This window comes from Novosphingobium sp. ERW19 (assembly GCF_012641315.1).
GTDB lineage: Bacteria > Pseudomonadota > Alphaproteobacteria > Sphingomonadales > Sphingomonadaceae > Novosphingobium.
The window spans coordinates 57,672-112,416 of the sequence record NZ_JABAIC010000008.1 but is presented as its reverse complement, the minus strand read 5'-3'; the positions used below and the strand labels follow the sequence as shown (position 1 = coordinate 112,416).

General features: G+C 62.6%; 57 protein-coding genes (2 of these 57 only partly in view). 27 read left to right on the top strand and 30 right to left on the bottom strand.

The annotated features are described in order from the left end of the window. Positions 1-286 carry the 3' end of a hypothetical protein gene (locus HGI46_RS15705; RefSeq protein WP_240946816.1) on the top strand. 455 nt of this gene lie to the left of the window's left edge, so 286 of the gene's 741 nt are visible here — the last part of the coding sequence; its start codon lies off the left edge, out of view; its stop codon occupies positions 284-286. After that, positions 229-645 carry a hypothetical protein gene (locus HGI46_RS15700; RefSeq protein ID WP_240345043.1) on the top strand — a complete coding sequence of 139 codons (417 nt, stop codon included), beginning with the start codon at positions 229-231 and terminating at the stop codon, positions 643-645. The genes HGI46_RS15705 and HGI46_RS15700 overlap by 58 nt, the downstream gene beginning before the upstream one ends. 27 nt (positions 646-672) lie before the next feature. Here HGI46_RS15700 and HGI46_RS15695 read toward each other — a convergent pair whose 3' ends face one another. Further along, positions 673-1,884, bottom strand: a complete 1,212-nt coding sequence (locus tag HGI46_RS15695) for a DUF1173 domain-containing protein (protein WP_168905026.1) — start codon at positions 1,882-1,884, stop codon at positions 673-675. Between the two features lie 210 nt (positions 1,885-2,094). On the opposite strand from HGI46_RS15695, the gene HGI46_RS15690 reads away from it, so the two are divergent. The 3 genes from HGI46_RS15690 to HGI46_RS15685 all read left to right on the top strand — a co-directional run bounded on the left by HGI46_RS15690 (position 2,095) and on the right by HGI46_RS15685 (position 3,639). Continuing rightward, a complete protein-coding gene (locus tag HGI46_RS15690; RefSeq protein ID WP_206065769.1) occupies positions 2,095-2,667 on the top strand; it encodes a DUF3800 domain-containing protein in 573 nt (190 codons plus the stop codon). Further along, entirely contained in the window at positions 2,664-2,816 is a 153-nt protein-coding gene (locus HGI46_RS21905; protein ID WP_206065768.1) for a hypothetical protein, read from the top strand. Before HGI46_RS15690 ends, HGI46_RS21905 begins: the two co-directional genes overlap by 4 nt. A gap of 133 nt (positions 2,817-2,949) precedes the next feature. Further along, a complete protein-coding gene (locus HGI46_RS15685) occupies positions 2,950-3,639 on the top strand; it encodes a pentapeptide repeat-containing protein (protein ID WP_168905025.1) in 690 nt (229 codons plus the stop codon). Between the two features lie 18 nt (positions 3,640-3,657). Here the strand turns inward: HGI46_RS15685 and HGI46_RS15680 are convergent, their stop codons facing one another. Further along, positions 3,658-3,846 (bottom strand): hypothetical protein, encoded by a 189-nt coding sequence (locus tag HGI46_RS15680; RefSeq protein WP_162896170.1) that lies wholly within the window; start codon positions 3,844-3,846, stop codon positions 3,658-3,660. 312 nt (positions 3,847-4,158) lie between these two features. Here HGI46_RS15680 and HGI46_RS15675 point away from each other — a divergent pair, with 312 nt between their 5' ends. The 4 genes from HGI46_RS15675 (at position 4,159) to HGI46_RS15660 (ending at position 6,871) form a co-directional block, all read left to right on the top strand. Next, entirely contained in the window at positions 4,159-4,503 is a 345-nt protein-coding gene (locus HGI46_RS15675; RefSeq protein ID WP_118075670.1) for a thermonuclease family protein, read from the top strand. 476 nt (positions 4,504-4,979) lie between these two features. After that, positions 4,980-5,315 carry a single-stranded DNA-binding protein gene (locus tag HGI46_RS15670; RefSeq protein WP_118075672.1) on the top strand — a complete coding sequence of 112 codons (336 nt, stop codon included), beginning with the start codon at positions 4,980-4,982 and terminating at the stop codon, positions 5,313-5,315. A 498-nt stretch (positions 5,316-5,813) separates the two neighbouring features. Beyond that, positions 5,814-6,371 carry a hypothetical protein gene (locus tag HGI46_RS15665; protein WP_118075674.1) on the top strand — a complete coding sequence of 186 codons (558 nt, stop codon included), beginning with the start codon at positions 5,814-5,816 and terminating at the stop codon, positions 6,369-6,371. Between the two features lie 116 nt (positions 6,372-6,487). After that, complete coding sequence (locus HGI46_RS15660) at positions 6,488-6,871, top strand: MucR family transcriptional regulator (protein WP_346766750.1); 384 nt, start codon at positions 6,488-6,490, stop codon at positions 6,869-6,871. Between the two features lie 197 nt (positions 6,872-7,068). On the opposite strand, the gene HGI46_RS15655 is transcribed toward HGI46_RS15660, so the two are convergent. After that, positions 7,069-7,554, bottom strand: coding sequence for an N-acetyltransferase (locus HGI46_RS15655; protein WP_240946815.1), 486 nt, complete (start codon positions 7,552-7,554; stop codon positions 7,069-7,071). A 27-nt stretch (positions 7,555-7,581) separates the two neighbouring features. Continuing rightward, positions 7,582-7,881, bottom strand: coding sequence for a DUF1778 domain-containing protein (locus HGI46_RS15650; RefSeq protein WP_118075681.1), 300 nt, complete (start codon positions 7,879-7,881; stop codon positions 7,582-7,584). 74 nt (positions 7,882-7,955) lie between these two features. On the opposite strand from HGI46_RS15650, the gene HGI46_RS15645 reads away from it, so the two are divergent. The 6 genes from HGI46_RS15645 to HGI46_RS15620 all read left to right on the top strand — a co-directional run bounded on the left by HGI46_RS15645 (position 7,956) and on the right by HGI46_RS15620 (position 12,654). Continuing rightward, positions 7,956-8,318: an XRE family transcriptional regulator gene (locus HGI46_RS15645; RefSeq protein ID WP_168905022.1), complete on the top strand. Its 363-nt coding sequence runs from the start codon at positions 7,956-7,958 to the stop codon at positions 8,316-8,318. Between the two features lie 213 nt (positions 8,319-8,531). Continuing rightward, positions 8,532-8,777, top strand: coding sequence for an AbrB/MazE/SpoVT family DNA-binding domain-containing protein (locus HGI46_RS15640; RefSeq protein WP_168905021.1), 246 nt, complete (start codon positions 8,532-8,534; stop codon positions 8,775-8,777). Further along, the gene (locus HGI46_RS15635) at positions 8,774-9,163 is read left to right on the top strand and encodes a type II toxin-antitoxin system VapC family toxin (protein WP_022676687.1); all 390 of its coding nucleotides are present in this window, start codon (positions 8,774-8,776) and stop codon (positions 9,161-9,163) included. Before HGI46_RS15640 ends, HGI46_RS15635 begins: the two co-directional genes overlap by 4 nt. A 5-nt stretch (positions 9,164-9,168) precedes the next feature. Further along, a complete protein-coding gene (locus HGI46_RS15630) occupies positions 9,169-10,518 on the top strand; it encodes an anti-phage deoxyguanosine triphosphatase (RefSeq protein ID WP_118075688.1) in 1,350 nt (449 codons plus the stop codon). Between the two features lie 334 nt (positions 10,519-10,852). After that, positions 10,853-11,908 (top strand): DUF2493 domain-containing protein, encoded by a 1,056-nt coding sequence (locus tag HGI46_RS15625; RefSeq protein ID WP_205525331.1) that lies wholly within the window; start codon positions 10,853-10,855, stop codon positions 11,906-11,908. A 434-nt stretch (positions 11,909-12,342) separates the two neighbouring features. After that, a complete protein-coding gene (locus HGI46_RS15620; RefSeq protein WP_118075694.1) occupies positions 12,343-12,654 on the top strand; it encodes a hypothetical protein in 312 nt (103 codons plus the stop codon). Between the two features lie 160 nt (positions 12,655-12,814). Here HGI46_RS15620 and HGI46_RS15615 read toward each other — a convergent pair whose 3' ends face one another. Next, a complete protein-coding gene (locus tag HGI46_RS15615; protein ID WP_168905020.1) occupies positions 12,815-13,042 on the bottom strand; it encodes a hypothetical protein in 228 nt (75 codons plus the stop codon). 472 nt (positions 13,043-13,514) lie between these two features. Between HGI46_RS15615 and HGI46_RS15610 the strand changes: the two genes are divergently transcribed. From HGI46_RS15610 to HGI46_RS22445, 4 genes are all read left to right on the top strand, one after another. Then, positions 13,515-13,805 (top strand): ribbon-helix-helix protein, CopG family, encoded by a 291-nt coding sequence (locus HGI46_RS15610; RefSeq protein WP_118076041.1) that lies wholly within the window; start codon positions 13,515-13,517, stop codon positions 13,803-13,805. Then, the gene (locus tag HGI46_RS15605) at positions 13,792-16,122 is read left to right on the top strand and encodes a type IV secretion system DNA-binding domain-containing protein (RefSeq protein WP_168905019.1); all 2,331 of its coding nucleotides are present in this window, start codon (positions 13,792-13,794) and stop codon (positions 16,120-16,122) included. The genes HGI46_RS15610 and HGI46_RS15605 overlap by 14 nt, the downstream gene beginning before the upstream one ends. A gap of 3 nt (positions 16,123-16,125) precedes the next feature. Further along, entirely contained in the window at positions 16,126-19,170 is a 3,045-nt protein-coding gene (gene mobF, locus HGI46_RS15600; protein ID WP_168905018.1) for a MobF family relaxase, read from the top strand. Positions 19,171-19,236: 66 nt separating this feature from the next. After that, a complete protein-coding gene (locus HGI46_RS22445) occupies positions 19,237-19,806 on the top strand; it encodes a DUF5818 domain-containing protein (RefSeq protein WP_346766749.1) in 570 nt (189 codons plus the stop codon). Here HGI46_RS22445 and HGI46_RS15595 read toward each other — a convergent pair. Beyond that, a complete protein-coding gene (locus HGI46_RS15595) occupies positions 19,713-20,168 on the bottom strand; it encodes a type II toxin-antitoxin system YhaV family toxin (RefSeq protein ID WP_168905083.1) in 456 nt (151 codons plus the stop codon). The two genes, HGI46_RS22445 and HGI46_RS15595, sit on opposite strands and share 94 nt — an antisense overlap. A 23-nt stretch (positions 20,169-20,191) precedes the next feature. Then, a complete protein-coding gene (locus tag HGI46_RS15590) occupies positions 20,192-20,515 on the bottom strand; it encodes a type II toxin-antitoxin system PrlF family antitoxin (protein ID WP_168905017.1) in 324 nt (107 codons plus the stop codon). Between the two features lie 284 nt (positions 20,516-20,799). On the opposite strand from HGI46_RS15590, the gene HGI46_RS15585 reads away from it, so the two are divergent. Next, on the top strand, positions 20,800-21,006 hold the full coding sequence (locus HGI46_RS15585) for a hypothetical protein (protein WP_168905016.1): 207 nt from the start codon (positions 20,800-20,802) through the stop codon (positions 21,004-21,006). Positions 21,007-21,008: 2 nt separating this feature from the next. Here HGI46_RS15585 and HGI46_RS15580 read toward each other — a convergent pair whose 3' ends face one another. The 11 genes from HGI46_RS15580 to traC form a co-directional block, all read right to left on the bottom strand. Further along, positions 21,009-24,047, bottom strand: coding sequence for a conjugal transfer protein TraG N-terminal domain-containing protein (locus tag HGI46_RS15580; protein WP_168905015.1), 3,039 nt, complete (start codon positions 24,045-24,047; stop codon positions 21,009-21,011). 35 nt (positions 24,048-24,082) lie between these two features. After that, the gene (locus tag HGI46_RS15575) at positions 24,083-25,444 is read right to left on the bottom strand and encodes a conjugal transfer protein TraH (RefSeq protein ID WP_240946814.1); all 1,362 of its coding nucleotides are present in this window, start codon (positions 25,442-25,444) and stop codon (positions 24,083-24,085) included. An 86-nt stretch (positions 25,445-25,530) separates the two neighbouring features. Next, positions 25,531-26,304: a conjugal transfer protein TraF gene (gene traF, locus HGI46_RS15570; RefSeq protein ID WP_168905013.1), complete on the bottom strand. Its 774-nt coding sequence runs from the start codon at positions 26,302-26,304 to the stop codon at positions 25,531-25,533. Between the two features lie 84 nt (positions 26,305-26,388). Continuing rightward, complete coding sequence (locus tag HGI46_RS15565; protein WP_168905012.1) at positions 26,389-28,500, bottom strand: conjugal transfer protein TraN; 2,112 nt, start codon at positions 28,498-28,500, stop codon at positions 26,389-26,391. Further along, positions 28,497-29,210, bottom strand: coding sequence for a type-F conjugative transfer system pilin assembly protein TrbC (gene trbC, locus HGI46_RS15560; RefSeq protein WP_168905011.1), 714 nt, complete (start codon positions 29,208-29,210; stop codon positions 28,497-28,499). The genes HGI46_RS15565 and trbC overlap by 4 nt, the downstream gene beginning before the upstream one ends. Before the next feature lie 77 nt (positions 29,211-29,287). Beyond that, positions 29,288-30,301, bottom strand: a complete 1,014-nt coding sequence (gene traU, locus HGI46_RS15555) for a conjugal transfer pilus assembly protein TraU (RefSeq protein ID WP_168905010.1) — start codon at positions 30,299-30,301, stop codon at positions 29,288-29,290. After that, positions 30,298-30,978, bottom strand: coding sequence for a type-F conjugative transfer system protein TraW (gene traW / locus HGI46_RS15550; RefSeq protein ID WP_168905009.1), 681 nt, complete (start codon positions 30,976-30,978; stop codon positions 30,298-30,300). The genes traU and traW overlap by 4 nt, the downstream gene beginning before the upstream one ends. A gap of 32 nt (positions 30,979-31,010) precedes the next feature. Continuing rightward, positions 31,011-31,529 carry a S26 family signal peptidase gene (locus tag HGI46_RS15545; RefSeq protein ID WP_168905008.1) on the bottom strand — a complete coding sequence of 173 codons (519 nt, stop codon included), beginning with the start codon at positions 31,527-31,529 and terminating at the stop codon, positions 31,011-31,013. Next, positions 31,513-32,091 (bottom strand): TrbI F-type domain-containing protein, encoded by a 579-nt coding sequence (locus HGI46_RS15540; RefSeq protein ID WP_168905007.1) that lies wholly within the window; start codon positions 32,089-32,091, stop codon positions 31,513-31,515. Before HGI46_RS15540 ends, HGI46_RS15545 begins: the two co-directional genes overlap by 17 nt. Next, a complete protein-coding gene (locus HGI46_RS15535) occupies positions 32,084-32,446 on the bottom strand; it encodes a hypothetical protein (RefSeq protein WP_168905006.1) in 363 nt (120 codons plus the stop codon). Before HGI46_RS15535 ends, HGI46_RS15540 begins: the two co-directional genes overlap by 8 nt. Continuing rightward, a complete protein-coding gene (traC, locus tag HGI46_RS15530; protein ID WP_206065767.1) occupies positions 32,443-35,019 on the bottom strand; it encodes a type IV secretion system protein TraC in 2,577 nt (858 codons plus the stop codon). The genes HGI46_RS15535 and traC overlap by 4 nt, the downstream gene beginning before the upstream one ends. Before the next feature lie 383 nt (positions 35,020-35,402). On the opposite strand from traC, the gene HGI46_RS22150 reads away from it, so the two are divergent. Continuing rightward, a complete protein-coding gene (locus HGI46_RS22150) occupies positions 35,403-35,579 on the top strand; it encodes a hypothetical protein (RefSeq protein ID WP_240946813.1) in 177 nt (58 codons plus the stop codon). 308 nt (positions 35,580-35,887) lie between these two features. Here the strand turns inward: HGI46_RS22150 and HGI46_RS15520 are convergent, their stop codons facing one another. From HGI46_RS15520 to HGI46_RS15495, 6 genes are all read right to left on the bottom strand, one after another. Further along, complete coding sequence (locus tag HGI46_RS15520; protein ID WP_168905004.1) at positions 35,888-36,793, bottom strand: DsbC family protein; 906 nt, start codon at positions 36,791-36,793, stop codon at positions 35,888-35,890. A 14-nt stretch (positions 36,794-36,807) separates the two neighbouring features. Then, a complete protein-coding gene (locus tag HGI46_RS15515; RefSeq protein ID WP_168905003.1) occupies positions 36,808-38,163 on the bottom strand; it encodes a TrbI/VirB10 family protein in 1,356 nt (451 codons plus the stop codon). Then, positions 38,163-38,918: a type-F conjugative transfer system secretin TraK gene (locus tag HGI46_RS15510; protein ID WP_346766748.1), complete on the bottom strand. Its 756-nt coding sequence runs from the start codon at positions 38,916-38,918 to the stop codon at positions 38,163-38,165. Before HGI46_RS15510 ends, HGI46_RS15515 begins: the two co-directional genes overlap by 1 nt. A 38-nt stretch (positions 38,919-38,956) precedes the next feature. After that, on the bottom strand, positions 38,957-39,529 hold the full coding sequence (locus HGI46_RS15505; RefSeq protein WP_168905002.1) for a type IV conjugative transfer system protein TraE: 573 nt from the start codon (positions 39,527-39,529) through the stop codon (positions 38,957-38,959). 10 nt (positions 39,530-39,539) lie between these two features. Then, positions 39,540-39,830, bottom strand: coding sequence for a type IV conjugative transfer system protein TraL (traL, locus tag HGI46_RS15500; protein ID WP_168905001.1), 291 nt, complete (start codon positions 39,828-39,830; stop codon positions 39,540-39,542). Positions 39,831-39,894: 64 nt separating this feature from the next. Further along, a complete protein-coding gene (locus HGI46_RS15495) occupies positions 39,895-40,209 on the bottom strand; it encodes a hypothetical protein (protein ID WP_118076055.1) in 315 nt (104 codons plus the stop codon). 369 nt (positions 40,210-40,578) lie between these two features. Here HGI46_RS15495 and HGI46_RS15490 point away from each other — a divergent pair, with 369 nt between their 5' ends. Beyond that, positions 40,579-41,094, top strand: coding sequence for a hypothetical protein (locus HGI46_RS15490; protein WP_168905000.1), 516 nt, complete (start codon positions 40,579-40,581; stop codon positions 41,092-41,094). A gap of 236 nt (positions 41,095-41,330) precedes the next feature. On the opposite strand, the gene HGI46_RS15485 is transcribed toward HGI46_RS15490, so the two are convergent. The 3 genes from HGI46_RS15485 to HGI46_RS15475 form a co-directional block, all read right to left on the bottom strand. Next, positions 41,331-42,614: an MFS transporter gene (locus HGI46_RS15485; protein WP_168904999.1), complete on the bottom strand. Its 1,284-nt coding sequence runs from the start codon at positions 42,612-42,614 to the stop codon at positions 41,331-41,333. 83 nt (positions 42,615-42,697) lie between these two features. Continuing rightward, complete coding sequence (locus tag HGI46_RS15480; protein ID WP_168904998.1) at positions 42,698-45,529, bottom strand: TonB-dependent receptor; 2,832 nt, start codon at positions 45,527-45,529, stop codon at positions 42,698-42,700. Further along, positions 45,495-46,658 carry an ABC transporter substrate-binding protein gene (locus HGI46_RS15475; protein ID WP_206065766.1) on the bottom strand — a complete coding sequence of 388 codons (1,164 nt, stop codon included), beginning with the start codon at positions 46,656-46,658 and terminating at the stop codon, positions 45,495-45,497. The genes HGI46_RS15480 and HGI46_RS15475 overlap by 35 nt, the downstream gene beginning before the upstream one ends. A gap of 71 nt (positions 46,659-46,729) precedes the next feature. Here HGI46_RS15475 and HGI46_RS15470 point away from each other — a divergent pair, with 71 nt between their 5' ends. From HGI46_RS15470 to HGI46_RS22140, 5 genes are all read left to right on the top strand, one after another. Continuing rightward, positions 46,730-47,398, top strand: coding sequence for a response regulator transcription factor (locus tag HGI46_RS15470; RefSeq protein ID WP_168904996.1), 669 nt, complete (start codon positions 46,730-46,732; stop codon positions 47,396-47,398). Between the two features lie 24 nt (positions 47,399-47,422). Further along, positions 47,423-48,802, top strand: a complete 1,380-nt coding sequence (locus tag HGI46_RS15465) for a sensor histidine kinase (RefSeq protein WP_168904995.1) — start codon at positions 47,423-47,425, stop codon at positions 48,800-48,802. A 65-nt stretch (positions 48,803-48,867) separates the two neighbouring features. Continuing rightward, positions 48,868-50,349, top strand: a complete 1,482-nt coding sequence (locus tag HGI46_RS15460; protein ID WP_168904994.1) for a CapA family protein — start codon at positions 48,868-48,870, stop codon at positions 50,347-50,349. Positions 50,350-50,631: 282 nt separating this feature from the next. Next, the gene (locus HGI46_RS22145) at positions 50,632-50,877 is read left to right on the top strand and encodes a hypothetical protein (protein WP_240946812.1); all 246 of its coding nucleotides are present in this window, start codon (positions 50,632-50,634) and stop codon (positions 50,875-50,877) included. Further along, complete coding sequence (locus HGI46_RS22140; protein WP_346766756.1) at positions 50,859-51,161, top strand: hypothetical protein; 303 nt, start codon at positions 50,859-50,861, stop codon at positions 51,159-51,161. Before HGI46_RS22145 ends, HGI46_RS22140 begins: the two co-directional genes overlap by 19 nt. Positions 51,162-51,427: 266 nt before the next feature. On the opposite strand, the gene HGI46_RS15450 is transcribed toward HGI46_RS22140, so the two are convergent. From HGI46_RS15450 to HGI46_RS15440, 3 genes are all read right to left on the bottom strand, one after another. After that, positions 51,428-52,060, bottom strand: coding sequence for a tyrosine-type recombinase/integrase (locus HGI46_RS15450; RefSeq protein ID WP_168904993.1), 633 nt, complete (start codon positions 52,058-52,060; stop codon positions 51,428-51,430). A 203-nt stretch (positions 52,061-52,263) separates the two neighbouring features. Further along, positions 52,264-54,627, bottom strand: a complete 2,364-nt coding sequence (locus HGI46_RS15445; RefSeq protein ID WP_168904992.1) for a TonB-dependent receptor — start codon at positions 54,625-54,627, stop codon at positions 52,264-52,266. 96 nt (positions 54,628-54,723) lie between these two features. Beyond that, positions 54,724-54,745: the end of a putative sulfate exporter family transporter gene (locus HGI46_RS15440; RefSeq protein WP_168904991.1), read on the bottom strand. The gene runs 974 nt beyond the window's last position; the window shows 22 of its 996 coding nt (coding positions 975-996); its start codon lies beyond the right edge, outside the window; the stop codon is at positions 54,724-54,726.

Genomic DNA, 54,745 nt, shown 5'->3' with positions numbered 1-54,745 from the left:
CTTCAATCTCCAGCGCGAGCGCGAACGCGCCCACGTTGAGCGCCACCTCGCTGACCCGTTCAAATCCCGGTCTTCCGGCCGTTCTATCCCTTGCCCTGGCATCGGGACGCGTCGGCGCGCGGCAACACGAAAGTCCCAGCCATGTCCTCGATCACGCTCACGCTCGAACTTGCCTGCGCCCGCGAAGAAGCCGCGCGCTTCGCCGCGGTCGAACTGTTCCTCGCCGAGGTGGCCGAGGACGCAGAAGCCGAACCCCCGGCTGAACTCGACGCGATCTTTGAGCTGAATCCGCGCGAGACGATCCTCGGTCTCGCCGGGCACCCGCAGCCGTTCGGGATCACCTGCCGGTACGATCGGGACAAGGCCGTGAAGACGCTCGCTGCGACCGGCGGCCAACCCAATCTCGCCGCGCTGCCGGTGCTGCTGCTCTGGCTCTATCCCGACACGCTGCCCATCGCTTACTCGGTCCACGTGACCGAGCGGCCCGAACTTGCGGTCTGGACGATCGTGGGTCTGAACCGGATCGAGATCACCCAGCACGAGGGCGAGGTCGCGGCGCGGCTTGAAGCCTTGCGCGCCGGGAGCGACGCGCCCCGGCGCCTCGACCTCCTGCCGACAAAACCGCTGCCCCGATCGGACGACTGAGCCTGTTCAGGCGGCCTGCTGTCCATCTCAGCTTCGCCGTGGTGGCCGACTGACGCGGGCCGGGAACGGCTCGCCTTCCTTCCACAGCAGGTGAGCGACGCCTTGCCTGGCGAGCAGCGCTTCCAGCGGCTCCGCCACCTCGTTGTCGCGGTCATAGATGTAAATGGCGCTGGCTTCCTCGCCGGTGTCCTTGAGCACCAGGCTGGCGATCGGCGTGTCGGTGTCGAGATTGACGCGCAGGCCCTTCACGAACCGCCTCTTCTCCGCGACCGCCTTGCCGACGAGATAGCGCTCGTCGCTGGTCTCGTAGGGCAGCCACTCGGGCGTGACCGGCATCAACGCGACCTCGATGAGGTCGAACGTGCCCTCTCGCCGCCGCGCGAACGAGCCGGCGAGAACCAGGTAACCGCTCTTGCCGTTCGGTCCATCCTGCGCTTGCCACAGCGCGAGTTCGCCCGCGAACCGCTTGTGGAAGCGCCGCGCCATGTCCTGGTCCATCACGAACGGCATGTCGCCGACATGGCGCAGCACGATTTTTTCCGCGCCGTGCGCGGGAACGATCTCCTTGATTTCACCAACCACGACCATCATCTCGTCCCGCGAGGCATAGACCCGGGCGAGCGCCGCGCGGCGGCGGGCCCGGATTTCTTCCTTCTCTTCGACCTTGAAGCTCTCGGGCACGAAAAGCACGTGGGGCAGGGCTTCCTGCTTGGCCCGGCAGCTTGCTGCGGCCTCGAGCAGCGCGCGGCGGACCACGAACCACGTCCGTTTGCCCACCATTTTCGGATGCCAGTGCGTCAGCTCGGCCCGGTCCCAGAGGACATGCAGCAGCCCGCGCATCGAGAGCTTCTGACCCGAGGACTTCACCGTCGGCTTGTCGTTAGTGAGCGCCGCGGGCGCGAGCCGGGCCGCCCCGCGCGAGAGTGGGAAGCCGAGCTTGAGGCTGGTTTCGCCGCTCGCCTCATCGTCGAGCACGGCGCTCCCGCGCACCTGGCCCATGCCGGTGAGGTAGTCGGGCGCTTCGTAATGATCGCAGGCGGTCGCATGGCGCGCGCCCGAACCCGGCCAGCGCGCGAGTACGTAGCCATTCTGGCGGTGCGAGATGTAGAGGGGAAGGTTGGCTCCCTTGCAACATTCGCAATGGACCGGGACTTTGCGCTCGTAGGCTTCGCGCAGCACGTGCTGAAGTTCATCGCCTTCGGCCAAGCTGTGGCCGAGCACACGGTATCGCTGGATCATTGGGGTCTGCTCCAATTCTCGCGATCGACGCTGCCCGTTCGACCTCTCGCGCATCTCCTTCGTCTGACGCGGCCCGGATGGGCACGCTGCGCCAGTCTATGCTGGCGGTGCGGGTGCTGCAAGGTTTGCTGTGTCGGGGGGTGGTGTGTGGAAAACCCCGCTTCGGCTTGGCTTGCAGGTTCCGCGCTGGCATCACGGTGCGATGACGGCATGCAGACCGTCGATCCAAATTACCCGCTGTTCGTCCTCGCATTCTGCGTCTTCTACAAGAAGCACTACAGCGAGAAGGTCGTCCCGGCGCTCGAGAAGTTCAAGTTCAACCACTTTGGTCACGACATCGTGATCCTGCACGAGCGAGAAATTCGGAAGGAAACCGGCCCCTTCAAGTTCGCTAACGAAGCCGAGAAGCTGGGTTTCATCGATGGCCTCAGCGGTATCATCGACAAGTCGAACTTCATCCTGATCAGCTGCGTGATCGACAAGCACCGGCTCGGCGCGCGCGATGTCGAACGCGACAACCCCTATCATCTCGCCCTCGGGTTCTGCCTTGAGACGCTCTACGAGTTCCTCATCGGGAAGAACCAGGACGCCAAGAAGACCCACGTGGTCTTCGAGTGCCGCGGCAAGAAGGAGGACAAGGACCTCGAACTGGAGTTCCGCAGGATCTGCGACGGCGAGAACAAGCTGGGCGCGCCCCTGCCATTCGAGATTGTCTTTGCCGACAAGATGGCGAACACGTCCGGGCTCCAGCTCGCAGACCTGGTGGCGAGGCCCATCGCATGAGTGTGTTGCGGCCGAGCCAGGACAACCGCGCGTTCGAGGTCCTGACCCGCAAGTTCTATTGCGACGGCGGGCGCGAGAATGTCGGCAGCGGCTATGAAAACTGGGGGCTCAAGGTTTTCCCGCCCCAAATAGGCGAAAAGCCCCGGTGAAACTCACCGAGGCTATGACGCCGACCGGGAACCCCCAGTCCACTTTTGCTCCCCATATGCGCACTCCCGGCCAATTGACTACGGGAACATTGTGCCAACCCGCCCAAGCTGGCGCCTGGCGGCCGGGCGCGTGATGGACGACCTTTTCGCTTCGCAGCCGATCGCGGGCGCCACGCTGGTGCGAAGCGACATCGAGCGCCTGATCGGCAGGACGCCGCGCACACTCATCGACTGCGACGTCGAGGAGGCGGACCTCTCCGGGCTCGACCTCACCCGCTGGCGCTTCGAACGCTGCAACCTGCGGCGCAGCGATCTTGCGGGGGCAAAGCTTAAAGGCGCGGTCTGGCAGGGTTGCCGGGGGCCGTTCGTCAATTTCTCGGGCGCGAACGTCAGCGAGGCCGAGTTCCTCGGCGGCGACTGGAACAATTGTTCGATGCGCCGCGCGAGACTGACCTCAACCCGGTTCACCGGTTCCAAGCTGACCGAGGTCGACTTCACCGAGGTGCGCGCGATGCACATCCATTTCGAGGAAGTACTGCTGGTCTCGGCAAAGCTGCCCGGCTTCTCGTTTCGCAAGGAAACTCTGCGCCGGGTCGATCTGTCGGGTGCGGATGTGCGCAAGGGCGATTTTCGCATGACGGTGTTCGAGGACTGCTCGCTGCGCGAGGCGCTGGTCGCCGGATCGCGCTTTGAGGGCTCAGACCTGCGCGGTGCCGACCTCGGCGGGCTACGCCTCGTCGATGCCGGGCCGTTTCGCGTGGCGACGATCTCGCGCGAGCAGGCCGGACAATTGCTAGGCGAATTGGGGCTCAATGTCCGGTAGGTCGCAGGGCCGGGCGGCTCACCGGTCCTGAAGTGCTTCCTGTTCCAGGCTTTCGGTCACGCCTTCGGCAAGACCGAGGCAAAGCGCGGCTTCCTCGCGGGAGAGCGTGACCTCTTCAGCTGCTAAGACACTCAGCTTCGCGCGCAGCACCTCAGTCATCGCGCGCGCCACCTGCAGGGCGCTTGGCATCATCTGGGGATCAGCCATGGGCCGGGATCCTTTCCCTTCGATGGCTCTGCCTACGGCAGCGGAGCCAAAGCGGCCGGGTTCAAGTGCGTTCATACCGGTTTTGCGGGAGTCTGGCGAGGCGGGGAGGGAAGGGGGCACCCCGGGGCCCGCGTCCCACGCGGGCGCCGCGGCGACCCGCTCTATTCGCTAGGGCGGAGCGTCGGCGCTTTCGCACCGCCGCCCACCCAAGCTCGCCGAAATGGATGCCGGCCCTTCGGGTCACGATCGGGGCCAGTGGAGGAAGCGGCGAGGCTGGTTGGCGCGGGCGGGCGAGGGCGCTAGGCTCTACCCATGCCGATCGCTTTTGCTGCCTCCGCCCTTTGCATGTCGCCTACGGTTCACGACGGCGACACGATCCGCTGCGGCCGCGAGCGTGTCCGCATCGCCAATATCCATGCACCCGAACTGCCCGATAGTCCCAAGTGCCAGGACCGGAGACGGTCCTATGCCTGGTGTGACTTTGCCGCAGGCGAAGCCTCGTGGGTTGCCCTGACGCGGCTGCTGTCGCGCGGACGGGTGACGATCACGCGACTTGGCACCGACCCCTATGGACGGACGCTCGCCTCGGTTTCGGTGAACGGCGTGGATGCCGGCGACAATCTGGTCGCGCAAGGCCTCGCGAGGCCCTGGCGCTGAGCGTCCCCATCGAGGGCAGGCGACCCATGCTCGCCTGCGGCCGCCTTCTTGCGCATCTGACGAATAGCTTTGCCGTAGCGCATGGCACTGGACGGGAGGGGCTGGGCCCGGCCCCGTGTGACCGTGCGTCACTGACCAGTATGGAGCGGGGGTCGAGAAAGGCAATGCCCGCTGCGCGGACGCTGGCGGGTGGGAGCAGGTCCTGCCGAAATGGCCGAGGCTGACGGATCTGATCTTTGCGGGGATCCGCTGAGCCTGACCTGACGAAACCGCCCTTCGTTTGCCGATGAACCCTGCAGGGACAGTCCCTGGCCGCAACCCAAAAGCAACGGACCGTGAAGCCCTTCGGGCTTGCCGCACCACTCCTCGCTTTTGGGTTTCCCTCACATGCGTTCGGTGCGGGCCCGGGCCTTTGGCCCTGCCTGTGATGTTCATCGGCGGGCGGTTCCGCCGAGTTCAAGCCACGGAGATACCCCATGAAGAACCTCGTCATCCTGATCGGCCGCATCGCCGCCGCTCCCGAAACCCGCCACGCCGGCGAGACGGCGATCACGTCGTTCACCCTCGTCACCGACCGCCCCAGGCTGGTCGACGGCAAGACGGTCAAGAACGAGGCTGGCTACACCGAGACCCTCGCCGAGTTTCACCGCGTCACCGCCTTCAACGGCCTCGGCACCTCGGTCGCCAAGCACAAGAAGAAGGGCGACCTGGTCGAGGTGCAGGGCCGGCTGCACTACTCGAAGTGGACCGACCGCGAGGGCGTCGAACGCTACGCTGTCGAAATCGTTGCCGAGGAAGTGCTCTTCCTCTGAACCCGAGCCCGGGAGGCGGCACGGCCGCCTTCCATCGGGCTTAGGCCCCCCAAGCACGCATGCTGTCGCTGCGACGGGCGAAACACCAGTTGCGAAAAAGGCAACTCGCGGCGTCTGTTTCGCACTTGCAGCATGGTGGGTGCCGGCTCATATCGGGGGTGCCTTTTAGGCATCCTCTCCCAAAACTTTCCAAGGGGTCGGCGCAAGCCGGCCCTTTTTTTGCCAACCGCGTCGGCAGCTGGCGCCCTTTCGGGCATGGCATCTGTGACACTTTGCCCTAGGGCAGAGTGTCACGTTGCGCTGCGCTCGTGACATGCGCAGACGGGCGCGATCATCGATCACGCTTGTACGATCACGAACGTGGTTGCGGGGCAAGGGCAGCACGCTCGGCCGCGCATCTCACGAGCGGGCTCCGGGCGAAGTGTCACGGGCGACAAACGACAGGGCAGGGCACAAAGGGGATTCACAGGATTCACCTTTTGTGCTCAATACTGATCGATGGAACGAGTCCAAGAAATCACTGGCGTCGGTGGGATCTACGCGGTCCTGGTCCAAGCCTCGAACCGTCCGCGCTATGCGTTCCTCGTCCTTCAACTGGTAGCCGAAATTGCCGATGGGCGAGGGCAGGCCGGGCCCTTCGTCGCGCAGGGCGGAGTGCCGGTGCTCCTGCGCGAATGGCTCTGCTCTCAGCTTTTGCCGATGAGCGAACAGCCCGCTCGCCGTGCGGCGCTGCGTGCGCGCGTTGCCGCTGCGCTGAAGGACGAACTTACCGGTGACGCTGTTCGCGATGCGGCGCGCATCGACGCAGCGGTGGAAGAGCAGGTCCAGGCCGTGGGCCGCGCCAATGTCAGCCGCGCGATTTCCGATCTGGTCCGCGCCGGCCTGATGACCCGCCACTATGCGGGCTACGCCACCAATCACAAGAACCGCGGCGGCGGACGTCATGCGGTATATGTGGTCAAGCCCGGCGTGCTTGCGCTGCTGCGCAAACCCGCGCCGCCGCAGCGACAACGTCCAGATCCTGCCAATCCCCAGGGCGAACTCTTTGCGGCTTGAACTCTTCGAACCTTGAGCACCAGGTCAGGCCTTCGCACTTCAGTGATGCTCCTATGGCGTGGTGGCGAACTATCGCCTGGAACCCTCGATCCGTGAATTGGAAAGGTCTCGCCCGCGTGGAAAGCGAAGCACTGCTGGATCATGTCGCCGACATCGTCTCTGCCCATGTCCGCAGCAATTCGGTGGCGGCCGCCGACGTGCCGGGCCTGATCCAGGCGGTCTATGCTTCGCTTGCCACGCTTGGACAGGCGCCGGAGCCGGCCGCAGAAGAGCTGAAGCCTGCCGTCTCGGTGCGCGCCTCGGTCAAGCCCGATGCCGCAACCTGCCTTGAATGCGGCGAGAAGATGAAGATGCTCAAGCGCCATCTTGGCACCGAGCATGGCATGACCCCGGCCGAGTACCGGACGCGCTGGAGCCGGCCCACCGATTACCCGACGGTCGCGCCCGACTATGCTGCCAAGCGCAAGGAGCTCGCGGTCCGGATCGGCCTTGGCCGCTAGCTTGGCCAAAGCCCGAAGGCTGAGGCCAATGCAGCGCCCGAAGCTGCACCTAAGGCGGCGCCCAAGGCGCAGCCCAAGGTCCAGGCGGCCCGGCAAAGTGCAAGAAGCTCGGAGTCGCGTTCGGCTAGAGTCGCGCTGCGGGCCATCGGCCGAATTTCACGTATATGGTTTCGGTCGTGCCCTGATCCGGCACAGGCTCAACGGTCTGCCGCTGCGAGGGAAGCAGCGATGGCGCCGATCGACAGGAACAGCACGAGCGGATCGTCGTGCGAAGGCAGGAAACCCTTGCCTAGCCAGAAGGCCGCCGCCTCGTCGTCGATGGCATTGACGATCACTGCACGACCGCCAACGAGGCGGGCAGCCTCCAGACACCGTCCCAGTGCATGGCGCAACAATCCCGAGCCGATACCCTGTCCCGCCCATGCCAGATCGGTCGCGAGTTGACCGAGCAGCAGGCAAGGCACGGGATCGGGTGGCTGCCCCGTTCGGATGGAACGCGGCAGAATGCCGGGGACCACCGATGTCGGCGCCAGCCCATAGTAGCCGACAACCCGCATTGCCTCATGCACGACCAACACCGCGGTAAACCCGCGCTCCTGGTTTGCAAGGGCGGGCGCCCTTAGCCAGTGATTGAGCGATGGCTTGCCGCAGTCGAAGTCATCGACTTCGTGAGCTGCGGTCAACAGTTCCGGCGGCGACAGGCCCAATTGTCAGTGCCGATCGTCCGAGGGCATGTCCCAAGGCGCGGGTCGCCTGAGCACCTCGACGAGCGTTGGAACCGCCTCGGCAGGCTTTTCAAGCAGCGCGATGAATTCGGCAAACCCTTCGGCGCTCATCCGCACGAGCCTCTGGTTCATCAGGACATCCTCGGCGGCACGCACCGCTGCTTCTCGCACGAAATCGGTTCGCGAGCGCCCGCGCGCACTTGCCGCACGATCAATCAGGGCAATGTCGGCATCGGGCAGTCGCATCGATACCGGGTGATCCTTGCGTTCAAGGGACTTGGCCATATTCTATCTCCGCAAGGCATCATACACAGTGTATTGCAAAATGCAATACAGACTAAATGTAGTTGGACAGATCCATGCGCAATTCGGCATTCTTGAGGGAAGTATCCGACCAGCACGGTATTTCCTCCAGGCGTCTGGCTGCGGCCCTGAAGACCACCAAATCCGGGCTGGCCATTGTCGTCGGACTCTCGCCTGATGCGCTTGCCAATGCTGCTCCCATCGGACGCGTGGCAACGCAATCGCGGTTGAACGAAATGTGCGGGATTATCGACCGGCTCATTCTTTGGGCGGGCAGCGCGCCAGCGGCCTATAACTGGTACCGGTCGCGAACATTGCCTTCCTTCGGCGATGCTACGGCAGACGAACTCGTGCGTCAGGGATGGAGCAGTAAGGTGCACGCCTATCTCGATCGGCTGAAAGATGGGGGCTTTGCCTGACTCTGGAGTGCTATGCTTCGCGCGATCGCACTTGTCGGGCGACGGCAGATCCGTGTGACCCATTGATGAAATTTAACATAAGATATATTATCAAACTGAGCGATCATGCCAAGTGGGGCTGTTCGTGACACGTTTGCGATTTTGTGGCATATGTTCCCTAAGCTGGCTCACACGCACGCTTCGCGACGCGTTTGCCACATCAGGAGCAGTGCCATGACGGTGCAAGTGACGATCACGCCAAACGGTCGGATGAGCCTGCCGGCCGAGATCCGCAAGCGGCTCGGCCTAGCCGGCGGCGGCGCGTTGCTGGTCGAAGAAACCGAGGACGGCGTGATCCTGCGCACCGTGGCGCAGTCGATCGCGCACGCGCAGGCGCTTGCCAAGAAGTACACCGGCGACAAGGCAGAGGCTTCGGTCGATGCCTTTCTTGGCCGCCGCCGCTCGGAATCGGGCGAATGAGCGAAGTCGTACTCGACGCCTCCGCGCTGCTTGCCCTGCTCCGGGACGAGCCCGGCGCGGGCAAGGTCGCCGATGCGATCGGTGCCTCGCGCATGTCGAGCGTGAACTACGCCGAGGTCGTCAGCCATTTCATCCATGCGGGCATGCCCGCCGAACAAGTCGACGCCATGCTGCGGCCCCTGCCGATGGCGATCGTCGAGGCCGACCAGGCGCTCGCCACCATCGCCGGGCGCCTGCGTGCTGCGACGGCCGATGCCGGCCTGTCGCTCGGCGACCGCTTCTGCCTGGCGCTCGCGCGCCGGGACGGTCTTCCGGCGCTGACCGCCGACAAGCAGTGGCGCACCGTCGCGGACGCAGCCGGTGTCGCCGTCACCGTGATCCGCTGATCGCGATGACTATTGCCCGTGACTGGTCAGCCCGCCGCGAGGGCTGGACCCCGCAGAGCGAGGACGCGCGGGACGATGGCGACATCGACTATGCGCGCGTGATCCACTCGGCCTCGTTCCGGCGGCTGCAGGGCAAGACCCAGATCCTCAACCTCGGTGACAGCGATTTCTATCGCACCCGCCTCACCCATTCGCTCGAGGTTGCGCAGATCGCTGGCGGCATCGCCCGCCAGCTCGAGAAGTCCTTCCCCCATCATCCGGCGACCCCGCTGCTGCCCGATCGCGGCACGATCCACTCGATCGGGTGCACCCACGATTTCGGGCACCCGCCCTTCGGGCATGGCGGCGAAATCGCGCTCAACTACTGCATGCGCGGTGCTGGCGGGTTTGAGGGCAATGGCCAGACCCTGCGCATCCTTGCGCGCCTCGAGAATTTCTCCGCAGGAGCGGGCGCGAACCTGTCGCGCCGGACAATGCTCGGAGTCCTCAAGTACCCGGTCGCCTTCAGCCAGATTGCCAACCCTGCGCTCGCCCCCGCACTGCTCGCCGGTCCCTCGACGATCAAGATCATCGACGGCCGCGCGAGCAAGCCGCCCAAGTGCTACCTTGATAGCGAACAGGACGTCGTCGATTGGATCCTCGAGCCTCTGTCACCTGCGGATCGCGAGGCGTTTCAAGCCTTCACGCCGCACGAGGGCAAGCACGGCAAGCCTCGCCACAAGGCACTCGACTGCTCGATCATGGATGCGGCCGATGACATTGCCTACGGCGTTCATGACCTTGAAGACGCGATCGCACTCGATCTTGTCACGCGCGAGCGTTTCGCCGCTGCGCTCCAGGACAAGTGTCCCTCCTTCCTCGACGCGCTCAAGGCCAAATACCCAGGCGAAAGCGAGAATGACGTCTTCGCCCAGATGGTCGATGGCCTGTTCGGCGGTGCCGCTTCGCGCAAGCGCTTTATCGGCCGCCTCGTCCATCACTTCCTGACTGCGGTCGAGTTCGTCGAGCGCCCCGAGTTCGCCGAGCCATTCCTGCGTTGGGGTGTGCGGGTCGCCTCCTCCCAGCGCGAGTTCCTCGACGTGTTGCAGGGCTTTGTCGTCGACGAGGTGATTACCTCGCCTGCCGTCCAGCATCTCGAGTTCAAGGGCCAGGGAATGGTGGTCGCCGTTTTCGAGGCGATGCAGGCCGACCCCGCCCGGCTGCTGCCACGCGACGAACTCGCGAAATACGAAGCTGCTGGCGGCGACCTTCGGGTCATCTGCGACTTCGTCGCCGCGATGACCGACACGCATCTCCTCAAGACCTACGAGCGCCTGTTTTCACCGCGCATGGGATCGGTGTTCGACAGGCTCTGAGTGGAAAAGGGCTAAGTGTGTTTTGCGGTTAACCCCGAACGCCCAGATGGGGTTCGGGGGCAAAACAGTAATCTCTCTCATCTCGGTGGCTGAGCGAAATCAGCATCGCCACAGCATGACGCCTGGGAGATTGGCGGCCGTCAAGGATCGCGGGTGCCCCCCGATTTTGGCCTGCTGCGGCTAGCGCCTTGCGAGCAAAAATCGGCTTCCCCCACGCCCGCTATTCGCGGCGGCAGCGCGTGCGCCCCGCCGTCCCTGACTGCCTGACTCCGGCGTCTTTCCGATGGGCATCTTTCATCAGCGTGATGAGAGAAAATACCTTTTGGAGGTTATCATGACGGACCGTTTCTCGAACTTCGCCGACCTTGCCGAACACTATGCGCGTGAAATCGCGACGCCTGACTACGCCCGGGCATTCATGGAGCAGACCGAACTGGCGAAGCTCTCGATCGAGCACGAGCCGAGCGCTGTCGAAATGCCCGATCCCGAGCTGGCGCAGGCGGCGATCGAGATGATGCTGGCAACGGTCTTCGACCTGTTCCGCGACACCCGGATGGAAGATTTCGCAAGCGAAGTCGCATGGGGCGTGGCCAACAGCTTCCACGTCGTCGCCATGCGGCTCGATGACCGCGAGGACGCGATGGCGAACCGGCTCCAGGAGAAGCTGCGCGAATACGATCCGAGCGAGGTCTACGCGACCGATCTGGAAGACCTCACCATGCAGGCCCGCAGCCTTGCCGAATGCCGCGATGCGATGGAATGCATGCGTGACCATGCCGCGCGGATCTATCTTGTCGAAACCGGCCGCCCCTTCTCGCCGGTGCGCGGTTCCAAAGTGTCGTCGAAGACCAATGCCTCGATGATCGAAGCGCGCGACTATCTTGCGGCCCAGAAGGCCCAGCGGCGCGAGCAGTTCGCCCCATCGGGTCCGGTCGTGGTGTTCTCGGGCGGACAGCAGTTCACGGACATTGCGCTGGTCGAAGACTACCTCGATGCAATCCATGCACGCGTCCCTTCGATGGCATTGGCAACGACTGCCCAGAACAAGGGCGCGGACGTGATCGCAGCGGCCTGGGCCTCGCGCCACAATGTACCGGTGATCCTGTGCAAGCCCGATGCCTCGCGGGGAGCCTCGGCGCCCTATCAGCGCAACGCACGCATGCTCGCCTTCAAGCCTGTCGAAGCAGTAGTATGCAGCGGCGGCGGCATCCAGGCGAACCTTGCCGATCGCCTGCGGGAAGCACGCATTCCCTTGCACATCGTGCGCGACGCTTCGGTCCAGAACGAGACCCCGGCGGCGCGGACCAAAGCCGCAGCGCAAGCTGAGCGGCCTGCGATGAAGCGCACGGCATGTGGCACCGTCAATGGCGATGACCTCCCGCCATTCTGAGCGGCACCAGCTGCGATTGCATCAACCAGAAGGGTGTCCGGCCTCACCGCCGGATGCCCTTCTTTTTTGTCGACCCGGACGCACACTGTCATGGCCCGGCTCGCTCGCATCTTGCCCCCGCCAGTAATGGCCTGACGGCCTGCTGGAAGGGGCGCGAAGGCTTCGCATCGGCCGGGCGCTCAAGACCCGTGCATGGGACCACCGGGGGGCTGCCCAACAGGGTTAAACACTCTCGCAGAATTCCAAGCATGATGGCCGCCATCGGCCCGCGTCAAGAAGGGCGGTTCCCCCAACTTTTTACGCCCGAAGAAGGCGAAAAAATCGGCTCCCCCACCCCCGCTGGCGCGGCGGGCCGCGAGCGGCCCGTTCCTGACCCGGGCCAAGCTCGGCCATACCCGAGGTGACCTCTTCAATTCCTTTGACAGGAGGCTCACATGAACGCTCTTACCAAGACCCTCGACATCCCGGCGTTCGACCACATCAGCTATGACGCCGCGGTACGCGCCGCGACTATCCGGGCTCAGCACAGCTTCTTCGACAGCCATGTCATTGAGGATGAGTTCGGCGGCTTTCTCGCCATCGACGAAGGCGACTACAACGCCCTGCCCCAGGACCTGATCGACCGGATCGTCCACTCCGTTCCGGGTATGATGGCCGACGACTTCGACGAAGCGAACATCGGCCGCGCCGCGAGCTTCATGAGTGTGGTGATGGATCTCGAATGGGACGCGGAGTGCCCGTTCTGAAATGAACATCGATCGCTGCGCCGGAGGGCACCGACAAGGGCTCTCCGGCCCCCTTTTTTGCGTGTCCAGATAAAGCGCAGCCGGGGCCCCCTCAACTGCCTGCGGATGCAGGCAGCAACTTTGGGAACCCCGGCTGCGCCGGCCTCGGTCGAGACCGGTTTCAGCTTGCCCGCAGGCGCTTCTCCGCTTCCTCCAAGCCGAGCTTCCCAAGAGCGGCGAAGAATGCTTCGACCCTCTTGAACGAGGCCTTGCCCAGAACCGATTTGTGCATCAGTTCGACACTCGCCGCCCGCTCGCTTTCGCGCAGTTTCGTCTCGCGCGCTTCCAGCGCCTGACGCTCCTTTGCGATTGCCTGTCGTTCTGCTTCAAGGCTTCCTTTCCTGGCCATGATGATACCTCGTGGGTTGGGGCTGAAACCTCCCGTCCCGAGGATTCCAAGCAGACGCATCAGTGGCAAGTCTTTTGCTGCCGACCGACCAAATAAATCCCGCGCGTTGCTCCGTATTCAGTGACGCTTGTTGGCTGTAGAACAACCGGTCAACGCCCGAATCCATGCGCATCAAAGACCAGCAATCACCCACCAGACACAAGGCAGCGGATTAAGGGGAAGAGTTGCACACCCTACACGGCAGGGCCGTAGGAAAAATGGCGGGAATGCGTGTGTGTACAGAGTGGGTCTTTGGTAATACATCGTATTACATTGCTGTATCCTGCCGGTAAAGTCCCGGAATTCGGCGATTTCATCGGTATTACAATGTAATACGCCATTTGGTCCCCAACCGCTTTCTTGCCAAGGGCCCGCCGATGGCCTAAAACCGTTGTCGCGCAATCTCCGCCAGGCCCTTTCGAAGGGCGTGGTGATGACTGAAACAGTTCTGATTACCCTCCGGCTTCCACAGCCGCTGGCCGATGCGGCGCAGGCCGCCGCAACCGCGCAAAACGTCTCCCGATCGAACCTCTTGCGAATCGCGCTCGAGCAGTTCCTGGGCGTCATGTCCGGCACCAGCGAGGCGGACCGCCGCCGGCAGTTCTCGGCCGAGTATCTGTTCCTGGTCGCTGACCTCATCGTGCAGCGCCAGTACCCCGATGCCCATACCGCGCTGATCACCGAAGCCGAACGCCGGATGGAGGCGCTCTGTGCGCCGTCCTAACACCTGGTCGGACCGGGCGCGGCCGGGCAAGCTGCAGCACCATTCCGCGCGCGGGAACATGCCGCGCAATGCCGGCGATTTCACCCGCGGCTCACAACTCATCACCCACGAATTCATGATGTGGTTCGCCTCCGCAAAGATGCCGCTGATGGTGTGGTTCTTCACCTTCTGCATCGCGCTTTCGATCGTCCTCGCGCTGCTGCTCGAGAGCCAAGAGATCCAGATGATCCTGATGCGGATCTACGCCGCTGGATGGACCTTCATGGAGTTCTCGCACGCCAAGATTCTCAACCTCACCCTCCCTTCCGGCGAAGTCGTCCGGGCTCCTGTTGGCATGGTCGCCTCGCACCCCGATGTCGTTGTCGCCTGGAACAAGTTGATGCGGGCAATCTGGGGCTCGCTGTTTATCTCGCTCTTCGTCGCCGTGCCGATCGCGGTGTGGTTCGTCGACTTCTCCAAGCGGCGCGGAAAGTCGATCCTCGAGGAGCGGCACCAGCGCGGCGCCATGCTGGTCGATGCCGCCGAACTCGCCGATGTCATCAACGCTCATAACCGCGACATGCTCGGCGAAGAGATCGCCGAGCGCCTCCCCGGCAAGAGCTTCGACGAGGTCATGAAAATGAGCCTCGCGACGCGCAAGGAGGCGGGCATCCATCACGTCTATTCGATCGCGGGGGTGCCCTTCCCCTGGCGCACCGAACAGGCCCACACGATCATGATTGGCTCGACCGGCACGGGGAAGACGACCCAGATGCGCGCGCTCATTGCGCAGATGCGCGCGCGGCGCGATCGGGCCGTCGTGTTCGACCTCACCGGGGCCTATGTCGAGGCGTTCTACGACCCCCAAACCGACATCATCCTCAACCCGATGGACGAGCGCTGCCCGTCCTGGTCGGTGTTCGCCGAAGCGAAGAATCATGCCGACTTCACCGGCATCGCCGCCGCCCTGCTTCCGGCCGATGGCGGCGGCGCAGAACCCTTCTGGATGCTCGCTGCGCGCACGCTGTTCGTCGAGACCTGCATCAAGCTGATCAAGCTTGGCGAGGCGACCAACCAGGCGCTCGCCAGCAAGCTGATGATGGCCGACCTCAAGGAGGTCCACAAACTCCTCGAGCACACCGTCGCCGACCCGCTGACCGCGCCCGAGGCGGCCAAGATGGCGGAATCAATCCGCGCCGTCTTCAACACCAATGCCCAGGCCTTGCGGTTCCTGCCCGAAGGCAAGGAGCGCTTCTCGATCTCCGACTGGATTCGCGCGGAGAACAAGCCCGGTTCGATCCTGTTCATAACCTCCTCGCACAACGAACTGGTGCTCAACCGGGCGCTGCTGTCGCTGTGGATGAACCTCGCGGTCCACACGCTGATGCGCCTGCCGCGCACCCGCGATCTTCGCACCTGGTTCTTCTTCGACGAGGTCCACGCGCTGCACCGCCTGCCGGCGATCGAGGACGGCCTGCAGACCGCGCGCGGCTTTGGCGGCGCCTTCGTGCTCGGCATCCATTCCTTCGCCAAGCTGGCCGAGACCTACGGCAAGGAAGGCGCGCAGAACCTTGCCTCGCTCGCGCGGACCAAGCTCGTTCTCGCCGCTGCCGACCGCGACACCGCCGAGCACTGCTCAGACTATATCGGGCACCGTGAAGTTAGGATGATGGATGAGGCCTACAGCTACGGCTATTCCAATATCCGCGACGCGGCGACGATCACCCCGCGTTCCGAAGTGCAGCCGCTCGTCCTGCCCGATGACATCATGAAACTGCCCTCGCTGCGCGGTTTCCTAGTGTTTCCCGAAGGCTTCGATGCCGCGCGGATCAAGCTCACCTACAAGGACTATCCCAAGGTCGCAGACGGCTATGTCCTGCGCGCCCATGTCGAGCCGATCGAGTTCGCGCGGCGGACTGACGATGACGCGGAAGGCGAAGTCGGCGGGCGCGAGACCAAGGACGAGCTCGAACTCGCCCCCGTACCCGAGAGCGAGGACGAAACGGCAAAGCCCCATCCCGCTCCCCGCCAGGAAGAGCTGAATTTTGCCGCCACGCAGGCCGAGCCCACGGCAGCGCCGCAATCCAGCCTCGGGCGCTCGATGATCGCCAGCGCCGAGATCGTAAAGAGCGCGTCAGCTGCGCGCGCCAACGAGGCCGAAGCCGCATCCAAAGCCCCCCGCAGCGCTGCTCTAAAGCTCCCCGCCCAGCGGGCCACGCAGGCTGCGCGCGAACTTGCCGAAGCGATCGACCGCCAAGCCGCGGACGGACGGGGGAAAGATGTTTCCCGGGGCGCGGAAATGGATGGGCCCGACCACGATGACGGACCGGAGATGTAGCCCATGAACTCCATCGCATCCGTCAGGTCGTCGAGCGGCGCAGCCGACTATTTCGCGAACGACAACTACTACACGGCCGATGAACACGCGGAAGCCGGGGTCTGGGGCGGCGAGGGTGCGCGCGCACTCGGACTTGAGGGTCAGGTCGAGCGCGACCAGTTCGAAGCGATCCTCAACGGGCGGCTGCCCGACGGCGAGATGGTGGGTCAGGTCGAAGGGCGGCGTCTGGGTCTCGACCTCACCTTCTCGATGCCCAAGTCCGCCTCGATCCTGGCGCTGGTGAGCGGCGACAAGCGGATCCTCGATGCGCACCTCGCCGCCGTCAAATCGACCATGTCGCAGCTCGTCGAAAAGCAGTTTGCCGAAAACCGCAACTACGACCGCTCGCGCAGCGGCGAGCCGCAAAAAACCGGCAATCTCGTCTATGCCCTGTTCGCCCACGATACGAGCCGCGCGCTCGATCCGCAGGGCCACATCCATGCCGTCGTCGCCAACCTGACGCGCGATCCGAAGGGCACCTGGAAGGCGCTGTGGAACGGCGAGATCTGGAAAAACAACACGACGATCGGCCAGTTCTACCATGCCGCCTTCCGCGCGCAGTTGCAGAAGCTCGGCTACGAAACCGAGGCGGCGGGCAAGCATGGGTCTTTCGAGATCAAGGGCGTGCCAAGCTCGGTCATTAAGGAGTTCAGCCAGCGCCGCGAAGACATCCTGACCAAGGTCGAGGAACTCGGCATTGCATCGCCGCAGGGACAGGACCGGGTGACGGTCAATACCCGCGATCCCAAGCTCGCTGTTGAGGACCGCGCAGCACTCGTCCAGGCATGGCAGGATCGCTCGGCGGAATTGGGGTTCGATGGCCAGGCGCTCATCGCCGAGGCAAGGGCCCGCGCCGAGGTGCAGGCGCGCCCGACCTTCCGTGAAACCGCGACCGCCGCGCTTGGTGAAATCTCAACCCGGATCGGCGCCGCGCTGCGCACGCCGAGCCCGCTGGCGGTGAGCGGCCCGGCTGCGTTGTTCCTCCCCGCCGACACGATCAAGGCACAGCACGCCACCGCATCCGCAATCCGCCACTTGTCCGAGCGCGAGGCGGCGTTCTCGCCGCAGGCGATCCTCAGTGCTGCTTTGGGTTTCCAGATCAAGGGTCTCGAAGGCGGTGCCGTCGTGGAGCGGATCGGCGAGCTCATCCGCGATGGCCACCTGATCCCGGGCAAGACCGACCGGCTCGATGGCCACTTCGATCTGGTGACGACGCCGGCGGCGCTAGCGATGGAGCAACAGATTCTGGACCGCATCGATGCCGGGGCCGGAAAGGGCCGCGCGTTCATGCCGCCCGAGCAGGCCATGGCGCGGCTGCAGGAGGCGGCGCGCCAGCTTGGGCAGGCCCGCGCCGGGGTCGATAACTGGCAGCTCAACGAAGGCCAATTAGCTGCAGGCGTCGCGATCCTCTCCGGCACCGATCGCTTTCTCAATGTCCAGGGCGTCGCAGGTGCGGGCAAATCGACGCTGCTCGGAGCGCTCGACAAGGTCCTGAGTGATGATGGCGTCAAGCTCATAGGGCTCGCCTTCCAGAACAAGATGGTTGCCGACCTGCGCGGCGGGGGCAGCCAAGGCATGTCGGCCGAGCAGATGCGCGAGGCGGGGATCGAGGCCTACACGATCGCGAAGTTCCTCAGCACCTACGGCAGGGCTGCGGCCGCGGGATCGGGTGAGCGCTTCGAAGCCGCCAAGGCGGCGCTCGCCAACACGGTCATCATCACCGACGAAAGCTCGATGGTCTCCTCGCGCGACATGCTGCGACTGACCGCGCTCGCCGAGCAGCTCGATCTCGCCAAGGCACCCTTCATGGGCGACCGCCAGCAATTGTCGGCCATCGAACAGGGCAAGATGTTCGCCGTCAGCCAGGCCGCGGGGCAAGCAACCGTGCGGATGGACGAGAACATCCGCCAGAAGAACTCGCCGCTGCTGCTGGCGGTCGCCGGGCTCTCGAACGAAGGCCATGCCAGCCTGGCGCTCGACCTTCTTGCCGCTCACGGCCGGGTGATCGAAGCAGGGCCCGACCATGTGGCTCGTGCAGCCGACATATGGCTGTCGCTCAGCCCCGATAAGCGCGAGGCGACCGCGATCTTCACCGCCGGGCGCGATGACCGCGCCGAGATCAATGCGCGGGTCCAGGTGGGGCTGCTCAAGGAGGGCGCCCTTAGCGGGCCGGGTGTCACGCTCACTACTCTGCAGAGCGCCAACACCACGCGCGAGGAACTGCGCTTTGCCTCAACTTATCGGGTGGGCCAGGTGTTCGACGCGCGGATGGACGTGCGCGAACTGGGGCTGAAGCGCGGGGAGTACGAGGTGCGCGAGATCCGCAAGGACGGCAAGGTCGTGCTCGAGGCCGGGGGACGGCGCAAGGTCATCGACCCTGACCGGCTAGACCCCGATCATCGCTTCGACCGGATCGGGCTCTACGAGCAGAGAGAGCTCAAGATTCATGACGGCGAGACCGTGTTCTGGCGCGACAAGGATGGGGCCCGCGACATCGCCAAGTCGACCTATGCGACCGTCCTCGAGTGCCGGCCTGAAGGCGTGCGGGTCGAGCTTGCCGACAAGCGGCAACTGGTGCTCGCACCGGGCGATCCGATGCTGCGCCGGCTCGACCTTGGCTACGCGCTCAATGCCCATATGGCGCAGGGCATGACCAAGCCTGAGGCGATAGAGGTCATTTCCTCGTCGCAGCGTAATCTGGCGACCCAGCGCACGCAGAACGTGCTCAATACCCGTGCAACCGAGGACATGATGGTCGTCACCAACAACCTCGAAAGCCTCAAGCAGCAGCTCGACCGGACGCCTGGGAACAAGACCTCCGCGCTCGAGGTGGCCGGCAAAGTCGAGGTCGAACCCCGCCACCACAATCCGGTCGATCCCCGGCAGTTGCCCGAGCTCAGGATGAGCGCAGATCTCAAGGCAAAGCTGGATGCTTTGCTTGGTCCCGCAAGCGAACCGCAAGTGCAGCAGCTGCCAGTCCCCGAAAAGTCGCTGGGGCTCGATCTGTGACGTTGTCCCATTGCATGGGCAGCCTTTCGCACCTCGGCGTTCAGACGAGCTCTGTCGAGGTGTTGGATGACAATGCCGGTTGCCCTTGCACTGCTGATGGATTGTCCCCGCCGAGCCATGATCTGCGGGCACCGCGCGCGCTTTCGCGTCCTGCCCGCAAGGGGGAGACGGCGCGGTCCGGGTTGCCTCCCGCCGGGCAGCGCCAATCCTTCACCCAGACACTACTGGGAAAAAGCGGCTCGGCAGGCTAAGGACGAGCATATCGTTCGGCCTCCGGGCGGCTGCCTCCCGACCAGATTGCGCCATTCATGGCCTATGACGCCATCCCGTCCCCGTGTCTCCAGGTTCCACGACGGCACCATCGAACCGGGAGCGCGTGGGCCGATATTGCCGGACGAAGACGGGCTGTGCTGGCGGCTTGGGTTTGTCGACGAATGTGCGGTGGAGGTCAGCGGGCGGGTCCGGGTGTGTGGACGTATTGTCGATGTCGACCGGATCGAGGTCGAATATGTCGAGATGCAGTTGGATCTGAGTAGCCCGGGTCAGCTTTCGGTAAGTGTCTCACTTGCCTTCAGCAGGGCATCCCAATCCTCGGGCGGGTTGCCCTTGTCGAGCATAGCCCTGAAGACGGCATAGGCGTCGTTCTTCGCGCGATAGGTGCGAAGCGTGTCACTATCGTTGACCCATGCGAAGATGATGATCTTAGCGGATGTCGAATAGCGGAAAAACAGGCTGAATCGCCCATTTCCGAACTTCGCCCGGAACCAGTGCTTGCGGGACGGGCCCAGCGTCCCGCCCTGACGGAATTCGGGGCGGGCTGGATCGACGGGGATTACCTCAAACATCAGCTTGCGAAGCGCCGCGATGAGCTTCGCGTCGGCAGTCGATGCGTATCCGCTCGGATCCTTCGCACGGGCGCGTTCGACAGCAAGCGTCAACTTCTCCAGTTGGTCGAGGAAAAGCGGATGGGTGTAGAGTGCCCATCCGTTTAAGGTCATTCCTTCAAGGATTGGGCGCTTGCTCAAAGGTCAACGTCGCCGTCAATTGCCTCGTCGAGATCGACCGGAACATGGGCAATCAGCGAAGTGATGCGTGCAGCCAATTCCGGGCCAAGGGCCTTCACCGCTTCGGGATGGTGTTTCAGATCGGCTGCCAGAAAGCTCAGGAAACTGTCAATTGCCGGATCCTCGTCGATATCGGCACGGCACACTGTGACCCCCGCATCGCTCACCCGAAAGGCAATGCGGCCGCCATAATCGACACCCAGCGCCTGACGCACAGCCTTGGGTATCGTGGTCTGTCCTTTGGCGGTAATGGTACTGATTTCCTCGAGTGAGATCGCCATGAAGCTCTCCATTCTGGAGGCAAAGGTAAGGAAAATTTCTTACCCTGTCAAGGTTTGTACCAGGATCCACTCGCCTCGCCGTTGTCCATTAAACGCATTTTATCGGAGAATATCCGTCATAATCTCTGCATCATTGTCCATCACGGCCTTATGCGAAATAATTGACGCTTCACGCTGAGCAGCGTGAAGGTTCAGAAAGGGCGCGGAGCTTTCCCTTCCCCTAACAAATCATTGAAAATCCTGCGAGAACCGGATATGATCTTGCCAGTGCAAGGAGCGCCGCCATGGACCACAATCGCTATGGCTTCGATGGCTTGCCGCTAGCCTGCCGCCAAGCGGACACCGAGCCGGTCACGGGTCTACCGTTGCCGGGGATTCCGCAAGCAGGTGCCTCAGACCAGATCGGCAACCCATACGTTTTGCCTACGGTGCTTGGAGGTATCGCAATCTTCCTGATCATGTTCGCGGTGCAGTCCGGTATCTTGGGCTGACCCTATCCGCGTCGTCTGGCCACGTGCAGGTGATCCCGCGCCGGGTTGTCGGGGAACCTCTCGAAGTCGACCGCATAATTCGGGCCCAGGCGCTCGCGCACGCGATCCGCCCACTGCTCCCCCTGTTGGTCTGAAATGTTGTTTCCGCGGAAGTCGAGCGCTCGGTCGGCGTAGTGCGCCGAGCTGGAGGCGTGCTGGGTGCTGTCATTCCCCGAGGTTACCACCGGGCGCGGCAAACCGAGCGCCCTTGCTTCGTCCGCCACCACGCCCATCGCAGGGACGAGGTCGCTGTTCATTCGGCCGAGCCGCGCGCCGGCCTTGACGCCCATACCGAGTTCACTGGCAAGCCTGGCACCATCAACCGGGCCTTCGGGCGCGGCAAGCAGCGTTCCTCCTTCGAGTGGTGAAGCCATGAAGGGCGGCGTGCGATCGGCTGGCGGAAGCGATGCGGCTTGCGGCATGTCGAGATCGGCATGGCTGCCGAGCTTGCCCTGCCCGGCGATCGAAGTGACATCGCCCAGCTCTTCGATCCGACGGTTCCTGAGGTCACTCAGCAGGTCATCCATGATGTAGCTAATCGCCTGATCGCGCCGTGCCATGTCGGGGTAATCGAGCCAGGGATTGGCAACGTCTGGAAGGTGCCACTCGGGGTGCTCGCGCTGCAGCGCCTCGTATCGATCCTGGATCAGGTTTGACATGTCGCTCGAGACCTGGAACCCGTGGCTTTCTGCATAGCTTGCTTCGTTCATCATACGGCTGCCAATCTCGCGATAGCGCGCGGCGGCGGCGCGGCGTTCCTCGGCTTCGGAGACCCGCCAGTCGGAGCCCTCGCTCCTGGTCCGACTCTGGCTGGCATCGGTGTAGTCGGAGTTCTGGCTGAACGTGCCCGAAGACTGGACGTCGCCGCTGTTGCCGCTGACGACGACGCGACTGCTGACATCCTCGGACTTGTCGGTGCCGCGGGTAACCTGGTTCGTTGCTGACCGCTCCGCATTCGTTCTGGCATCGTTCCCCCATTCCCTTCTGCCGTAGATTGAGGCGCCGAGTCCTGCGGAAACGCCGCTGCCTGCCAGATTCTTGCCTGGAGTCCCCACGGTCCCGTTAGCCGAACCTGTGAGTGAGCCGCCAAACGCCCTTTGATCGAAATTCCCGCTCGAACGGCTATTGCCCTGCCGCAGGATCAGATCGTCGTTGGTCACCTCGCGGGTCGACTTGCCGGCCGAGACCTCGACCGTGACATTGCCGCCGACATTGTGGGTGTCGGACGCGCGCGATCCGCGTTCGCTGCGGCTGCCGGTCACCTGGCTGCTGGCAGCAACCGCACTGCCGAAGGTTCCGTGCGCGCTGCTCCAGGTCGCCGAGGTGCCGTTCTCGATCCGGTCGGCCTCATTGAGGTACCACTGGCCCTGATTGCGCAAATCGCTGGCATAGCCCCGCGTCATCGAGGCCTTGAACGGCAACTGCGAGATTGCTCCACTTGTGTCGATCACCCGCGCGCCGCTGCCATAGGCATGAACCATCGCGCCATCGTCGCTTCTGAGGCCCATGTGGCTTGCACCCACAGCGAGATTGGGGGCCTGGTTCCACTGCGCCATCTGGCGGTTGTTGGCGTTGAAGTTGCCATGGCTTACGTCGCCAAAGGCATAGTTGCCGGTGGTTCGTTCGGCGGCTGCAGCGTCCGCTGCTCCCTGGGCAGGCGCCAGCATCGAGCCCATGCTATGCGCGACCGATAAGGTTCCGCGCATGACCATCAAGGCCAGGACCGGGACAGACATCATCAGGAACCCGGCCATCGTCGCGATTTCCTGGTTCACCCCGGCAATGCCGGACCAGTTGCCAAGCGTGACCCCACCGCCGGCAAGCGCGCGCGACTGGGCCGCGAGCCGGTCCATGACGAAGCTGTGGATCAGGACATAAATCGGTCCCCAGGCAGCCAGATAGAAAAAGCCGGCGAAGTAGCCCTTGAGTGTCGCGATGCCCGTGCGCGGAAACAGCAGCAGGGGGAAGACCACCGGGAACAGGGCGTAGAACACGACCGTCTGCACGACATTGAGTACCGGGATCCAGATGAGACCCTGCTCTGCAGCCGTGGTCATGGCATTGCGTGCCTGGATATCGGCCCGTTGCAGCGCGAAAGCATCGGAATCGACGTTCCCAAAATCCAGCTGGGCGGCTTCGAACGCATCGACCATGCTCTTCTGGCGCAGGATCTGATTTCGTGAAGCCGAGGTGCCGGTCAGCAGCTGCGAGATTACCGGCAAGTCTGCTGCGAGCTTGCTGCTCGCTGCGGCCGACGCGAGCTTGGGATACAGCGTGCGCGCAAACGGGATGGCCGCCGCGTCGATCTGTGCGTTCCACTGTGCGTTGAGGGTTTGCCAGGCCTGTGCGCAGGTTTTGCCCTCGATGTTGGTTGCGCCCCCGGTATCGGTCAGGAACTTCATGCCGCGATTGGTCGCGGCATTGAGGCCGAGCTCGGCCCACAGATCGCTGGACTCACTGAGGACTTTGAGACTGCGAGTGCCCAGGAGGATGTCGTAATAGGCGCATTGCTTGAGGAAGCCGTCGAGATTGGCGCGGAAGACAGGATCCCGGATCTCGAACGCTCGCGTCCTGTCCCACAGCCGGGCGCCATAGACAAAGCCGCCGGTAGAGTAGTTGAGCGCCGAAGGCATCACGAAAACCGTCTCGGCCGTGCGGGTGAAGTAGTCGCTGATCTGGCTGGTGAACGAGGCCATCATGCCGAGACCGATCGGCACGTTGGCAACGGTGGCAGGACCAAGGCCGGGATTGATGCGATCGGTGACCTTGACCGTCACCGTTGGCACCATCAGCACGAGGTAGATCAACGTTGACTGAATGAACCAGCGCAGCCACACTCGCCAATCGAGGTCCATCGCGGTGATCAAGAGGGCATAGGTCAGCCCCATGACCATGCAGACCCTGAGCAGCGAGCGAAAGCCGCCAGACCCCGTCCAGGCCGCCACCGCGTTGAAGGTGTTGACGAGAAATTCGCCGCCGCCGACCGTGAAGACTTCGAGCATGTGCCGCCCTCCCCTTGGCGTGACCCTTCCTGGTCCTACTGGACCTGGGTTCCGAGCGACCGCGAGAAGCGCAGGGCCGCCGCCATTTGCGGCGAGAGCTGGCTGCGCAGGGTCTTCTCGAGCATCTGCGTGCGCTGAATGAGGGCGAAAGTCTGGTCGAAGCGCTGCGAGGTGCGCGCCGCGATGCCGAGGAAGTTGCGCCGGGTTTCGTAAAGGCCCTCACGCCATTCCCGCAAACTGTCCGCATCGGCGCCATTGAAGTCCGAGCGGGCATTCACGGCCATGTCGATGAAGCGCATTGTCATGGTGGTGACGAGGTCGACCGCCACGATTTCGGAAAGGTCATTCAATTCCTGAGCCGAGATGCCAAACTCGGCGGCGGCACTCACCGTGATGATCTTGTAGACGGGAACGCTTGCCATGCCGAGCAGCTGAATCTCGGCCGGAGTGAGCGCAGCGCCGGGATCGCGCACCTTGCGCGCCATGCTCTCGATGAGGGTGCGGACGCGCGCCTTGATCGCCGCATTGGGGCCGATGACCATCTGCGTTTCTGTCGGGCGCATGCACGCGGCGCTGTCACTGCCGCAGGTGAGGACCTTATGCGGGCTCGATGCGGTGCCATCGAGCATGGCGCTGATCAGCGCAGCATCGGCAGGACCAATGAACTGGACCCGCGGCTTGCCGTCGTTTCCGGCCGGATCGTAGATGACGGTGCCGACCAGCGTCATCAGGAATTCGCGAAACTGCGTGTCGAACCCGCCGTATTTGTGGGAGAGCGCCTTCCAGGTGTAATTGTTGGGCATGCCGGCAAGCTCGCCCATTGCGGGATCGGAGTTCGCGGCCTTGAGGCTCTCGCGCTGCCCGCCGTTGTTGCATTGCTGGCGCGCACGTGCCCAGTCGGCAACCGCGCCCTGGCTATTGGCAATCGCTTCGCAGACCACCGAGGATGCGGTGTCGCTGGTTGGCCACAGGCCGCCAACGAGCGCCTGCGCGGTCTCGCAACTGGCAATGTTCATCTGGTTCATCTGCTGAACCTTTTGCGCGAGCTCATCCATCACCTTGCCGATTTCGGGTGAGATCGTGTCGATCGCGAGCTTGAAGGCAAAGCCCAGAGCATTGTTTGCTGTGGCTTTCATCATGGCGACGAGCTCTGCGGTGTTGATGAAGGAGAAGGAGCCCGAGAACAGGTCGATGCCGCCACAGCCGGCGCGGGCGTGGGGAAGCTGGAGATTGAAGGGCTGAATGCTCTTTTGCGGAAAGCGCGACCACACCGAGCCCATCGAATAGTAGCCTGCGGACTGTCCGCGATAGGCGCTGGGGCCAGTGACATTGGCGGCAGCGCCCATTTCGCTCATGAAGCTGGACATCTCGCCCTCGACCCCGGCGCTCGCGGGCATTGGCGTTCCGAGAAGGAGGGCACTGCCCGCAACGATGCCGGTGAGCCACCTGCCCCGGGCCCGATGCCAGGAGAACCGGTCTCTCATCAGAAATCGCTCCCGCTCTTGACCGTGGTCAGCTGGAACACGCGGTCGAGAATCTCGTCCTGGCTGAGAATGCCATAGCCGATCGGCATCGGACGCCGGGTCACGCTGTCGAACAGGACCAGGGCCGGCACTTGCCGGTCGCTGCCGAGTCCGAGCCGCTCGTACTGCCCGCTGTCGACCATGTAATCATGGAATATGGCCGAGGGGCCACCGTCCATCGAGACTGCCAGTACAGGCAAGGCATAGCGATCGGCGACGGCCTTGAGGATCGGAGCGAAGATGTCGCAGGACCCACAACTCGAAGCAAAGAAGTAGAAAACGCCGTAGCGGCGACCAAGTTCGGCCATGACATGATCGCGATCGGCCTTACGCTGGTCGATCCACGCACGCTTGCCGAGCGTCGAGACCGGCCGCTGCAAGGTGTAGTCGAGCCCGGGGTCCTGCCACAGTGCCCGCTGCCAGACATCGGCAAAGGTCGAGGAGCGATCGAGCTGCGCGCGCTGGAAGCGGATGTAGGAGGTGACGTTTTCGGGGGTTGGATCAAGGATCGCCCTCGCCTTGAGCTCCTCGAGTTCGGCACCGATGGCGGCAAGCGTTGCCCGGGGCGAGGTCCTGATTGGTGTAGGTGCAGGCTTGCCCTCCAGTGGATCGCAGTAGAACCAGGTGCCGAGCTGCCGCTCGGTGCAATAGAGCGCATCAGGGTCGCGGCGGATCTCGATTTCGCTGCTCTCGCTGGGCGCTGCATGGCCCTGCGCTGCGAGTCCGAGAGCCATCGCCAGGCCGGTCGCACCAAGAGGCCGAAGATTTGTTGTCGACGTTGGCACGGCATGCTCCTTTCGTGTCACTCGGGAACGGGATTATGGCTGGGCCTGGCCGTAGAACTGGCCAATGCGGTTCTGGACTTCGACCAGCATCGCGGCCTCCTCGGGCAGGCGCGCAGCCTCGGTGAAATCGGCGTAGATCTCGGAAAAGTTCATGACCGACAGGTCGAGCTGCTGGAATTCGAAGACAGTGAAGCCTTCGCAGCTTTCACTCTTCGGCCGCCCCCAGGGCTTACGGAGTTGCAGCCGGCCCTGCTCCTGCAGGATGCGAGTCAGCTTCGAGGCAAAGCAGCAGTAGGCGTCGCGCTTGGTCACGCAGACGCCAAGCACCTTGGAGGAACAATAGGTCCCGACCTTGTGGCACAGGCCAGCATCGTCCTTCTTGTCGAGTTGCTGTTCGGCGGCGCTGCACAGCCACGGCGTCAGAATCGGGGCGCCCTTGCCAGTGCAGCAGTTGGAAATGCCGAAGATCTTCTTGGCACAAGTCTCGCGGTTGCCCTTGAACAGCGACAGGTCATTCTCGCTGAATTCGGCATTGGCCTGCCCCAGCGCATGGAGCCCGACCAGTGCATCCTTGAACTCGTCCGATGCCTCGCGCTCGACCGTCTCGCATTCGCCATTAAGGCAAAAGATGTCGCCCGAGCAGAGGTACTGCTGAGGTTCGGTGACTGAACCCGGAACCGGGCAGGAATAGCTGCGCTCGGTGACCTTGCAGGACCCACCCGGATCGGGCGGATCGTCGAGACAAGTCTCGCCGGTCTGTCGGCACCCGGGCGTGGCTTCGATCGCGCCGCAGTCGTTGTTGCCACCAGTGGCTTGGCTGCACACAGTGGTGCGTGTCTTTTCCCAGCAGGCTTGGCGCACCGGAATGCCGGCGAAGACCCGGGTTTCGTCGGGCACGCTGCAGATCTCGTTGGTTAACGTGCAGTTTTCCGGATCAGCAGTGCAGGGACTGGTGGTCCATTGCGCGGTGAACCACCGCGTGTCGCTGCGCTCGGGCTGGAGGCCAGGCACCAGGGCGTTGCAAGCGTAGGCCTCCTCCTCTGGCGCCGTCTCGATACAGCGCAGCTTGCCACCGTTGATGGGATCGCCTGCAAAGTCCCAGGATAGGCAGAGGTCGCGCTCGACGAGACCAGCGGATTGGGCATTTGTGCGCGTGCACGAGGATGTGCCGAGATCTGGCGTACATTGCTGCAAGCCCGTGAGGTATCCGAGTGGTGCCCCGGTCGCTGGATCGACGCTCAGAGCCTGTGCAAGCCCTGCGCGATTGCAGCGATAGACGTGACCACTCACTTCAAAGGCGCCGACAGGTGACGGCGCGGTCGTTGTGCCCACAAGGAAAGCGTCCGGATCGGAAACCGCAGCGTTGCAAGTATAGGAGGTAACGGTGAGGCCGTACTCGGCCACCGGCGTGGTGCCGGTTTTGCGGCACTGCGCCGAACCGTCTAGGGCTCCGCAGCCGTTGTACGTGGGTGACGCGACGCAGACATACTGATAGTCGAGGGCCTCCCAGGGCTTGACCTCAAGCGTCGACTTGCAGCTCTGTTCATGCTCGACGATGCTTTCCCCGATGTTGCAAGTCATCTCGACACTGCCGGGCGCGCTCGATCCCACCGGCAGAGGTGTACAGCCCCCGGCGCTCCCGCCGGTCTCCACGCCCTCGACAAAGCGGGTCGGCTCCTTGGCGATGGCGGCGGCGCGTGCCAGGTCCTCGCGCTTGACCGCGATACGCGGGCGCGACGTGGAATTGGCCGTGCGCCAGGCTTCGCTCTGGCTTGCCGCGACCGCACCGTCCGTGGCCAAGGCATCGGCATGGTCGTAGTAGCGGGTCGCTTGCGGATAGTTCGGAGCGTAGCCCGGGATCTGTGCCGCTGCACCCGGAGCCGCAGTCAGGCCCTGGTAGCTCTGCCGCAACGCGCTGCCCAATTGTCGCGCCTCCGCCTTTGCCTGGGCAGCGGACGTCGGCCCTACCGCCGTTCCCGGGGGTGGACCCGCCTCCGGTAAGGCCGGGGCCGGCGCGCTTGGCAGTGCCGGCAGAGCTTCGATCATATCGTCCGGTGGGGGGATGATAATCTGCGCAGAGGCGTTCGCCGCGACAGCGACATGGCCTAGCGCGGCCAGACCGGCGAACAGAGCCGGGCCCTTCATTGCCCGCGCCCTTTCTCCAACTTGTCCAGCGCAATCCGCGCGACTGCCGCCCCAGGTTCATCGGCGGCAGCAAAGCTCTCGAGCGCATAAGCGAGACTGACATTGCCGGTCATACGTGCATGGGCCGGCACCGCGATGGTACAATCGAGACCGTCACAGAGCTCGTAGCCGCCTTCTGCCACGACGAAGGTGGGCGCGGCATCTATGCGGAAGGCGCGGAACAGCCGCGGATCGATCGCGATGTGCGCCTCTTCCTGCTCGCTTGTGACAACGCGCATCAGGCCTTGGGCAAAAGCCTTGACGCTATTGTCCTGAAAGCCCCTGAAGACAACGATACCCCCTGCCTGCGTCGTATCGCGCACCAGGTGCTGGAGCGAGGCTTGCGGCATCGACAGGCTGGCAAAGACGAGCAGCAAGGGCCCCTCGCCCATCGGTACTCTCGCGTTTGCGGCAGCACCATCAAGGATCGCGTCGAAATCAACCGCGCCAGCTGGAGCGCGGGCGCTGAGCGCCTGCTGCTCGTGCGCGGAGGTCTGTTGCGTTTCGGCGCGGACCTGCTCTGCCGCACCACTCTGCGCCTCGGCTTTTTTCAGCGCCGACGCGACAAGCGCTTCAAGCTCGTCAGTGCGGGCGCTGTTCCTTGCGCGAATGGCTTCGAGATCAAGCCCGTCAATGCTCTGCGCTGTCACTCCCGATACGGCAGCAAGCATCGCAAGTCCGAAAAGACGCGGTGCAAGGCGAGCCGTCAGCCGCAGCGTTCTGCGTTCGCGAGGGACGCACTGCGACTTCATAAAGCGCAGCAGTTGCGCTTGCGCCAGACGAGGTAGCCGAAATCCTCGCCTTTGACCGGGTAGCTCTTGCCCGTCTGCGGGTTGATCGTCGTCGCCCCCAGCGGCGCGCAGGCGTAGCGGCCTTTCACCGTCGCTGTGGGATTGGTCATCTGCAGACGGTACTGCTGTTTGCGCATGACCGGCATCAGGTACTTCGAGCACAGGGCCCTGGACCCCATTGTGCCCCAGGCAAGACCGGTTCGGTGCATCTTGTAGAGCATGCGGGTGGCCACGAGGCGCGAGGCCTGGGTCGGGGTGACATGTGCAGCGACATGACCGTTCAAGGGATACATGCTGCCGTTGCAGCCGGCGCACCAGAACAACTGGTCGATCGGCAGCTTCGCGGTCGAGGCGACGCAGTCGGCAGCGCACGCTGCGGTGGCAGCAGGATTGGCGAAAAGAGCGACCTCGGGATTGAGGATCGAGGTCAGCGCGGAATCCTGCCAGAGCGGATCGAGCTCGGTGACATAGGCGATGTCGAAGGTCGTTTGCTCGAAACAGAGGAAGTCGGTCAAGATCTCCATCCAGTAGAGCAGCGGGTAGACGTAGTAGTGCGCCTGCCACTGCGAACTGTTCTGCGCCTTTCCGCCCACCTGGCTTGCACCCTGGACATGGCCGCCGCCGATGTCGAAACCGGGGTCGAGGCGGATGCCGCCCAGGTTCGGGAAGCACCACGGCTTGTTGGTGACATCGACCAGCCTCGCCGGCTCCCAGAAGCCGACCGAAATTCCGATGCGCGGGATCGGGCTGCCACAGGCGCAAAGCGGAAACGAAGGATTCTTCGGGTCGGGCCGCGAGCCTTTCCAGATCGCCAGACCGCCGACCGAGAGTGGAAAGAGGCAAGACCAGCAGACATCGGTGATCGGATTGACGAAGCTGCCATGACACGGTGCGCCCGCGGCCTTGGCCGGGGTCATGGTCCCCAGGAGGAGCGACACCGCGAGCAGGATGGTGCGCAGGCTCGGGGTCATGAGCCGGTCTTCCTGACGATTGGCCTGTCGGGAACGGGTATCTCGGCAATCTGGAGCTGCCGGTCGGCCGATGTGACGACGGCAGGCGTATGGCGGATGCCGAAGCGGGCAACCAAGGCGCCGCGCTGATCGAACCAGAAGCGGCGCTGGAAGGGTTTCATCGCATCGAAGGGCGAACCGGCAACGAAAATGACCTTGGCTTCGTTCGGCTTCCAGCTTCGCGTGGCCCAGTCGAGCTCCGCCGTTCGGCGGCCATCGACGAAGACCAGATCCGTTGGCAGCGGAACAAGATCCAGCGGATTGACCCGCGTGCCCCTTGCGGCAATGCGTTCGCCATTGGCGCCGATCACGTCCTGCTGGAGCACGAAGGAGGGATCGAACAGCCACTCGCGGCGCTCCTGCGCGGGACTCAAGCCTGCCACGAGCGCTGGCCGGCGCACGCTCGCGATCGCTGTGTCCCGCATTTGGGCCTGTATTTGCGCGATGCTGCCTGTGGCCTCGAGCGTGTGTAATCGCGTGGCAATGACGGTCAGCATGTCGGTTTCGATGATCGGAAAGATTTCGCCCATCCTGCCATGATCAATTGCGGCAGCGGGCACAGATCCCGCGACAAAGCCCACGACCACGATGCCCGCAATGCCCGCGACAAGACGGGCCGCACCGGGAATGCCCCTCATGCGTTGGACCCACGGCGTGCTCGTCCGGCGCGTCATAAGGCTGCGTCCCCCGAGCCGATGATCTGGCGCTGACAGACAAAGCCGATCTCGGCGTAGCGGCTGTCAAAGCCATCCTTGTGCGCAGTGCCCGCATAGAAGCAGCCTGGAGGCACAATGCCGGTCGGCCCCGGGGTCAGTGTTTCGCCACGCGTCGTCCGCGCCTTGAGCCGGGCAACTGGCCTACCGTTGACGAGGACGGTCTCGCCCTGACGGGTGACAACGTCACCTGGCATGCCCAGCGCGCGCTTGGCAAACGGAGCCGACTCTCGCCCGAAATGGGCGCGGATCAAGGGAATGTCGGGCGGCGCAAAGACGATCAGGTCACCGCGCTGTGGCATCCTTCCCTTGTCGATGAAGAAGGCCCACTCCGGCATCGAACGGGTGGTGTTGATCAGGATCGCATGATCGTCGCGCCAGTCCGCAAGCGCCGATCCTGTCATGAGCGTCAGGCCCAGGGCACCGATGGCGAGCCAGCGGCGCCTCGCGCGCGAGCGTTCAGCGGGCCCGGGCATCACCAGCCTCGCTGACGCCAGCGCTGCCACGGGCAACGCTTGCGGGATTGGGCGCCATGACCTGGCGCATTGCGTCTATGACTTGGCTATTGGTGGCGGACCTGGAGCCCGGCGACGGGACCTTGGCGTAGACTTCCCGGCGTACTGCCATCGTCACATCGGGAACGTTGCCGGCCAGAACGGCCTCGCCGACCAGCACGACCTGCCCGCGCGCACCTCGCGCTTCGAGATTCCGCTGCACGGCACCCATGAAGGCCTTCGTTTCGGCGGTCACCATATCGGGGGGTGTCTGCGATCTCGCCTGGGCTGCGACATATTCGCCGATGATCGAGGACAATTGCACACGCACTAGCGTCGGCGCTGTCGGGGTGCTGAGCAGTTCACGCGTGACCCAGGCGCCCCACAGTCCGGCTACGACTATAGACCCGATCAGTCCCACCAACTTCCAGTCGACCGAGCGGCGTCGCGCGTTGGCGGCGACTGTCGTCGAAGGCACTGGTGGAGCGTCGGTTTCGAACAGAGGTCCGGGGCCGACTTCCCCGGCCACGCGGCGGTCAACCATGGGAGCTCTCCTTGGAAGGTGTTTGCGCGCGCTCTGAATGCCAACGCGGCAACGATCCGGCGCGCAGCACCGCGAGCCCCAGGAACAGGACCGCGCTTGCGATCCAGAACTGGTCGCGCAAGTGCGCCTGATGTGCGGCTTCGGCCGCAAGATAGCGGCTCGCGAAATTGTCGAGGTGAAGTAGCGTGCCGGTAAGGGTGAATTCACCGAGCACGATGAACAGCGCAAGCCAGATCGCCTCGGTGCAGCAGATGTTGATGAGCAGCCACCCGGCGAGGCAAAGGCCCATGTGGCAGGTGTCCTGGACTTGGACGCAAGATGGCACGAAACGCGCAAAGGCAGGATAGCGGATCATGCCCCGGACTCTGCCGCCATTGCGGGTTCCGCGCGATCCGGGAAGGCAACCTGTTCGATCGCATCTGCGAGCGGCACACCCTGGCCGACCAGCGTCTCGATCGCCGAGAAGACCTTGGGGCTCGAAGAGTAGAGCGTCGCTGAATAGGGATCGAGCACCAGACGTCCGACCGCAAGTGTCTCGGGTCCCTTGATCAGGACGTCGGAGTACTCCGTGCCATTGCGTTTCAGCGAGCGGATCAGCGCCTCGGTGTGCCGGTCCATCTCGAAGCGCTGGTGCCGGGCAAGATCGTTGACCGTCTCTTCCTTTTGCTGGAGCACCACCGACCAGTCGCTGTTCTCGAGCGCGGCCAGCGAGCCTTCCGACTTGTAGAAATCGTTCAGGGACTGTGTCGCTGTGACCAGCGCCCCACCGTATTTGCGGCAGGTGCGCGCATAGGTCTCGATCGCCTGGCCCATCTGTCCGCCGCCGAGCAATTGCCAGGCTTCGTCGATCATCGTCAGCTTGGGGATCGAGCGGTCGAGATCGCGCATGACGCGCAACGTCAGGAACATCAGCGCGGTCAGCGCGACCGAGCGCAGCTCGGGTTTGGATGACAGGTCCGACAACTCGAAAACGGTGAGATCTGCCGTCAGGTCAATCGAACAGGATCCGGCAAAGAACCGTCCGTAGGTGCCGCCCGACAGGAATGGCGACATGGCATCAGCAAGATCACTGGCAAATGGAGAGGGCATGGCGTGCAGGGCGGCGGCAATGGCATCGATCGTGCCTGTACGCTTGTGTTCGCTCCACACCCGGCTGACCGCAGAATCGATCAAACCGCGCTCGGTATCGGACAGGCGGTCCTGCTGGCGCGCCATCTGCCTGACGATGGACTTCAGCATGGCAAGGCACTCGACTTCGTAGTCCTCGCCGTCGGCATCGCTCTCGAGCGCCCGCGCATCGATCATGTCGAAGGGATTGAGCGAAAAGCCCGACGAGAGCCGAAACTCGACGAATGCGCCGCCGAAGGCCTTGGCCATGTGCTCGAACGACCGCCCATCGTCGATCACGATGACCTTGGCACCTGATCCGGCGAGTGCAGCGCAGACATCCTGGAGGAAGACCGACTTGCCCGAGCCTGACTTGCCGAACACCGCGACATTGTGATTGCCGGCTGCATTCTGGAACGGCGACCAGAAGAAGGGTTGGCCGCGCCGTCCCACCAGCAGCATATGCGGGATCGGACCGCCGACATGCTCGCCCTGGAGCGGCGCTATTGCTGCTGCGGTATTGCTCAGCATCGTGCGCAGCCGCTTCATGCGCCTGAGATCGCCCGACAGGCCATTGGAAAGCGTGAGCGGCATGGCCGCCAGCAGAGCCATGGTCTGCAGGTAGCGCTCTTCGACGAGGTCCCAGCCTGCCGCCTTGTAGACCGACTTGAGTAGGCGTTCGTTGGCATCGCCCTTGCCGAGCGGCGAGAGTGCGCCGACGGCATAGTAGGCTAGGACTAGCTTGCGCCCCTCGCGCAGTTCCGCCTGGACCTGCTGCCACTCGTCGCGCTGCTGCGCCAGTTGCGGCAGGAAACGCGCGGAACGGGAGTCGGCAAGGCTGGTAGTGCGCAGCACCTTGAAACCGGCCCGCGAAGCCGTTGCCTCCTCATCGGACAGGACGAACCCCAGGACCGTGAGCACGTTGCAGCCGAAGCGCAACTTGTCGTTGAGCACGTCGCCGATCAGCTTCTGGACGTCCCATGGCGCCCATTGCCGCGGCATTTGCCGGACCGAGAAGAAGCGCCAGTCGAAGGCTTCGGGTTCGCTGGTCGATTGCGGCGCTTGCCTCGACGTTGGCTCACTTGCCCGTCCTTCGCGGCTGACCTTGAGCACGATACGGTCGGGAGAGATTTCGGTGATGAGGTCGCCTCGCAGACATTGCTGGTGGATGGGGTCGAGTGGAGAATAGAGGTCTTCGCTCTCGGCATTGTCTATGCCCGGAACGAGAAGATCGTTCAGAAACGCGATCAACTCGGCAGGGGCAATGTCGCGGTAGGGAATGCTCAGTGCCTGCAAGGTCCCGCCGAGGCTCTCGCGAACGCTCGCAAGGTCCGTTGCAGTCAGCGAAGACCCCAGCGATGCGCCGATGCTGACGAGCACGCGATGCTGGCGCAGGCAAAACGGGGCATCACGCGACAGCGAGGTCCAGGCCGCGTTTCGCAGATAATGGGCGCGATGCTGTGCCGCGCGCCCGTAGACGCCTTTGGCAAGCACCCTTGGCATGACCCAGTCGGCAATGCGCACGCCGGCCGCAGGGCTCTGCCAATGGATGATCTGCACTTCGCAGCCTGCCGGCAAACCGTCTGAAAGGAATTGGGTGAGAATCTCGCCGGTGCGCTCGTCCGCCCCGACCATCGGCGCAAGCTCGAGAATGAAGCCCATGCTTGCCGTATTGATGAACAGCCGGGACTCGGGGTCGTAACTGCGATAGGGCAGCCAGTCCGAGAGCATCGGAACACCGGTTGATTGCGGCGCAACATCAGCCCGCGCCCCGTCGCCGAAGACGAGATCGAGAAAACGGTTCCATGCGCTGGTCGACATGGCGATCAATCCTCTCCGGGCGCTGAGAAAGTTGCAGGCGGATTTGCGGCTGAGGGCATCCCGGACGTCGCAGGGCGAGGCGAGGCAGTTTCTGACGTGTGTTCCGCCGCAGACTTCGGTGTAGCCCCTTGAGGCGATGCCGCTGCTTGTACCTGCACTTTGGGTTGAACCGGCTTCGCGGTTGCCGAGAGGCGTTCCGCAACCTTGGCCCGGATAGCATCGAGCGTGAGAGGGCTGATCGGCGGCGCGGACTGCGGGCTCGCTGGTCCTCTGCTCTTGCCCACCCTCGGCGCCGCGAGCGATTGGTCCGATAAGGATGTTTCTGACGGGTTAGGTGCTGGAGTGGCGGGTAAAGCCTCACCCTGGCTCGGGTCGGTTCCGACTTGCGGTGCCATCGAGCCATCCGTCAGTTCGATCCAGCCACCCCGATCGACAACGGTGTGGACTACGCGGGCTTCATGCAGGTTGCCTGCATCATCGACATAGGCAGGGAAGACGAGGCGCAAGGTCCGGGTATCGCTGTGGAGCAGGCTGTTGCTTACGCGGGCTGGACCTGCTGAACGACCTGACGCCGAACGGCTTCGTGCCGACCGAAATGTTACTGCCCTCGCCTTGGCTTGGCTCAAGCCGACCAGACCTTGGGACTCAGAAGCGGCAGGTCGGGCACTTTGGATCAAGGCCAGGGCTTGGTCGTCGATCAGCGTGGATGGCGCACAAGTCCCACCGGGCGCACTGCAAACGAAGCTTCCCTTGACGTTATCGCCAAGCAGCACGCCGCAGGACGACAGCGCAGCGCTGGATAGCAGGACCATGACTGCGCGGGAACGGGCAACGGACTGGAACGCACAAAGCGTGTGCCATCGGAGGCTCATGATCGGCCTCCCTTGATCCAGTTCTCCAGAAACACTCGCGGCCGGAAGCCTTCGATTACCGCACCATCGCCGCGAACCAGGACGGGGGTTCCGGCGATGCCCTGCTCCCTTGCGAACCGCTCATTGGCATCGAGCGCCGAGGTATCGCAGGGCTTGGCCTGCTCGATAGCCATTCCGGCATAGGCGGCCTTGATCGCCCGGGCCCGATCGCGAGCACAGAACACCTGGTTCGCGAGTGCTCGGCTGCCAAGAATGGAGATGGGCCGCTCGATGATCCTTACGCTCATGGCTTCGAGCGTCTGCGACAGGGCACGGCAGTATCCGCAGCGAAAATCGCTGAAGACAGTGACCGTAGGGCCTGAAGGGTTGCCCCAGACAATGCCGCCAGCGGCGGGCAGTCCGGCAAGGGACATCGTCCGGGGCGCCCCGCTCGCGGCCGGGGTGGAGGCGCCGCGTTCGGGGTTGGGGTCATCGGATGCCAGGTCGGTTTCATGCCCACTGCCCTTGGTGGCGGCGGCGCCGAGCAGGAGATCCGGGTTCACTTCCAGTAACCGTGCTGCCGTCAGGTCCCGGTGCGTTTCCATGTCGTAGACTCGGCCGACCAGCAGATATCGGCCAGAGCGATCGACATAGAACAGCTGCGACCCTGCGGTGACTTCGCACAGGCCATCGACGAGAGTGCAGTTGACCTTGGTGACGGGCGTACGCGGCAGGCGTTGTCCGAGAGCATGCGTTACCCGCATCTCAAGGTCGGCCGTCTGCCCTACGCCCGGCGAGCCAGCCTCGGCCCAGACCAGCGAAGTGCCACTGCCTACAAGGATTGCGGTGAGCGGCAGCAGGATTCTGACTGCAGGCGCAGCGATCTTGGTGCGCGCAATTCTGGTCGTGGCGTCTGCGAACATGGGATGCGGCCTCCTCAGCCCTGGATGAACACGCCTTCGAGAAACACGATTTCGACATCGATGCCGGTCGGCATCTCGATCACAGGCTGGTACTGCTCGGCCCGCTCGATCAGGTACTTCGAGACCATGTCGCCCGACGTCGCGACGCCCTCGCCGATCCCGCCCTGCAGGATGTCTCCGGTGCCGAGCTTTTGCCGCTCGCCATTGACATTGACCGTGCTGCCGGTGAGCAAAGAGGTGCTGTTGGCAGCAAAGCCTCGGCCAAAGCCTCCGGCGAGGCCTGCCAGGAACGCCTGGCCGACGAGCGCGCCTTCGCGGCTCACAACGCGGCCACGCACGCCGGTCTTCCCGCCAAACGCGATGAAGCCCTTGACGTCCGACACCGCATAGCGACCGCCCTTTTGAGGGCAGGTCATGCGTTGGAGTTTGACATAGACCTTTTCCGAGGAGAGGTCGCCGCGCGCCGCACCGTTGACCAGACAGCCGCTGATCTCCGTCTTTAGCAGACGTCCCCTGTCATAGACCGAGCGTGCAGGGCCAGTGATGCGCAAGACGACCGGGAGTGGATCGGTCTCGCTGCGCACCCCGGCATTGGCATCGACGCCGACAATGACCCGCGCGACTGCGATCGAATTGGGCGGCAGATAGTTGGCACTGTCGGTGTAGACGGTGTTGCCCTTGGGCACCGGAGATCCCGTCCCTGCGGTGCCTTCTCCGAAGGAGACCAGGCTGACCTCGCTCTTGCGCAGCGGACTGAACCCAGCAACCGCGGCCGCCGCTTCGCCCGCTGGCGTCGTCCCACTCTGGGTAAACGAGGAAGCGCCAGGCCCGTACAGGTTTTCAGGAGCTGCCGGCAAAGTTACCGGCGACTGGCGGGCCGCATCGAGCGCCGCGCGTAGCTGATCGTTCTCTGCCTGGTAGGCGGAAAGGATCCGCTGCGTGTCCGCTGAAACGGCACCGCCGCTTTCCACTGCCGAACCGGACAGTTGTTGTTCGAGCTGGTCTGCGCGCTCGGCCCGCGCACCCAAGGTGCGCAGTTCTGTCTCGATCCCGGCAATCTGCGCCTCGGATTGCGCCCGCCATTCCTTCTCGGCCATGTTGGTGTTGACCATCTCGTCGACCGAGACACCGGAGGCCAAAGCGTCCGGCGAGCCGCCATCTGCGGCATCATCACCCGAGAAGATGTAGAGCGATCCTGCCACCAGCGCGAACACGCCGACGCTGGCAAAGCGTATGCTTTGCTTGCGCCGCTCCGCCTCGTTGATGGCATTGGCATCGCCCAGTGGGGAGACATCGCCTTGCGGTGTATCGACAGTTGCGCCGCCATCGAGCCCGCGCGGCTTTTTTCGAAAGATCTCGGCGAGCTTCATTATCGTGCTCCCGCTTTATGGATGAGGTAGACGGCTGAAACGGCGTTCGGTGCGAGCTCGCTGACCGGTGCCATAAAGGCGACAGCGCCGCGGGCTGACAGGACCTGCTCGTCTAGCTTGATCGGCTCGCGCGCCGTGTTGCGGACCCGCAGGATCAGGCCGCGCAGATTCTCGCCCTGGTATTGCCCGATCTGTTGCACTTCGAGTTTGCCGATCCGCACGGGCGCCAGCACTGCGGCCGCCTGCTCGAAGCCGTCGATTGCCTCGCCGCGGTACATTGCCTGGACAAGCCGTGTCGCTGTCTCTTCGGGAGATTTGGGCCGCAAGGCTTGTCGTTCGTCTTGCGCCTGGATCGCGCTATTGGTGACGAAGAGCTGTTCGGCCTCCTCGCCCCTCACCTCGCAGACGAACTTGTAAACGTAACCTTTGCGGGTCGTCCCGAAGAACGAAAGCTTCTGCTTGGCATAACCGTCGGGAACGGAGAGGTAGATGTCGCCACGCGTGGGTTCGTTGACGATCTTGAAGTCGTCTTCGGCATTCCCGGTGGAGATCCTGGACACCGAGGCGAACTGGTCGCCGGCTAGGCTGATCCGCGTGAGGTCCTTGGCTGACGCGATACATCCAACCGTACCGTTGTCTGTCGCCCGCACGGATTGGTCAGCCAAGGCTGGCTTCGCTACCAGACACGCGCCGACCGATAGAATCGCCGACAAATGTGCACGAAGAGCTCCGTTGGACCGCAGCAGCCGTGCCACGCTTATGGACACGTTTGGCCAAATGGCAGGCGCGTGCATCATGCGTCCTGCCCTTGCTTCTGGTCGGGTTGCACCTTGCCGAATGCAAGGAGGCGCAGCGACACCCCGCTGTAGCTCCACACGAACCGGAACGTCCGTGCCTCTGCGCTTACTTCCTTGGAGCCGATGACGGTGTGCAAGGTTCCATTGACCTCGCTGGTGAGCCCCGCAGGATCGACCGTGAGCTTCTCCATCGTGAAGTATTGCGACACGCTCGATCCGCTCTGGTCTGTCACGACTTTGAGCAGCTCCGCCTTCATCCGGCCGTGAGCTTTGGGATCGGTCAGCGCGAGCACCGCTTCCATCCAGTATTGCAGATTGGAAGGCGAGCGATTGAGCATCAGCAAGGCCGCGTCACGCGTTACCAGTTCGAGATAATCGCGGCTGACTTCGCCCGAAGTGATGGTCAGCGGACGCGACAGGACTGGCTGGAGGATGATCTCGCGGTTTTGTCCTGCTGTCTTAAAGGCCAACAGTAACGTCGCTGCGAACAGGCCGAGCGAGCTCGCGGCAAGCAGGTTGCGCTGTTTAAGCAGGCGCTGCGATTGCTGGTAGGTGATCGCCAGGTCCATGGTCGCGGCCTCATCCTGCCATGATGCGAATATGGGAGGGTGGCGTTGCCTTGAGGCCGATAAAGGCGCCCGGCAGATGCCAGTAGGCCGTGTGCACAATCCAGGACACCGCCCTTCCCGCCTTCAACTTGCGCAATCCCCACCAGGCCAGCACGCTCATCAAGAGCCCGATCAGAATATGTTGGGACAGGATCCCCCAGGCGAATGGCACGATCAGGCCAAGGAACTCGTCGAGAGTCCAAAATCCGATCAGTTCCGGATCGTCGAGGTGCTGAGGCACGATGTATCTCTGCACGGTCACGCCGCCACCCTCCGGCTGAGGCTTTCACGTCCCGAGGGATTGGCGAGCCACAGCCGTTCAAAGTTCAAATTGTCGCGGTGATCGCGGCGGTCACGATCGGCACGCCGGTGCCGACGCCCACGCCCACGCCGACAGGTATGGCGATCTGCGCAAGGCTGAAGCGCCCGGCGGCGAGGCCGACGACCCCGCCGGCAAGACTGAGAACAGTGATGATCTTGCCGCCCGAGCCTTGGAGGAAGCCGGTGAATTTTGTCAGCGCGGTGCTGAACGTCTGATCTGTGCCAGCCATTGCCATCTCGCTTCCGAGGCTGGCGGCAATGGCTGCAATCGCCGCGCCCTGAAGAAGGACTGTGCCCTTTCCCTTCCAACTGCTTGTCATCGGTTCTGGCTCCATTCGTGAAAGGTCGCCGCGTTGTCTGCGGGTGACTTCAGGGAGCGGCCGCTGTGGGCTTGAAGCAATGAATTGGGTGCGCGCGGGAAGGACAATTGCGGGAAGTGGAAATTCGCGAGGTCCGCGATATCTCACTTCGGGACGTTTCATTCCGCCAATCAGGAAGCCGTTTCCCTAATTCGGGCAGCACGGTGGTGAATTCCGGAAAATGCTGTTCCCGCAATGGGAGCACTGCAGCAGGATTGCGATTCGCGGTCTCGACCCACATAATTCTATTTCGAATCAGAGAAATACGTCGATTATAATGTTGACGGAAAAAGCCCTTATGTGATGCCATGCGGTCAAAGGGGAACTTCGATGATGCATGGGGCAATGACGCCAGAGACGGTCTTCAATCCGACCTTCACCCTCAGGAATGCGAACCATGGCGCCGGTGCAAGCGATGCCGATACAGAGCAATGCCGATACAAACGTCTGATAAGCGGCGAACTCGCCCGCCAGTCCATTCCCCTGGCGCACATGGCAGATAAGCTTGGATTGCAGCGGACCAAGCTGCACAAGGTGCTTCGGCAGGGCGCGTTTCTGAGCGAGGACCTTCGCGATCAGCTATTCGAGGAATTGGGGATAGACCACACTCGAGCGACCATCGCGGTGTCCATGCTCAAAAGTGAGGCTACCTATCACGACCAGGCGGTGTTCCTCGCTACAGAAGCACTGAAAGGATTGTACTGCGAAGCAGCGTCGGCAAGACGAGGTGCAATCCAGGTCGATCTGCGACCGGCGATCATCCATACTGCTTTGGGCCGTGCCTATGAGATGTTGCTGACGCATCAGGAACGCGTTCTGGAGGCAAACCGCACGTTGCTGAGCTGAGTCAGCTCGCAGGACGGATACGTTATACCCCCCCTCGCTAGTTTCAAGTCGCCTGCGGCTGGGCTAGTGAAGCAGCTTCCGCCTCAATTCCGGACGTTCGAGCATCAGTTTGTCGTGATCGATTCCTGCCCTTCGTTCAGCACACTGTAGTAAAGGCGGATAGACTTGGGCTGGGACAAAGTCGCCATACAGCGTAGCGGCTGAGAACGTCGGGCTGTACGGAAACCGGTCTTTTGCTAGGGTGCATCCGCCCTCTCTCCTTTCTCTGTGTGAATTAGAGTACAGATAAGGCTGACGCTCGCAGCCACACTCAACCAGATACCAGGCGAAGCTTTGTCTCCTGTCTGGTCGATCAGCCAGGTCGCCAGTGCGGGGGTAAACCCGCCGAAGATGGCTGTTGCAAGACTGTAGGCCAGTGAGAAGCCGGTCGTGCGGACGGTAGCCGGCATTATCTCAGTCAGGTGGACAATCATCGCGCCATTGTAGCCCGCGTAGACAAAGGCCAACCACAACTCGACCACGATCAGACGAAGGAAAGAAGGCTCTGCGATCATCCAGTTCAACGCGGCGTACCCGCTGATCAAAGCTAACCCGGAAAAGAGCAATAGCTGTGGCCGACGCCCGATGCGGTCGGACAGCGCGCCCATTATTGGGAGCAGAAAGAAGTTCGTCAGACCAACCAGCAGAGGCACCAACATGGCTTGTGCAGGAGTAAAGCCGAGAACCGAATTGCCGTATGTGGGGGTGTAGGCCGTGATCATGTAGAAGAAAACGGTCGTCATCATGACCATGCCGGTGCCAAGAGCTACCAGTCTGAAGTTTACGCCGATTGCGTTAAAGGATGCTTTCAGGCTCGGCCGATGCTTCGACTGCTCGAAATGCTCAGTTTCCTGAAGTGCTCCCCGAATAATCAGAAGGAATGGCAGGAGCAGCGATCCGATCACGAACGGGATGCGCCAACCCCAATCGTTCATAACCTCGGCAGGATAGATGCTGTTCAATAACAGCCCCAACAATGCCGCACACATGACGGCCACTTGTTGGCTGGCAGATTGCCATGCAACGTAAAATCCCTTACGACCTCGCGTAGCAACTTCTGCAAGATAAACTGAAGCCCCGCCCACTTCGACCCCGGCGGAGAGGCCTTGGATCAGCCGACCCACCAGAACCAGAACGGGTGCCATCAGGCCGATCTTCGCGTAGCTGGGCATCGCGGCGATGGTAAGAGTGCCCACCCCCATTAGCGCCAGCGTCAAAAGTAGGCCCTTCCGCCGACCGTTGCGATCCATGTAGGAGCCTAGCAGGATGGCGCCGACCGGGCGCATTAGAAAGCCTGCGCCGAAGGTCATGAATGCCAGAAGCAGTGACGCTGTGGCATTTGCGGCCGGGAAGAAGGCCTGCCCGATTGCCTTGGCATAATAGCCGAAGACCATGAAGTCATACATTTCCAGGAAATTGCCGCTGGAAACAATGAAGACAGACTTCAAGCGGCCTGCGCTGGTCGCGGTTGGTTCAGTCATGGAGACTCCGGCTTAATTTTTGGGGATTTGCGCCGAACATGCGCGAGGCTACCCCGTCAGGGTCGTCCGACGGGGCAGAAGGCTCAGAAGCGTGCGCGCAAACCAACGCGGAACATACGGCCAATCTGGTCATAGAGCACTGGCTGTGTCGGCAGCGGGGTCGCGCCGGTCGGGAGCGGCGCATAGGGCGGCTGTTTGTCCAGCAAGTTCTGGACGTTCAGATAAAATTCCTGATCATGGTCCATGAACGGCACCTTCACGCTCAACTGCGCATCGACGTAGACCTGAGGTGAGACGTAGTTGAAATCGGTATCAACGCCCAGAGTACGGGTCTTGTCCCAAGTGAACGCTCCGATGTAGCGGGTCTGCACGAACGCAGCGAACGGCCCCTTGTCAAAGTTCACCGTCCCGGTCACCCGCCAGCGGGGTTGGCTTGTCGCCTGTCCTATCGACTGCGAGATGAGGTTGCCGACATCGTTCACCGGATTGGCGATGAGAGGTGAGAACACGATGTTCTTGTGAACATAGCTTCCTAGCAGGCGCATCGTCACCTTGCTGTCGCTTCCCAATCCTAGCCGCCAGCGCGCCTCAAAGTCGACACCGCTGGTTTCCTGCCGGGTAAGGTTGAATGGCGCGGTCAGGGTCTTGACGACGGCCTGCGTGGAGGGATCACGCGTGACAAACGAGCAAATCGACGAAGTCTGGTTGCTGAGGTTGCACTGCTCGACCGCCTGTGCACCGCCGATCGACCTGATCGCATCGTTGATCTTGATCGAATAGTAATCGACCGCAAGGTTGAGGTTGGACGTCGGTTCAAACACCGCTCCAAGTACAAGCGTATTCGCCTTTTCGGGATTGAGGGCGAGATTGCCGAAAGTCTGGTTCGGCACGGCCGTGTAGGTCTTTTGAGTGAGCGAATCGATGACCGTGATGTTGTTCTGGCGACCGGTTGCGTAAAGCTCCTCGAGGTTTGGCGCACGAATGTCGCGCGAACGCGTTCCGCGCAGGCGTAACCAGTCGGTAAGCTGCCAGCTGAACCCAGCCTTCCAGGTATCGACACCGCCGCTCGTCGAATAGTTTGTATGACGCGCCGCAAGATTGACATCAAAGCTGCGGCCGAGAGCCGAATCCTTGAAGATCGGCAGCTGCAGCTCGCCAAAGAATTCGTTGATGCTGTATGAACCCGCAAAGTTCTGCTGATTCACAAGGCGGTAGGCCCCGGCAATCGACAAGTCGTCTGCAACCGTCGTGGCCGATAGCTTGCGCCATTCATACCCGGCCGCAAACTGCACAGGTCCTGCAGGCAGCTCGAACAGCGAGCCAGAGACGGTCCCGTCGACCACATGCTGCGTCGTACGGGTATCGAAGACCGACGTTCCCATGACAAAGTCCAGAGCAGAAGCACTCGGACTTTCGAAACCGAAGGGGTTGAAGGCCACGCACCCTGCGGCGGCATCGCGCGTTGCCTGGTTGCCGCTCAGGGTGTCCGCGCAGACGACCTGGTTCCCGGACCGCACCGCGTTGACCGCACGGTTAAGGTTGGCCGTAAGGAGGTTGTTGTTCGTTTCTGAGTGGTTGTCGTTGCGACCGTACTGATAGGAAGCGTTCCAGTTCAGGCCCAGCAGTTCCGCCTTGAAGCCGAACAGGCCGCGCACCGTCTCGTTGTCATTGGTCGTGAGCGTTGCGCCACGTTCCAGGATGAGCCGGTTAAGGCGGAGATTGGTCACGCCGAGCGCTGTCATCCGGTTGACCAACGCTGGATCGGCAGCTGCCAGGAAGGGGTTGGCGCGCTGAATAGTGACCGTAGCCACCGTGGGGCTGTTTTCGAAGACTGACGTGGTCTTACCGTACGTCCCCTCGGCAATGAGGGTCACATTGTCGAGCACGTCCAGTTCCGAATGCATGAACAGCGCATCACGACGTAGTGGACGGATGATCTCTTGGCCGACCGACACCGAATAGCCGTCACCACCGTCTTGCGTACCAGAAGTCGCACGAATGGTCGTTGCATTGCGCCCATAGTCATAGGCGGTTGTGCCGCCGCCCTGCTCAAACTTCAGGCCACTGATGAGGTTATTGTTGGCGCTCGTCCCGCCTCCACCAACGACAACCAGGCCGCCAAGTGTGAACGGCGTACGCACGTCTTCGGCGCGAATGAAGTTCGCCGGGGCTGCGGGATCTCGGATTTGGTTTGCCGCCTTGCGCCGGAAATCACGGGCGTTTCCAGGCACACCCTTGTTATCGTAGTGTTCGCCGCTGGCGACCACCCGCAGTCTGCCATCCATGGCTTGGAAGCCACCGCTGAGCTGGAACTTGAACTCCTGATTATCGCCGCGCTGCGATACGCCATAATAGGTGTCGAGCTTCAGCCCCTTCAACTTCGTGTCGAGCACGAAGTTGGCCACGCCCGCAACTGCGTCCGAGCCGTAAGCTGCTGAGGCGCCGCCTGTGACCACATCGACGTGCGACACAAGGCCCTGCGGAACAAGGTTAGTATCAATGAGGCCGCTTGGCCCGGCAGGCACGAAGCGCATGCCATTGACGAGGACCAGCGTGCGCGCCGTGCCAAGGCCGCGCATGTTCAGGAAGTTCTGTCCGCCGTTGGCAGTACCACCACCTGCCGATGGACCACCAGTAGGGACGATAGCAGGCAGGATTTTGAGACCATCGGCAATAGTGGCTGGTGCCGAAGCGACCAGCTGATCCTGGCTCAGCGAAGTGACCGGCGTAGGCGCCTTAAAGGTCGAATTACCCTCGATGCGCGAACCTGTAACGATGATCTCGGCGTCACTAACTGGTGCTTGTTCTTCTGCCGAAACGGCCGCACTCGATGCTTCCTGCGCCGTGGCCACATTGGTCATGGCCGCGCAGGCGATAAGGCTAACTGACGCTTGCATTAAAGGATACAGTTTCATTCGTTCCTCCTCCCATTGTTTTCGGTGGTACCGGCCCGCCTGATGCGCGGGCCATGCTGGACTTCCATTTCAAGAAAAACCGGTCGCGATTGACCTGATCGAGATCGGCCATGAGGGCAGGCCCTACGTGGATCGCACGCTGGTTCACGCTGGCAGGCCAGTTCTCCATCGGCGGGACATCCGATCGCAACGGGATCATGTTATTGAGGCTGAGCAGACGCTGGCCTTCGCTCGACAGGATGAAATCGAGAAAACGCTGTGCCGCAGCAGGATTGGGGGCCAACCGCGTAATGAGCGCCACACGCGATCCGACAAGAACGTAGTCGTTGGGCACGATCACGCCAAAGTCCGGGTCTGCCTTTGCTCGCTGCAGAGCGTAGGAGCCGATGATGTTGTAAGCGAGCAGCAGATCGCCCGAACTGACGCGCTCGATCATTTCTTTGGTCGAGGTGAACAGCCTCGGGCCAGCGCGGCCGATGCCGCCGATCAGATCCCAGTTGTCCCTATCAACATGGAGGTCCTGACGGATGTACATGTAGCCGGTCGGACTGAGACCCGGATCGTACAGCCCTATCCGGTCACGAAAGCGCGAGGGCTGGGCATGTAGCAGGGCAGCGAGATCATCATGCCCGGCCGGCAGCCCAGCGCTAGCAAACGCCCGCTTGTTGTAACCGATTACGATAGGCTCGGAAGTGACGGCAAACGCTTCATTCTTCCACACCGCCCAGTTGGGCAACTGCGCCCTGTGTGGCGAGGAGTAAGGCTGCGCATAGCGGTCATTGACCAGCTTGATCTGGAGATCCATCGAAGAGGAGATGACCAGATCGGCACCGGCTTCGCTGCGATCAATCTCCTGACGCGTTCGATCGTACACTTCCCGCGCCGGAAGCGACTTGTAGATGACCCTGACAGCAGGATTCCGCCGCCTAAACTCCGCCAGCACCGAGGCGAACTGATCCTCGTCGGTAGAACTGTAGATTACAAGAGCGCCACTTGCCGGCGCTTCATCCTTGCTTGACAGCCAAACCATGACTGACAGCCCGGCGACAGAGACTGCCGCTAGGATAAGAATTACAGGAAGGAATGCACCCTTTGCCGGGCGCACCTTCACATTCATGATCCTCTCCACTCCACAAATCCTTTCCTGGCGATTAGACTTCTTGGCTTTCGTCAGCCTTTCACGATCGGAAACCTACGCACATGGCTCGCATCCTGCTTGTAGAGGACGACAGTTCGCTGGCGAGGGGGCTCGCATCACTCCTGCGCAACGAAGGCTATGCCGTCGATGTTGCGGTAACCGCCGAAGAGGCGTTGGAGATCGAGCCGGACGAGCCTTACCACCTCCTCATTCTCGACATTGGACTGCCGGGAATTGATGGTTTTGAGGCGTTGCGAAGACTTCGCTTGCGCGGTGGAACCGTGCCAGTTCTCATCCTCACGGCGCGCGACGAACGCGGCGATCGGATCAGGGGGCTTGATCTTGGTGCCGACGATTATCTCGGAAAGCCGTTCGACGAGCAGGAATTGCTTGCACATGTGCGTGCGCTGATCCGCCGTTCGCTGGGCCAAGCGTCCCCGGTCATAACGATCGGGGCCCTGACTTGCGACGCATCCTCCTGTTCCGCGATGATAAACGGATCGCCGGTAGATTTGCGGCGGCGTGAATGGGCCGTGCTCTACGCGCTCGCATCTCGTGCAGGCAAGGTCGTCGGCAAGGACCGGCTTGTTGCCGAAGTCTTCGGCTATGACGATCCGGTCGGGACCAACGCCGTCGAGGTCTACATTACGCGCTTGCGCAAGAAGCTCGGTCCTGCGGGGCCGGCCATCCGGGCATTAAGGGGCTTGGGCTACATGATGGACTTACAGTGAATGGTGCACTCCCGAAACTGGTCCATGGCCAACCGACAGCTGATCCTGCTTGCCTCTTCGCTTACCGTGCTCGCCCTCATGATCGTCCTTGGTGGCGGCTGGTACATTCAGGGATTCGCCGAGCGCACCTCTGACCGGGTCCTGCGCGCTTCAGTCAGCGCGATTGCAGAAACTGTGGCAATCGAAAATGAAAGGATCACACTTGAAGTGCCGCCGGGCGCATTCGGCATGCTGGAAGATGCCGCTCGTGACAATGTGTATTATACTGTCCATACGGGCGGACACACAGTCACCGGTTACCAAGATTTTCCCCGGTATGCGCCGGGCCGCACCGCCCCTGTGGATACCGAATTCAGGTACGACACCTACCTAGGACAGCGCGTGAGGGTCGCCACGCAGGCCCGATATCTCCCGCGTCATGCAGCGCCGGTCTATGTGGAAGTGGCCGAAACGCTCGACGAGCGTGAAGCTCTGACTCGGGCGATGCTGATGCGACTAATACTTGCGGCCGCCCTTTTGGTCATCATGGCGGCACTTCTAATCAAGCCTGCGATCCGCTGGGGTCTTCGGCCTCTTACCAGACTGCAGGAACAGATCGCACAGCGCAGCCCGCAACAACCCGCCGCCAAGCCCTTGGAAATGGAAGGCGTGCCAACAGAGCTGCGCGGACTGGTCAACACTTTCAACCTTCTGCTCGGAAGGCTCGACGCCTCGATTAAGCGGGTCCGCGACTTTACCGGTGATGCATCACACCAGATGCGCACCCCTCTCACAGCCCTCCGCACGCATCTCATGCTCGTGCGCCGCCTTGGCACGAACCATCCTGACGGTGCGTCAGCTCTGCAGGAGGTGGATCTGGCCGCGCGCCGCTTGCAGAAGTTACTCGGCCAGTTGCTGTCACTGGCTCGGTCTGATGACACGCAGCCTCTGCAGGCGATGGCGCACGAGGCCATCGATCTGGTGCAGACAGTCAAGGCTGTAACAACAGAGCATGCCCCCCGGGCAGTTGAGAAGGGCATCGACATCACGATGGAGGGCGCGCCTTACCTCCCTGTCGCTTGCGATCAGGTTGTCGTTTCTGAAGTTATCGGAAACATCGTTGACAACGCGATCCAATACATTCCGCCTGGCGGCAAAGTCATGGTGCGCTGCCTTCGCGCAGAGACCATGGCCATAGTGGAGGTCGAAGACGATGGCCCCGGCATCCCGAAAGACCAGCGGTCCTTGGTCTTCAACCGGTTCTACCGTCTGAGCCGGGACAAATCCTCTGACGGAAGCGGGCTTGGTCTCGCAATCGTGAAGTCACTCGCCAACTCTGTCGGCGCGATCGTCGAGCTTGCAGAGGGCTCTTCCGGCCGGGGACTCCTTGTGCGCGTTCGTTTCCCGCTCCTGCCCAAGGCATGAAAGGTTGGCGAAAGTGTAGTGAACTAGCAGTTTCGAAAGAACATTGGATAGGATGCCACAGAACCATGGCCAGAAATCTGCGTCGGTCGGCCGTGTTGCTGGCCGCAACATGTGCTATTTCAGCAGGCAATGCTGCAGCCCAGCCCGCACGGACCATGCCTGATCCGGCGACTTTCGACTACCGCGACCTTCAGAACGAACTGCGCAACAAGATGGATGGCACATACACGGTTGCCGTCACGGGCGATCTCCTTTTCCAGGAACCGGCCAGCAAGCGCATCAGCCCGGCGATCAAGGCGGTCCTCAAGGGTGCCGACACCACGATCGGCAACCTGGAAGTCTATCTGGTCGATCGCCAGACCTGGGCGGGATCGCACGGCTATCGCAACAACTGGGCACCCAAGGAACTTGCCGCCGACATTGCCGACCTCGGCTTTGATCTTGTCGCTCCCGGAGAGGCGGACGGCGGGCCGGACGAACAGATCGAGACAATGAAATTTCTCGATGCTGCGGGCATTAAGCGCCCGGGCTATGGCCCGAACCTGTCGATTGCCCGCCAGCCCGCGTTTCAGGAACTCCCCCAAGGCAGAGTGGCCATGGTGGCAGCATTTCCCTTCGGACCTGTCGGAACCGAGCCGATTGCCCAGAACAAGGTTGGTAACGACTACGGAGAGGAAGCTGGCCTCAATCCCTTGCGACTGACGCAATGGATGACAGTCACGCAGGAACAGTTCGACCAGCTTGTTGCGATACGTGATTCCATCATGGTGCGGCGCAACGAAGCCGACGTGGCGCGTCCGGGACCCTTGCCGAAAGACCGCCCTGGACGACTGAACCTTTTCGGCAAGAATTACATGGTGGCCGACAAGCCTGGCGAGTTTCGTTATGAGATGAACGAGACAGACCGTCAGTCACAGATCCTCGCCGTTCGCAATGCCAAGGAATATGCCGACTTCGTGGTCTTCACCACGCACATCCACGAAAACCGCTATGCGTTTCAGGCCTATTCACAGGACCATTATCCACCAGACTACGTGAAGACTCTGGCCAAAGAACTAATCGACAACGGTGCCGACATGTTTGTCGGCAGCGGCAACCATACGATGCAGGGGATCGAGATTTACAAGGGGCGGCCGATCTTCTACAATCCCGGCAACTTTGCGGTGCAGCGCTTTGGTTCAGACGATAGCCCACCGAATCCCGAGGGCCTCACCAACATCGAGCGCAACGAGCTAGGCGATGACTGGCTGCAGCAGTACATCAACCTTGTCGCCTACGTCGCTCAGGCAAAGTACGACAAGGGCAGGCTTGCGGAAATTCGTATCTATCCCGTGGACCTCGGCGTCGACCATGCAAAGGTCCCTTGGTCGCGCTCGAGCATTCCACAAACGCCCTCCCCCGAAATGGCAAATCGCATTTTGCAAGACGTGCAGAGGTTTTCGGCGCCATTCGGAACCAAAATCGAAATTTCGGGTGGGATCGGAATCATACGCATCCCGCAAGATGCCCATCAGCTAATTACCCCTTCCGTCAAGCGAAGAAGATAGGGCGCGTGGTCACCATTAAATCTTCGCATGCCTGAGCACGCCACGCGTCTCGGCATGGGCACACACTTCCGTAAGGATCAAATTGGCTGATCGTTTCTGCAATATCGTGCATGTCGACAGGCGCGGTCTGCTGCGAGGCCCAGTGATAGCCACAGCTTGGATGTGGTCTTGTCGAGCGAGGGTGCACTACCGCTGCCACTTCCAGTGCTCTCGTGACCACGCTCGTACCCGCATTCCCGGGGGTGTGAAGCACCCACCGCCTGTTGTATACGGAGTGACGGCTTGGGGGTCCGCGCGGCGCTGGGTGGCGAACTGGGCAAGGCGTTCGACGGCAAACGACTCTTCCTCCTGTCCGGACTCCTGATGATCGGCGTTGGTCTGTCGATGCTGCGCAAACGTCGCACGGCCGAGGCGTCCAATGTGCGGCTGACTCGCGACAGCGCCGCCACGCTGCTGCCGCGCCTAATTCCGACTGGGCTGCGGTCGGGCTTGCTGCCGGCTTATTCGGAATTGCGAGCGGATTTCTGATAATCCCTGAGCTTATCTTGGCAATTGCCATGCCGCTGCCGTTCGCCGCCGGAACATCGCTGGTTATCGTCAGTGCGCTCGGGCTGACTACCGCAACCTTCTATGCTATGTTAGAGCTGGTCGATCGGGACGTGACCGCGCTGCCGATCGCCGGCGGAGTTTTCGGCACGATCGGCAGTAGCGCGCCAGTCAAGGTTCTGGGCACGCACAAGGGTCTGCTCGAACGAGGCTTTGCAATTGTGGTGATCGTGATGGGCACCTATATCGCTGCGTCATCAATCTAGTCAGCATCGTTCCCCCAACCTAAGACTGGCGACTTGCAGCTTTCGTCCCCACCTGACATTCTGAATGCGCTGCGTAACGGCCTGAACTGGTTGGCTGCTGCCTTACCGTAGGCGTGAGTCCGCTGTCGCTGTGGAGCCGGCCAGCGGACCGGCAAATGCCGCCGCAAACTCGGTCATTCCGTTGTCGATTTCCTTTTATTGATTGCTGCCATTCGTTCATCGATAGTCGGGCCTGCCGATCCCCCACAGGCCCAATTGCCAAGAGTTTAAATCTCCGTTCGCTCTGACAGTGTTATTGCATCGTCCACGTCGACACCGAGATAGCGAACGGTGTTCTGAATGTTCGTGTGTCCGAGCAGGATCTGGACCGCCCTCAGATTTCCGGTCGATTTGTAAATCAAGGACGCTTTCGTTCGTCGAAGCGAATGTGTGCCATAGTCTCGCCTGTCGAGGCCGACCACCGACACCCATTCATCGACGAGCCGTGCGTATTGCCGCGTGCTAAGATGGCCGAGATAATCGATCCGACTTGGAAACACGAAATCGTTGAGTCGCCCGCCTCTTCGTTCAAGCCAGCGTTCTAGCGTAGCTCGCGTTTCAGTCATGATTTCAAACTGGACAGGTCGGCCCGTTTTTTGCTGGATCACGGTTGCACGGTTTCTGATGTGTCCGCCGCTTACAACGTCCCCAATGCGGAGCTTCACCAAATCGCAGCCCCTAAGCTTGCTGTCGATGGCGAGGTCGAACAACGCGCGGTCGCGAAGGCGTTTGTGCTCGTCGAGATAGAAGCGAATTGCCCAGATGTCTCGCCTGCGCAAAGGGCGTTTCGGGCCAACATTTTGCCCTGCATTCCAAGGCGGCCGATCATGCACGGCAGCATCAAGATCTGAATATCCCATGACGATTCTCCTGTAGGCCTGACGGCCTTGGAGACTTTGCCACGTAGCCTTCATCAACCACCATGGGTTCTGCGTCACAGGTGGTCAGCCGGGTGCGGCTTTGCTCGCAACCGGCTGAAAAAATGCCGGCAGTCGCGTACCTCGCTCTACACAACTCTCGTTCCTTGGGAGTTTCGACTGAGGGTGCAATCGACAGACAGTCGTCAAAAACGGTAAGTTGCGGCTGCTCCGAACATGCGCGGCTCGCTGGCTGAGACGCGATTGGCGGTGCTGCCGGGGAAGACCGTATTGTTGAGCCCCAGTGCCCCGCCCAGTGGCTGGTAGACCGACAGCGGGCGATAGTGCTTGTTTGCGAGGTTCCGTGCAAAGACCGAGAGGGTCCAGCGATCATCCGCGCCGCTCAGCGAGATGCGACCGCCCAGCAGGGCATAGGGCGCCGCCAGTGACTGTGGATTGTTGTCGTTCACCGTGCCGACGAACTGGCTGGAGATGAATGACATCGTGCCGTTGACGGCGAGGCGCATCCCGCTCTGGCCAAGGTCCGTGCCCCAGTCGACCGCGACATTGCCGGACCACTTCGGCGAGAAGGTGTTGGGCTTGCCGGTCAGGTCCTGGGTACCGGGCAGGCCAGGCAGGTTCGAAGCTGTCCTGAAATCGGTGAACTGGGAGTCGAGATAGGCGACCGAGCCGGTGACCGAGAAATCGCGGCTGGGCGCGATGGTCAGGTCCACTTCGACGCCCTGCTGGCGCAAGTTGCCGGCGTTGCGGACGATGAAGCTGACGCCATCGAACGCGCGGTCCTGGAAACCGCCGATGTCCATGCGGTAAAGCGTGACGTTGGCGCGGACCTTGCGATCCAGCCATGCCGACTTGATGCCGAGTTCGTAGTTCTTGACCGTCTCACGCGTGAACAGCCGCTTGGTCGAGACGAGGTTGCCGTTGCCGTCGACCACCGAGAGCGACGGCGTGCCGCCGCCCGAGTTGTAGCCCCCCGACTTGTAGCCGGTCGAGTGGTTGGCGAAGACGAGGATGTCGTCGCTGGGCTTGTAGTTGAGGCTGACGCGATAGGTGAAGCGGTTCTCCCTGATGCCGGGGAAGGTCAGCATCTCGGTAGCGCGCAGGGTCTGGGTGAAGGGGCTGGAGGCCTGGGCATAAGTGCCGCGCTTCCTGTCGGTGGTCCAGCGGCCGCCCAGCGTGAGGGTCAGCTGGTCGGACAGGTGCAGATTGCCCTGACCGTAGGCGGCGAAGCTCTTGACGTTCTGGAACACGTCCTGGTCGGTCGCTGCTACGCCGTTGTTCACGGCGTAGTAGTTGCCGCAAGCGGTGCGTGCAGGGCCAGCAGGGACGAGCACGCCGCAGAAGGCGGTGCCCAGGTTGAGTTGTTCGCCCAGCGCGAAGTCTTCCTCGAAGTAATAGACGCCTGCGACCATGTCGAACTTGCCGCCGAGCCATTCCTTCTCGGGCGAGATGAACTGCAACTCGTGGTTCTGGCTCTTCGAATCGAACAGGCTGCGGCGCGAGGCGAGGCTGACCGGGAAGTAGACGATGTCGCCATCGAGCTGGTCGTTGGTCCAGACGCGGTAGCTGTTGATCAGCTTCAATGTGCTGCCGCCCGCGAGTTCGAGCGAGGCAGTGCTCGAGATGCCCCAGTTCTCATCGATCAGGCCCGTCGCCATCGACTGGTTCATCACGCGGTCGTTGAGGTTGGTGTCCGGCCCGCCGTTGAATGCGGCCTTGATGAAGGCAAGGCGTGCGGCGCTGACCGAGTTGGGATCGAAATCGAAGTTGGCGACGCCATCGCCATCGAGGCGGGTGTAATCGCCGCGCAGGATCCATTCGACGTTGCCGAGATCGGCCTTGAGCGTGCCGCGGAACGACACGTCGTCCGAACCGCCGTAATGCTTGCCATCGAGCTTGTTGATCCAAGGGCCCTTGAACCACTGGCCCATGCCGGCGACGCGCAGGGCGACGTTCTCGGTCAGCGGCAGGTTGAGGTTGCCGGAAATCTTGTAGCGGTCGAACGAGCCGATCTCGCCGCTGACTTCGCCGCTGAACTCGCCCTTGGGCAGAGCGCTGCGCAGCGAGAGCGCGCCGACGCTGGCATTGCGGCCGAACAGGGTGCCTTGCGGCCCGCGCAGGACTTCGACGCCCTCGATATCGAGGAACGCGCCGAGCACCGAACCCGAGCGCGGCACGTAGACGCCGTCGACGAACACCGCGACGCTGGGTTCGATCAGGGTGTTTGCGAGCGAGCCGACCCCACGGATGCCGATGCGGGTCGAACCGGTGTTGGACGAGCGGACCGTCTGGAAGTTGGTCGCCACCTTGCCGAGATCGAGCACGGTCACGACGTTCTGCTTGTCGAGGCTGGCGCCGCTGAAGGCTGCAATCGAGATCGGCACGCTCTGGACGCTTTCGGCGCGCTTCTGCGCGGTCACGATGATCTCGCCGTTGGCGGGTGCTTCGCTGGCGGTGTCACTTGCGCTGTCCTGCGCGTGGGCGATGGTCGTGCCCGCAGCAAGGATGGCAAGCGCGCTGGCGCAAAGGCGCAGGTGTCCGGTGGTCATTTCAGTATCCTCCCCAATTTCCCGTTGTTGCCACCCTGATACCCGGGAGACCCGCGCGTTATTTCACAATAGATGACAGCGATTTTGCATTTCGTGTCACACGAGGTGGAGATGCAGG

What these genes read in the sequence shown, in the direction of transcription:
- HGI46_RS15695 (WP_168905026.1), bottom strand. Translation starts at nt 1,884, where the DNA reads ATGATCCAGCGATACCGTGTGCTCGGCCACAGCTTGGCCGAAGGCGAT.
- HGI46_RS15690 (WP_206065769.1), top strand. Translation starts at nt 2,095, where the DNA reads ATGCAGACCGTCGATCCAAATTACCCGCTGTTCGTCCTCGCATTCTGC.
- HGI46_RS21905 (WP_206065768.1), top strand. Translation starts at nt 2,664, where the DNA reads ATGAGTGTGTTGCGGCCGAGCCAGGACAACCGCGCGTTCGAGGTCCTG.
- HGI46_RS15685 (WP_168905025.1), top strand. Translation starts at nt 2,950, where the DNA reads ATGGACGACCTTTTCGCTTCGCAGCCGATCGCGGGCGCCACGCTGGTG.
- HGI46_RS15680 (WP_162896170.1), bottom strand. Translation starts at nt 3,846, where the DNA reads ATGGCTGATCCCCAGATGATGCCAAGCGCCCTGCAGGTGGCGCGCGCG.
- HGI46_RS15675 (WP_118075670.1), top strand. Translation starts at nt 4,159, where the DNA reads ATGCCGATCGCTTTTGCTGCCTCCGCCCTTTGCATGTCGCCTACGGTT.
- HGI46_RS15670 (WP_118075672.1), top strand. Translation starts at nt 4,980, where the DNA reads ATGAAGAACCTCGTCATCCTGATCGGCCGCATCGCCGCCGCTCCCGAA.
- HGI46_RS15665 (WP_118075674.1), top strand. Translation starts at nt 5,814, where the DNA reads ATGGAACGAGTCCAAGAAATCACTGGCGTCGGTGGGATCTACGCGGTC.
- HGI46_RS15650 (WP_118075681.1), bottom strand. Translation starts at nt 7,881, where the DNA reads ATGGCCAAGTCCCTTGAACGCAAGGATCACCCGGTATCGATGCGACTG.
- HGI46_RS15645 (WP_168905022.1), top strand. Translation starts at nt 7,956, where the DNA reads ATGCGCAATTCGGCATTCTTGAGGGAAGTATCCGACCAGCACGGTATT.
- HGI46_RS15640 (WP_168905021.1), top strand. Translation starts at nt 8,532, where the DNA reads ATGACGGTGCAAGTGACGATCACGCCAAACGGTCGGATGAGCCTGCCG.
- HGI46_RS15635 (WP_022676687.1), top strand. Translation starts at nt 8,774, where the DNA reads ATGAGCGAAGTCGTACTCGACGCCTCCGCGCTGCTTGCCCTGCTCCGG.
- HGI46_RS15630 (WP_118075688.1), top strand. Translation starts at nt 9,169, where the DNA reads ATGACTATTGCCCGTGACTGGTCAGCCCGCCGCGAGGGCTGGACCCCG.
- HGI46_RS15625 (WP_205525331.1), top strand. Translation starts at nt 10,853, where the DNA reads ATGACGGACCGTTTCTCGAACTTCGCCGACCTTGCCGAACACTATGCG.
- HGI46_RS15620 (WP_118075694.1), top strand. Translation starts at nt 12,343, where the DNA reads ATGAACGCTCTTACCAAGACCCTCGACATCCCGGCGTTCGACCACATC.
- HGI46_RS15615 (WP_168905020.1), bottom strand. Translation starts at nt 13,042, where the DNA reads ATGGCCAGGAAAGGAAGCCTTGAAGCAGAACGACAGGCAATCGCAAAG.
- HGI46_RS15610 (WP_118076041.1), top strand. Translation starts at nt 13,515, where the DNA reads ATGACTGAAACAGTTCTGATTACCCTCCGGCTTCCACAGCCGCTGGCC.
- mobF (WP_168905018.1), top strand. Translation starts at nt 16,126, where the DNA reads ATGAACTCCATCGCATCCGTCAGGTCGTCGAGCGGCGCAGCCGACTAT.
- HGI46_RS22445 (WP_346766749.1), top strand. Translation starts at nt 19,237, where the DNA reads ATGACAATGCCGGTTGCCCTTGCACTGCTGATGGATTGTCCCCGCCGA.
- HGI46_RS15595 (WP_168905083.1), bottom strand. Translation starts at nt 20,168, where the DNA reads ATGACCTTAAACGGATGGGCACTCTACACCCATCCGCTTTTCCTCGAC.
- HGI46_RS15590 (WP_168905017.1), bottom strand. Translation starts at nt 20,515, where the DNA reads ATGGCGATCTCACTCGAGGAAATCAGTACCATTACCGCCAAAGGACAG.
- HGI46_RS15585 (WP_168905016.1), top strand. Translation starts at nt 20,800, where the DNA reads ATGGACCACAATCGCTATGGCTTCGATGGCTTGCCGCTAGCCTGCCGC.
- HGI46_RS15580 (WP_168905015.1), bottom strand. Translation starts at nt 24,047, where the DNA reads ATGCTCGAAGTCTTCACGGTCGGCGGCGGCGAATTTCTCGTCAACACC.
- HGI46_RS15575 (WP_240946814.1), bottom strand. Translation starts at nt 25,444, where the DNA reads ATGCCCGCGAGCGCCGGGGTCGAGGGCGAGATGTCCAGCTTCATGAGC.
- traF (WP_168905013.1), bottom strand. Translation starts at nt 26,304, where the DNA reads ATGGCTCTCGGACTCGCAGCGCAGGGCCATGCAGCGCCCAGCGAGAGC.
- HGI46_RS15565 (WP_168905012.1), bottom strand. Translation starts at nt 28,500, where the DNA reads ATGAAGGGCCCGGCTCTGTTCGCCGGTCTGGCCGCGCTAGGCCATGTC.
- trbC (WP_168905011.1), bottom strand. Translation starts at nt 29,210, where the DNA reads ATGCTTGCTGCCGTATCGGGAGTGACAGCGCAGAGCATTGACGGGCTT.
- traU (WP_168905010.1), bottom strand. Translation starts at nt 30,301, where the DNA reads ATGACCCCGAGCCTGCGCACCATCCTGCTCGCGGTGTCGCTCCTCCTG.
- traW (WP_168905009.1), bottom strand. Translation starts at nt 30,978, where the DNA reads ATGAGGGGCATTCCCGGTGCGGCCCGTCTTGTCGCGGGCATTGCGGGC.
- HGI46_RS15545 (WP_168905008.1), bottom strand. Translation starts at nt 31,529, where the DNA reads ATGCCCGGGCCCGCTGAACGCTCGCGCGCGAGGCGCCGCTGGCTCGCC.
- HGI46_RS15540 (WP_168905007.1), bottom strand. Translation starts at nt 32,091, where the DNA reads ATGGTTGACCGCCGCGTGGCCGGGGAAGTCGGCCCCGGACCTCTGTTC.
- HGI46_RS15535 (WP_168905006.1), bottom strand. Translation starts at nt 32,446, where the DNA reads ATGATCCGCTATCCTGCCTTTGCGCGTTTCGTGCCATCTTGCGTCCAA.
- traC (WP_206065767.1), bottom strand. Translation starts at nt 35,019, where the DNA reads ATGTCGACCAGCGCATGGAACCGTTTTCTCGATCTCGTCTTCGGCGAC.
- HGI46_RS15520 (WP_168905004.1), bottom strand. Translation starts at nt 36,793, where the DNA reads ATGTTCGCAGACGCCACGACCAGAATTGCGCGCACCAAGATCGCTGCG.
- HGI46_RS15515 (WP_168905003.1), bottom strand. Translation starts at nt 38,163, where the DNA reads ATGAAGCTCGCCGAGATCTTTCGAAAAAAGCCGCGCGGGCTCGATGGC.
- HGI46_RS15505 (WP_168905002.1), bottom strand. Translation starts at nt 39,529, where the DNA reads ATGGACCTGGCGATCACCTACCAGCAATCGCAGCGCCTGCTTAAACAG.
- HGI46_RS15495 (WP_118076055.1), bottom strand. Translation starts at nt 40,209, where the DNA reads ATGACAAGCAGTTGGAAGGGAAAGGGCACAGTCCTTCTTCAGGGCGCG.
- HGI46_RS15490 (WP_168905000.1), top strand. Translation starts at nt 40,579, where the DNA reads ATGATGCATGGGGCAATGACGCCAGAGACGGTCTTCAATCCGACCTTC.
- HGI46_RS15485 (WP_168904999.1), bottom strand. Translation starts at nt 42,614, where the DNA reads ATGACTGAACCAACCGCGACCAGCGCAGGCCGCTTGAAGTCTGTCTTC.
- HGI46_RS15480 (WP_168904998.1), bottom strand. Translation starts at nt 45,529, where the DNA reads ATGAAACTGTATCCTTTAATGCAAGCGTCAGTTAGCCTTATCGCCTGC.
- HGI46_RS15470 (WP_168904996.1), top strand. Translation starts at nt 46,730, where the DNA reads ATGGCTCGCATCCTGCTTGTAGAGGACGACAGTTCGCTGGCGAGGGGG.
- HGI46_RS15465 (WP_168904995.1), top strand. Translation starts at nt 47,423, where the DNA reads ATGGCCAACCGACAGCTGATCCTGCTTGCCTCTTCGCTTACCGTGCTC.
- HGI46_RS15460 (WP_168904994.1), top strand. Translation starts at nt 48,868, where the DNA reads ATGGCCAGAAATCTGCGTCGGTCGGCCGTGTTGCTGGCCGCAACATGT.
- HGI46_RS15450 (WP_168904993.1), bottom strand. Translation starts at nt 52,060, where the DNA reads ATGGGATATTCAGATCTTGATGCTGCCGTGCATGATCGGCCGCCTTGG.
- HGI46_RS15445 (WP_168904992.1), bottom strand. Translation starts at nt 54,627, where the DNA reads ATGACCACCGGACACCTGCGCCTTTGCGCCAGCGCGCTTGCCATCCTT.